Origin of the sequence: Luteolibacter sp. (assembly GCF_039920825.1) — a bacterium.
GTDB lineage: Bacteria > Verrucomicrobiota > Verrucomicrobiia > Verrucomicrobiales > Akkermansiaceae > Luteolibacter.
On record NZ_JBDSCX010000009.1, the window covers coordinates 57,672 to 106,154 of the forward strand.

Annotated in this window: 39 protein-coding genes and 1 tRNA gene (1 of these 40 cut by a window edge); 25 read left to right on the forward strand and 15 right to left on the reverse strand. The window is 59.0% G+C overall.

The annotated features are described in order from the left end of the window. Together ABIQ96_RS02105 and ABIQ96_RS02110 are read left to right on the forward strand one after the other, a co-directional pair. Positions 1–2,144, forward strand: partial view of a S8 family serine peptidase gene (locus ABIQ96_RS02105; protein WP_348212883.1) — the 3' portion only. It extends 2,713 nt beyond the left edge of the window; the window shows 2,144 of its 4,857 coding nt (coding positions 2,714–4,857); its start codon lies off the left edge, out of view; the stop codon is at positions 2,142–2,144. A 190-nt stretch (positions 2,145–2,334) separates the two neighbouring features. Next, positions 2,335–3,906 (forward strand): SulP family inorganic anion transporter, encoded by a 1,572-nt coding sequence (locus ABIQ96_RS02110; RefSeq protein ID WP_348212884.1) that lies wholly within the window; start codon positions 2,335–2,337, stop codon positions 3,904–3,906. Positions 3,907–3,985: 79 nt separating this feature from the next. Here ABIQ96_RS02110 and ABIQ96_RS02115 read toward each other — a convergent pair whose 3' ends face one another. From ABIQ96_RS02115 to ABIQ96_RS02125, 3 genes are all read right to left on the reverse strand, one after another. Next, positions 3,986–4,438, reverse strand: a complete 453-nt coding sequence (locus tag ABIQ96_RS02115) for a type II secretion system protein GspG (protein ID WP_348212885.1) — start codon at positions 4,436–4,438, stop codon at positions 3,986–3,988. A gap of 125 nt (positions 4,439–4,563) precedes the next feature. After that, positions 4,564–6,327, reverse strand: a complete 1,764-nt coding sequence (locus ABIQ96_RS02120; protein ID WP_348212886.1) for a cation acetate symporter — start codon at positions 6,325–6,327, stop codon at positions 4,564–4,566. Positions 6,328–6,339: 12 nt separating this feature from the next. Beyond that, on the reverse strand, positions 6,340–6,660 hold the full coding sequence (locus ABIQ96_RS02125) for a DUF485 domain-containing protein (protein ID WP_348212887.1): 321 nt from the start codon (positions 6,658–6,660) through the stop codon (positions 6,340–6,342). 23 nt (positions 6,661–6,683) lie between these two features. Here ABIQ96_RS02125 and ABIQ96_RS02130 point away from each other — a divergent pair, with 23 nt between their 5' ends. From ABIQ96_RS02130 to ABIQ96_RS02160, 7 genes are all read left to right on the forward strand, one after another. Further along, positions 6,684–7,475 carry a phosphoribosylanthranilate isomerase gene (locus tag ABIQ96_RS02130; RefSeq protein ID WP_348212888.1) on the forward strand — a complete coding sequence of 264 codons (792 nt, stop codon included), beginning with the start codon at positions 6,684–6,686 and terminating at the stop codon, positions 7,473–7,475. Next, positions 7,469–8,281, forward strand: coding sequence for a TatD family hydrolase (locus ABIQ96_RS02135; RefSeq protein ID WP_348212889.1), 813 nt, complete (start codon positions 7,469–7,471; stop codon positions 8,279–8,281). The genes ABIQ96_RS02130 and ABIQ96_RS02135 overlap by 7 nt, the downstream gene beginning before the upstream one ends. A 95-nt stretch (positions 8,282–8,376) precedes the next feature. Beyond that, complete coding sequence (locus tag ABIQ96_RS02140) at positions 8,377–8,841, forward strand: LysM peptidoglycan-binding domain-containing protein (protein WP_348212890.1); 465 nt, start codon at positions 8,377–8,379, stop codon at positions 8,839–8,841. A gap of 60 nt (positions 8,842–8,901) precedes the next feature. Further along, the gene (locus ABIQ96_RS02145) at positions 8,902–9,867 is read left to right on the forward strand and encodes a hypothetical protein (RefSeq protein WP_348212891.1); all 966 of its coding nucleotides are present in this window, start codon (positions 8,902–8,904) and stop codon (positions 9,865–9,867) included. Positions 9,868–10,010: 143 nt separating this feature from the next. Beyond that, complete coding sequence (locus ABIQ96_RS02150; protein WP_348212892.1) at positions 10,011–10,772, forward strand: BlaI/MecI/CopY family transcriptional regulator; 762 nt, start codon at positions 10,011–10,013, stop codon at positions 10,770–10,772. A gap of 187 nt (positions 10,773–10,959) precedes the next feature. Continuing rightward, a tRNA-Val gene (locus tag ABIQ96_RS02155) sits at positions 10,960–11,034 on the forward strand. 37 nt (positions 11,035–11,071) lie between these two features. Next, positions 11,072–11,914 carry a transglutaminase-like domain-containing protein gene (locus tag ABIQ96_RS02160; RefSeq protein WP_348212893.1) on the forward strand — a complete coding sequence of 281 codons (843 nt, stop codon included), beginning with the start codon at positions 11,072–11,074 and terminating at the stop codon, positions 11,912–11,914. Positions 11,915–12,033: 119 nt separating this feature from the next. Here ABIQ96_RS02160 and ABIQ96_RS02165 read toward each other — a convergent pair whose 3' ends face one another. Continuing rightward, complete coding sequence (locus ABIQ96_RS02165; protein WP_348212894.1) at positions 12,034–12,750, reverse strand: uracil-DNA glycosylase family protein; 717 nt, start codon at positions 12,748–12,750, stop codon at positions 12,034–12,036. A gap of 13 nt (positions 12,751–12,763) precedes the next feature. Continuing rightward, a complete protein-coding gene (gene cyoE / locus ABIQ96_RS02170) occupies positions 12,764–13,681 on the reverse strand; it encodes a heme o synthase (RefSeq protein ID WP_348212895.1) in 918 nt (305 codons plus the stop codon). Between the two features lie 141 nt (positions 13,682–13,822). On the opposite strand from cyoE, the gene ABIQ96_RS02175 reads away from it, so the two are divergent. Then, positions 13,823–15,007 (forward strand): SHD1 domain-containing protein, encoded by a 1,185-nt coding sequence (locus tag ABIQ96_RS02175; protein ID WP_348212896.1) that lies wholly within the window; start codon positions 13,823–13,825, stop codon positions 15,005–15,007. Positions 15,008–15,070: 63 nt separating this feature from the next. Here ABIQ96_RS02175 and dnaN read toward each other — a convergent pair whose 3' ends face one another. The 3 genes from dnaN to ABIQ96_RS02190 all read right to left on the reverse strand — a co-directional run bounded on the left by dnaN (position 15,071) and on the right by ABIQ96_RS02190 (position 19,712). Further along, entirely contained in the window at positions 15,071–16,168 is a 1,098-nt protein-coding gene (gene dnaN / locus ABIQ96_RS02180) for a DNA polymerase III subunit beta (protein ID WP_348212897.1), read from the reverse strand. 92 nt (positions 16,169–16,260) lie between these two features. Further along, complete coding sequence (gene dnaA, locus ABIQ96_RS02185; RefSeq protein ID WP_348212898.1) at positions 16,261–17,820, reverse strand: chromosomal replication initiator protein DnaA; 1,560 nt, start codon at positions 17,818–17,820, stop codon at positions 16,261–16,263. A 227-nt stretch (positions 17,821–18,047) separates the two neighbouring features. Continuing rightward, entirely contained in the window at positions 18,048–19,712 is a 1,665-nt protein-coding gene (locus tag ABIQ96_RS02190) for a sodium:solute symporter (RefSeq protein ID WP_348212899.1), read from the reverse strand. Positions 19,713–19,811: 99 nt separating this feature from the next. Between ABIQ96_RS02190 and ABIQ96_RS02195 the strand changes: the two genes are divergently transcribed. Continuing rightward, positions 19,812–20,684: a rhamnogalacturonan acetylesterase gene (locus tag ABIQ96_RS02195; protein WP_348212900.1), complete on the forward strand. Its 873-nt coding sequence runs from the start codon at positions 19,812–19,814 to the stop codon at positions 20,682–20,684. Here ABIQ96_RS02195 and ABIQ96_RS02200 read toward each other — a convergent pair. Next, on the reverse strand, positions 20,679–21,287 hold the full coding sequence (locus ABIQ96_RS02200) for a 3'-5' exonuclease (RefSeq protein ID WP_348212901.1): 609 nt from the start codon (positions 21,285–21,287) through the stop codon (positions 20,679–20,681). The genes ABIQ96_RS02195 and ABIQ96_RS02200 overlap by 6 nt on opposite strands. A 97-nt stretch (positions 21,288–21,384) precedes the next feature. Then, the gene (locus ABIQ96_RS02205) at positions 21,385–21,990 is read right to left on the reverse strand and encodes an archaemetzincin (protein WP_348212902.1); all 606 of its coding nucleotides are present in this window, start codon (positions 21,988–21,990) and stop codon (positions 21,385–21,387) included. A 161-nt stretch (positions 21,991–22,151) separates the two neighbouring features. On the opposite strand from ABIQ96_RS02205, the gene ABIQ96_RS02210 reads away from it, so the two are divergent. From ABIQ96_RS02210 to ABIQ96_RS02230, 5 genes are all read left to right on the forward strand, one after another. Then, on the forward strand, positions 22,152–24,155 hold the full coding sequence (locus ABIQ96_RS02210; protein ID WP_348212903.1) for an alpha-amylase family glycosyl hydrolase: 2,004 nt from the start codon (positions 22,152–22,154) through the stop codon (positions 24,153–24,155). A gap of 77 nt (positions 24,156–24,232) precedes the next feature. Further along, complete coding sequence (locus tag ABIQ96_RS02215; protein WP_348212904.1) at positions 24,233–24,766, forward strand: hypothetical protein; 534 nt, start codon at positions 24,233–24,235, stop codon at positions 24,764–24,766. Positions 24,767–24,777: 11 nt separating this feature from the next. After that, positions 24,778–25,311 (forward strand): hypothetical protein, encoded by a 534-nt coding sequence (locus tag ABIQ96_RS02220; RefSeq protein ID WP_348212905.1) that lies wholly within the window; start codon positions 24,778–24,780, stop codon positions 25,309–25,311. A gap of 96 nt (positions 25,312–25,407) precedes the next feature. Continuing rightward, positions 25,408–25,737 (forward strand): hypothetical protein, encoded by a 330-nt coding sequence (locus ABIQ96_RS02225; protein ID WP_348212906.1) that lies wholly within the window; start codon positions 25,408–25,410, stop codon positions 25,735–25,737. A gap of 187 nt (positions 25,738–25,924) precedes the next feature. Further along, the gene (locus tag ABIQ96_RS02230; protein ID WP_348212907.1) at positions 25,925–26,917 is read left to right on the forward strand and encodes a type II secretion system F family protein; all 993 of its coding nucleotides are present in this window, start codon (positions 25,925–25,927) and stop codon (positions 26,915–26,917) included. 106 nt (positions 26,918–27,023) lie between these two features. Here the strand turns inward: ABIQ96_RS02230 and ABIQ96_RS02235 are convergent, their stop codons facing one another. After that, positions 27,024–27,449 (reverse strand): RNA-binding protein, encoded by a 426-nt coding sequence (locus tag ABIQ96_RS02235; protein ID WP_348212908.1) that lies wholly within the window; start codon positions 27,447–27,449, stop codon positions 27,024–27,026. A 470-nt stretch (positions 27,450–27,919) separates the two neighbouring features. Here ABIQ96_RS02235 and ABIQ96_RS02240 point away from each other — a divergent pair, with 470 nt between their 5' ends. Genes ABIQ96_RS02240 through ABIQ96_RS02250 form a run of 3 tightly spaced genes read left to right on the forward strand, consistent with a single transcriptional unit; the run spans position 27,920 to position 36,212 of the window. Further along, positions 27,920–33,997: a DUF1800 family protein gene (locus tag ABIQ96_RS02240; RefSeq protein ID WP_348212909.1), complete on the forward strand. Its 6,078-nt coding sequence runs from the start codon at positions 27,920–27,922 to the stop codon at positions 33,995–33,997. A gap of 8 nt (positions 33,998–34,005) precedes the next feature. Further along, positions 34,006–35,604, forward strand: coding sequence for a DUF1501 domain-containing protein (locus tag ABIQ96_RS02245; protein WP_348212910.1), 1,599 nt, complete (start codon positions 34,006–34,008; stop codon positions 35,602–35,604). A gap of 2 nt (positions 35,605–35,606) precedes the next feature. Continuing rightward, positions 35,607–36,212 carry a hypothetical protein gene (locus tag ABIQ96_RS02250; protein WP_348212911.1) on the forward strand — a complete coding sequence of 202 codons (606 nt, stop codon included), beginning with the start codon at positions 35,607–35,609 and terminating at the stop codon, positions 36,210–36,212. Here ABIQ96_RS02250 and ABIQ96_RS02255 read toward each other — a convergent pair. Next, the gene (locus tag ABIQ96_RS02255) at positions 36,199–36,981 is read right to left on the reverse strand and encodes a DNRLRE domain-containing protein (protein ID WP_348212912.1); all 783 of its coding nucleotides are present in this window, start codon (positions 36,979–36,981) and stop codon (positions 36,199–36,201) included. The two genes, ABIQ96_RS02250 and ABIQ96_RS02255, sit on opposite strands and share 14 nt — an antisense overlap. Positions 36,982–37,316: 335 nt before the next feature. Here ABIQ96_RS02255 and ABIQ96_RS02260 point away from each other — a divergent pair, with 335 nt between their 5' ends. Both ABIQ96_RS02260 and ABIQ96_RS02265 read left to right on the forward strand, forming a co-directional pair. Next, the gene (locus ABIQ96_RS02260) at positions 37,317–37,580 is read left to right on the forward strand and encodes a hypothetical protein (protein WP_348212913.1); all 264 of its coding nucleotides are present in this window, start codon (positions 37,317–37,319) and stop codon (positions 37,578–37,580) included. A gap of 76 nt (positions 37,581–37,656) precedes the next feature. Beyond that, positions 37,657–38,457: an aspartyl protease family protein gene (locus ABIQ96_RS02265; RefSeq protein WP_348212914.1), complete on the forward strand. Its 801-nt coding sequence runs from the start codon at positions 37,657–37,659 to the stop codon at positions 38,455–38,457. Here the strand turns inward: ABIQ96_RS02265 and ABIQ96_RS02270 are convergent. From ABIQ96_RS02270 to ABIQ96_RS02280, 3 genes are read right to left on the reverse strand one after another with little or no spacing between them, the layout of a single operon-like run. After that, positions 38,454–39,431: an ABC transporter permease gene (locus ABIQ96_RS02270; RefSeq protein WP_348212915.1), complete on the reverse strand. Its 978-nt coding sequence runs from the start codon at positions 39,429–39,431 to the stop codon at positions 38,454–38,456. The genes ABIQ96_RS02265 and ABIQ96_RS02270 overlap by 4 nt on opposite strands. Before the next feature lie 19 nt (positions 39,432–39,450). After that, positions 39,451–40,380 carry an ABC transporter permease gene (locus ABIQ96_RS02275; RefSeq protein WP_348212916.1) on the reverse strand — a complete coding sequence of 310 codons (930 nt, stop codon included), beginning with the start codon at positions 40,378–40,380 and terminating at the stop codon, positions 39,451–39,453. A 17-nt stretch (positions 40,381–40,397) separates the two neighbouring features. Next, positions 40,398–41,999: a peptide ABC transporter substrate-binding protein gene (locus tag ABIQ96_RS02280; RefSeq protein ID WP_348212922.1), complete on the reverse strand. Its 1,602-nt coding sequence runs from the start codon at positions 41,997–41,999 to the stop codon at positions 40,398–40,400. A gap of 191 nt (positions 42,000–42,190) precedes the next feature. Here ABIQ96_RS02280 and ABIQ96_RS02285 point away from each other — a divergent pair, with 191 nt between their 5' ends. From ABIQ96_RS02285 to ABIQ96_RS02300, 4 genes are all read left to right on the forward strand, one after another. Continuing rightward, the gene (locus ABIQ96_RS02285; protein WP_348212917.1) at positions 42,191–43,534 is read left to right on the forward strand and encodes an ABC transporter permease subunit; all 1,344 of its coding nucleotides are present in this window, start codon (positions 42,191–42,193) and stop codon (positions 43,532–43,534) included. Continuing rightward, positions 43,534–45,111: an ABC transporter permease subunit gene (locus tag ABIQ96_RS02290; protein WP_348212918.1), complete on the forward strand. Its 1,578-nt coding sequence runs from the start codon at positions 43,534–43,536 to the stop codon at positions 45,109–45,111. Before ABIQ96_RS02285 ends, ABIQ96_RS02290 begins: the two co-directional genes overlap by 1 nt. Continuing rightward, entirely contained in the window at positions 45,111–47,288 is a 2,178-nt protein-coding gene (locus tag ABIQ96_RS02295) for an ABC transporter substrate-binding protein (RefSeq protein WP_348212919.1), read from the forward strand. Before ABIQ96_RS02290 ends, ABIQ96_RS02295 begins: the two co-directional genes overlap by 1 nt. Then, the coding region (locus ABIQ96_RS02300) for an ABC transporter ATP-binding protein (protein WP_348212920.1) at positions 47,285–48,483 on the forward strand (1,199 nt) is incomplete at its 3' end. The genes ABIQ96_RS02295 and ABIQ96_RS02300, both read left to right, overlap by 4 nt.

Below are 48,483 nucleotides of genomic sequence, written 5' to 3' on the forward strand. Positions count from 1 at the left end.
ATCTTCTCACCCGTCCCGGCACCACCGCAGCCACCGGCACCGCCTATTCCTACACCAGCGGCCTTGTCCTGCGTGGAACCGATTCCGCGCTATCACGCCGCGCCATCATCAACGAATTCAGCCAGGGACCGTCCGGGAGTTCCTCCGAATGGATCGAAATCCTCACCCTCCAAGCTGGCAGCCTCGCCTACTGGGACCTCCACGATGTGGCGGGAAACACGCTCGTTTTCCTCGATGATCCGGTGTGGGATAACATCCCCGCCGGCACGCTCATCGTGGTTTACAACGGCGCTTCCAAGGATCCGCTCCTCCCTGCCGACGATCTCGACCCTTCCGATGGTCGGATGGTCGTCAGCAGCACCAATCCAGCTTATTTCGAGGCCACCTACGACGCCTGGCTTCCGTTAGGCAACAGCGGCGACTCCATTTTCCTCGCCGACGACACGCAAGCCGTCATCGCATCCGTCGCCTATGGCAACAGCACCGCCACTACTCCCAACGTCGGCAGTGTCGGCAGCACGAAATCCGCTTATTTCGCCGGAGACACCGACGCCGGTGCGAACCTCGCTGCCAACTGGCGCGTCACCACCTCGCTAACAGCCCGCAATCTCCGCGCCGCCGGAGATCTGTTCATCTCGGAATATGTCGAGGGCTCGGGCAACAACAAGGCCTTGGAAATCTACAATCCAACCGGCACGGCAGTCGATCTCACCGCCGCAGTCTACAAGGTCGAACTCTACTACAATGGTTCCGCCACCGCCGGAGCCACTTTGAATCTAACCGGGACCCTCGCTCCGTTTTCCACCTATGTGTTGAAAAACAACTCCACCACCGGCGCGATCAGCACCGTCACCGCCCAACTTTCCAACATCAATGTGAACTTCAATGGCGACGATGCCATTGTCCTGAAAAAAGGTACCACCGTCGTGGACAGCTTCGGACAGGTCGGCACCGACCCTGGCAGCGCATGGACATCAGGAGCCGTCACCACGGTTGATAAAACCCTGCGCCGGAAATCCACCATCACCCAAGGTGACGTCATTTCCAACGACGCCTTCAATCCCGCCACCGAATGGGATGTCTTCCCGGTCGATACGCTCGACGGCCTGGGCAGCCACAACACCGGCAGCTCACCCCTATCACTTACGCTATCCATCACTCCCACGACCTTCGCTGAAAATGTCGGAGCATCGGCGGCCACCGGAACCGTTAGCATCGCCGCAGCCCTCGGTGCTCCGCTCACCATCACGCTCGGATCGTCCGACACCAGCGAGGCCACCGTGCCCGCCACCGTCACCATCGCCGCAGGTCAGACCAGCAGCCCCACCTTCGCCATCGCGGCGGTCGATGATCTGATTTCCGATGGTCCGCAGCCAGTCACTCTAACTGCATCAACCTCCGGATACACGGACGGCGCGGCGGTGATTACCGTCACCGACAACGAACCGACCGTCGAAGGTGTCACCCCCGCCGCCGCGAACAATGGAGCCAATTCAACCTTCGTCACCGCCATTCGCAACGGCAGTCTCAACAGCCCGGCGTTGTTCCGCATTGGAGTCGGTGCCACGATTCCCACCGCGCTCACCATCGACCCGGTCACCGGCGTTCTGAGCGGCACCCTCGCCTTCAGCAATCCGCCCGGCGATTACCTCATTGTCATCGAGCGCTACAATACCCTCGGCGAAACTGTTTCCCAGTCCTACACGCTCACCCTCAGCGCCGGAGCCTCTGACACTTATGCCGCTTGGATTTCCAACTATCCCGAAGTCGGCACGGCCACCGCACTGGGAGATGATTCCGATCACGACGGCCTGCCTAACGGAATTGAAAACTACCTCGGCACCCAGCCTGACATCAGCAACCCCGGTCTCAGCCAGATCTCCGCCACCGCCAGCACCCTCGTCTTCCGCCACAGCCGTTCCAACAGTCCCGCTTCGGATCTAACTGCCAGCTACGAATGGTCCAGCAATCTCGTCACCTGGTATCCCTCGGCCGCCACCGACGGCGGAACCACCGTGACCATCGCCACCAGCACGATCACCGACACCTCCGCCCCGGACAACGACCTGATCGAAGTCACCGCCACCCTCACCGGCACCCCGGAACCACAGATCTTCGTCCGGCTCAAAGCGGTCAAGCCGTGAGGTGATTACGGAGGTTCTGTCGTCCCGATGGAATTGGGAAATGGCGGGTCCGGACAGGCCGGGGTCTTTCGAAGGACTTGACCGGTCACGCGATGCAGGCCTTGGTGGGTGGGGTCCCGCGGCGGAGCACGATCCTTCGCTTGAGGTGGCCATTTGTCAGGGCCCGGCTGACCCGGGGTCCATTCAGATCATGTTCTCATCCCTATTTCAAAAGAAGCGCGGCAGTTGGAAAGACGATTCGCTGGCCGGACTAACGACGGCGCTGGCGCTGGTGCCGGGCTCGATCGCCTTCGCGTTCGTGGCGGGCGTGCCGCCGATTTCCGGGCTCTACGCGGGCTTCATCGTCTGTCTGATCACGGCGGCGTTCGGCGGACGGCCGGGGATGATTTCCTCCGCGGCGGGCTCGCTGGCGGTGGTGATGGTGGCGCTGGTGGCGGAAGGAAACCGCCGTGGCGGCGCGGGCGCGGGCTTCGAGTATCTGTTACTGGCGGTGATCCTGATGGGGTTCGTCCAGATCTCCGTCGGCGTGCTGCGGCTGGGCCGGCTGATCCGGCTGGTGCCGCATCCGGTGATGATGGGATTCGTGAACGGGCTGGCGATCGTGGTTTTCCTCTCGCAGCTCAGGATGTTCCGCCATCGCGAGGGCGCGGTGGTCGGCGATTGGCTGCATGGCCAGGCCCTGGTGACGATGCTGGGTCTGGTAGGGCTGACAATGGCGATCGTTTACCTGCTGCCGCGTTTCACGAAGAAGGTGCCTTCGTCGCTGGTGGCGATCGTGGTGGTGAGCCTGATCGGCGCGTTCGGACTGCCGGCGCAGACGGTGGGAGATCTATCAAGCGTGCGGGGCGCACTGCCGGTGCCGCATCTGCCGGGAGTGCCGCTGACGTGGGAAACGTTCCGGTTTGTAGGGCCTTACGCGGTGATCCTCGCCATGGTGGGACTGGTGGAAACACTGATGACGCTGCAACTCATCGACGAGCTGACCGAGAGCCGTGGCAAGGGCAACCGCGAGTGCGTGGCGCTGGGCGCGGCGAATCTGATAGCGGGCTCGTTCAAGGCGATGGGCGGCTGCGCGCTGGTGGGCGAGAGCCTGATCAACATCGGCTCGGGCGGACGCGGCCGGATGTCGGGCGTGATCGCGGCGTTGGCATTGCTCGCGTTCATCCTGATAGGCGCGCCGCTGATCGACCGCATCCCCATCGCGGCGCTGACCGGGGTGATGTTCGTGGTGGTGACCGCCACCTTCGAGTGGACGAGTTTCAAAACGATCGGCAAGGTGCCGTTCAGCGACGTGCTGGTGATCGTGGCGGTGACGGCGATCACCGTCTGGCATGATCTCGCGCAGGCGGTGATCTGCGGGGTGATCCTGTCGGCGCTGGTGCTCGCGTGGAAAAGCGCGAAGCACGTGAACCTGAGTGTGGTGGAGGATTCGGACGAGAAACGGATCTATCGGTTGGAGGGGCTGCTCTATTTCGGCTCGGTCAGGGATTTCGCGGAGAAGTTCAAGCCTGACGAAGATCCGCGCGAAGTGGTGGTGGATTTCCACGAGGCTCGGGTGTGCGACATGTCCGGTCTGGAGGCGATCAAGGCACTGGCCGGGCGGTATGCGAAGATCGGCAAGACTCTTTCGGTCCGGCATCTCTCACACGACTGCGGGCGGATGCTCGAACGCGCGGGCGACCTCGTGCGCGTGGAGGTGGCGGAGGACGATCCGATCTATCTGGTGGCCCGGATCGCGGGCCATGGAGAGAAGACAGAATGATTTACCATGGCTTTCGAGATGAAGATCATCAGACGATCAACTGCCGCACGCACCCGATGGCGGGGATTTCGGAAATCACTCATTCATCCTGACTGCCCATATCGTCAGGTGTGCCTCGGATTCCATCAGGCCCATTGCTGATGATTTCCGGCTCATCCAGTTTCGAGCTAGCTGGAAACCGGTAGGTGTATGGATTGCCCCAAGGATCGTTGGGGATTTTAGGCATGAGCTGAACCCAGCGTAACGGAATCGGATCCGTGCTCGGCCTTTCCACCAAAGCCTTCAGGCCCTGTTCGCTGGATGGATAGGCTCTTCCGTTCAGCCGATACATGGCGAGGGCACTCTCGAACGATTTGAAGTCGGATTCTACCTGAGACAGCGGCGCCGACGAACATCCAGTGCTGAGTGACCAAACTAATCCTCCCAGAACTACATTCAAGCCAATGAAAATGATCAGCCCGAAAACAACCTTGCGGGCGAATGAAGATTTCCGGCCATCATTGGACGGAACGGCGTTTTGGTCATCTTCCATTTGGGTATTCGATCGAAGGCGGATTGCCTTTGATCGATAAACCCGGAAACACGGCGGCTTGTCTGAAAACAATTTTCGCATCCGCCTGTCCGATAACAGGAATTTTAGCCAATCATCTGAATCGCTCAGTGCCCAGCGCCTTGTTGTTCCTGGATGTATTCCTGTTTCAATCCGAGCGCTTCGGGGGCGTGCAGGACTAACATTTTCATCCGCGCGTCTTTGGGGATAGTGCTGCGGGTGGCTTTCGAGACGAAGATCATCAGGCCAATCGACAACGGCACGGACCAGATGGCGGGTTGCTCACAGAGAATGCGGAGGAGCGGATGCACCTTCCAGAAATCGTTGATGCCGACGCACCCGGCGAAGAGTTTGCCCATCGGTCCCTTGTCGAGGGCGAGGGTGCTGACGTTGACGATGGCGGCGGAAACAAGTGCGCAAAGGCCGCCGGTGAGCATGCCGGTCGCGGCGCCTTTCATGGTCATGCCGCGCCACCAGACACTCATAAAGAGCAGCGGGAAATAACTGGCGGCGGCGATGGCGAAGGCCTGGCCGACCATGAAGTTGATTTCCAGCGGCTCAACCATCGAACCTAGCAGAACTGAAACTCCACCGACCAGCACGGCGCACCACTTGAACATTTTCATCCGTTCTTCCGGTGTGGCGTTGGGCTTGAGCATCCGGCCATAGACGTCGTGGGCGAGCGCTCCTGTCATGGAAACCAGCAGTCCGGAGAAGGTGCTCATGAAGGCGGCGAAGGCACCGGCGCAGGTGATGCCGCTGAGGATGGATCCCATGATGCCGTATTTCGCACGGATGAGTGTGGGGAGTTCGAGGACGACTTTGTCAGGTCCCTTCGAGCCGGTGGCGGCGTAGAGCTCCGGCAGGAAATTGCGGCCCAGTACGCCGAAGACCGGCGGGAAGACATAGAAGACGCCGATCAGGATCATGACCCACATGGTGGTTCTTTTCGCGGCGACGCCATCCGGATTGGTGTAGAATCTAACAATAATGTGCGGCAGTCCGGCGGTGCCGCAGACGAGGGCGACGATGAGGGAGAAGGTGTAGAGCAGCGAGTAAGGCCGCGCTTGCTCGGCGGTGAGACCGGCGGCTTTGGCTGCCTTGGTGGTAAGCGGGCCGAAGGGGGCGATCCAGGCTTCGTCCTTGGGAGCTTTTTCCGGCAGGGCGATGCGCCCGGCATTTCCTGGATCCACGGTCTGGACGATGGCCGGTGGGGAATCAACGGAGGATTTGTTCAGCGAGAGGTTTTTCCCGTAGCCGCCATAAACAGATAGAAGCACGAAGATCGGCACGGAGATGGCAAACATCTTGATCCAATACTGCACGGCCTGCACGAGGGTGATCCCTTTCATTCCGCCGAGCGCGACGTTGAGGGTAATGACCGCTCCGACCACGGCAACACCGACCCAATAAGGAAGGCCGGGGAAAATATAGGCCAGCGTGGTGCCCGCGCCTTTCATCTGCGGCATGGTGTAGAAGAAGCCGATGAAGAGCACGAAGCAGACGGCGATCTTGCGGAAGACCGGCGAGTCGTAGCGGCCTTCGGCGAAATCGGGAATCGTGTAGGCACCGAAGCGGCGCAGCGGTCCGGCGATGAACAGCAGCAGGAACAAGTAACCGCACGCATAACAGACGGGATACCAGAGTGCGTCGTAGCCTGACAGCATGACCATGCCGGCGATGCCCATGAAACTGGCGGCGCTGAGGTATTCGCCCGAGATTGCGGATGCGTTCCAACCGACCGAGACGGAACGGCCGGCGACGAAGAAGTCGGAGGCAGATTTTGAGGATTTCGCGGAGCGGAAACCCATGATGATGGTCACGATGACGGTGACGGCGGAGAAGGTGAGGATCCAGTAATCAATGTGCATGGGTCAGAAATGTTAGGATTTGCGCTTGTTGCCCTCGGCGGCGACACGCACCTCGTCGTTTTCCAAAGCCATCGAACGGGTGATGAAGATGCGGGCGATGATCCAGACGTAAGGGAAAAACAACACGCCGAGGATGAGCCAGGTCAGGGTGAATCCGCCGACCCGCTGCGCCATGAACGCGGGAGCCAGGTAGTTCAACAGCGGCAGGCCGATTAACAGAAAGAGAAACGCGGCGGCGCAGGTGACGGAGAGCTTGAGCTGGCGTTTCATCAGGCCATGGAGGAATTCCTCGCTGTGGATGAAGTCATCGTGTTTCGGCGGTGATTGGGACATGGATGGATCGGTTTGTTTTCAGCATGAGAACAGGAATCCCCATGCCATGCGTCAAGAACCATTTCCCCTTCAGACAGGCACAATCGGGTGATGCGGGCTCCCAAGTTCCAAGTTTCCAACCTGCGGATTTGCGTTACGGTCCCGCCATGCCGCTGCTTGAAAGTTTCCTGGATCCATCCACCGTCTCGCTGAAAATCTGCGGGGTGAGGACACGCGACGACGCTAACCAACTGGTGATGATGGGAGTGGACGCACTGGGGGTGAATTTCTGGCCGAAGTCGAAACGCTATCTCGCGCCCAACGACGCGGAGTGGTTGAAGGAGATCGCAGGAAAAATCCTGCGCGTCGGCGTGTTCGTGAACGAGCCTCCGGAGCTGCCGCTGCGGTTGGTGAGCGAAGGCTATCTGGACGCGGTGCAACTTCATGGCGACGAAGCGCCGGAGGACGCCGCGGCATTTCGCGATGCGGGCGTGCCATTCATCAAGGCGATCGGAGTGAAGACGATGACCGATCTGGAACGCGCGACGGAATACGGAGCGGCGGCGATCCTGTTGGACGCGCACGCGCCGGGGATCTATGGCGGGACGGGCGAGGTGTTTGATTGGGAGGTGGCATCCATATTTCGCAGGGAGTATGCGGAACTGCCTATTATATTAGCAGGGGGCATCGTTCCGGAGAATGCCGGGCTCGCCGCGATGAGCGTGCAACCGGCCGCGTTGGACATTGCTTCGGGTGCGGAGATTTCACCCGGCATCAAAGACTTTCAAAAGGTCGCGGCATTTCTTACCGCCTTGCACCGCCGACCGACATGCTAACCGATTCCCACTGCCATCTCGCTTCCCACCGGTTTTCGGCGGAGGAAATTCCCGACCTGCTCAAACACGCTCGCGATGCGGAGGTGACCCGCATGATCTCGCTGGCGACGAGCCTCGACGACCTGCAGGCGAATCTATCGATTGCGGAAAATCCCGCCGTCCACACGTGCATCGGAATCCATCCGTGCGATGTACACCACGCGCCGGATGATGCGACGACGCGGCTTGCGGCATTCGTGAACGATCCGCGCGTCTGCGGCATCGGAGAGACGGGGCTCGATTACTACCACCCGGCACCGGATGGCTGGGATGAGGAAAATTTCCGCGAACGTCAGCGGAAGTTTCTCCGCCAGCATTTCGAACTCGCCGCCACGGCAAAGCTCAACGTCGTCATCCACACGCGGGATCGCGAGGGCTGTGGTTCGTTCGAAGATGCTCTCGCCATTTACGACGGCTATCATACTTCGGTGCGGGCCGTGTTCCACTGTTTCATCGGTCCTTGGGAAAATGCGAAGCGCGTGCTCGACCTCGGTGGATTGGTTTCCTTCGGCGGTGTCGCCACTTTCAAAACCGCGCATCAAGTCCGGGAGACCGCACTGCAATCTCCGGCGGGAAGCTTCATGATCGAGACCGACTCGCCTTACCTTGCGCCGGAACCGTATCGCGGAAAACGCAACGAGCCGTCGTTTGTTCGGAAAACCGCAGAGCGGCTTGCCGAGCTACGCGGCGAGTCACTCGAATCACTCGCACGCCACACAGGGCAAACCGCGGAGGCGTTTTTTCGGCTTCGTCCGCATTCCCTTTGAATAATAAATCCACCCGGTGACGTTTCACCAGACCTACGGCGGCGCTCCGAGTTCCGTCCTTCCCAACTCAAATCCAAACCGCTACATCCAACTCCATGACTCCGATCCGCATCCTCGCTCCGGCGCTGCTCACGTTCTCCATCGTTTCCTGCGCTTCCCAAAAGGCCGACAAATATGACACCGCCAGTCCCTACGGCCCCGCAGACGGTGGTCAGGTCAACGCCCCGGTCGCTCCCGTGAATCCCGTCTATGACACTCCTGCCGCCTACGAAGAAAGCGGCGCGACCGCTGCAGCAGCGACAACGGCCGGAGTGAATGCACCCCTCGCTGCGGCGACTCCAACAGCTCCGGCAGTGAAGGTACCCGGAATGAAGGCTCCCGCAGTTCCGGCAGCTCCGTCCAACGGCGCGGCCATCATCCACACCGTCGTCGCAGGCGATACGTTATCGGGTATCGCCTCGAAATACAAAGTGCCTGCCGCCGCCATCAAACAAGCCAACGGAATGACCAAGGACACCGTGGTGCTCGGCAAGAAAATGGTCATCCCACCCGTCCGCTGATTTTCTCCCAACCGCCGCCGCGAGCTTCGTGCTTCCGGCGGCTTTCTTTTTCCAAACACCATGCGCCTCCTCACTGTAGCCCTTCCCGTATTCGCCCTCGTCGCCAATCTCCTCGCGCAGCCCGCGAGCTCTCCCAAGGAACCGGGCACCAATCCGCGCGAGGTCGCCCTGGACAATCTTCTATCCGAACGGGATTCCCAAAAGGACCTCGATAAGGTCATCGCCGAAGCGAAGAAGAACGGCATCAGCGACCAGGCGATTCTCGAAGCGCGCTTCCTCTACCATGTCGACCGGCGCGAGGATGAAGCCATCGCCGCAATGCTTCCGGAATTTCTCAAACAGCGCGAGCTTTTCAAAATCGAAGACTCCGCGATCTTCACCGTGAAGGAGGATTGGCTCGCCGTCATCGAATACGTACAGGCCATCGACTCATTGAAAAAAGGCGACAAGGCCGCGTTCAAATCCCACATCACCGAAGCGTTCTGGTTGAGCCCGCGCCAAGCTTCCGCATTCGCCCCGCACATCGACCGCATGCGGCTCGAAGAATCAATGCGCTCGGTGAAAATCGATTTCGAAACCAAACTTCTTTCGCTGGATAAAGGGGATGCGATCGCTCTGAAAACCCTGCTGAAGGACAAAAAAGCCATGATCCTGCACTTCTGGTCGCCCTCCAACGGCGAGTCCGAATCCAGCATGCCGGACTACGTCGTCACCGCGAAGGCACTGGGAGAAGCAGGCATTGCGATGGTTTCCATCCTTCCCGAAGACTCGCCGAAAATTCTAACTGACGCACGGGCGATGATCCAGCCGCTTGGCGCGAATCCTCCCGGCGCGTGGTTGATCGATCAAAAGGAAAACCCTCTCGCACTCAGCCTGCGCATCCAGTCGCTGCCGACCTTCGTCCTGGTTTCTAACGAAGGAAAAATCCTCTTCAACGGAGAGCCCGATGACGATGCGTTCTGGGATACATTGCAGAAGATCGATTCGAAAATCATCCGCCCCGACATGACGGGTGGTGGTGAGTGACAGATCGTCATCTGTTACGACCCTCATAGTAGTCGAAAAGCTGCCTGAAAAAATCTTTCGGTTTTCTTTAAAATCGACACGTTTCAACTTGACGGAAGTTCAAACTACTAGTTTCATCGTCGCTAGCGAAGTGATTCCACTTTATGGCGCGGCCCACCCATCCATCCAATCTCGAGCTTCAAGCCCTCTCCGTGTTGTGGCATGAAGGTCCATCTACGGTGGCCACCGTACATGAAACGTTGCCTGATAGAAAAGACAGGGCCTACACCACGGTGCTCTCCGTGATGCAGAGTCTGGAACGCAAGAGTCTGGTGAAACGCGCGCGGGTCGGCCGGGCGCATGTTTACGAAGCCGCCTACTCCCAGGAAGTGATCGTGCAGCGCGCGACCCATGATTTCCTGACCAACGCTTTTGGAGGACGCCTCGGTGAGGCGCTCCTCGCTATCCTCTCCGCCGGCACATTAACGCCGGAAGAGAAAACAAACATCGAACGCGAACTCCAACGACACAAAACAATGGCTGCAAAAAAAACAGCGAAGAAAGCAGCGGTCAAGACCGCCAAAAAAGCCGTGAAGAAAGTTGCCAAGAAAGCCCCGGCTAAAAAAGCCCCGGCCAAAAAGGCAGCTAAAAAAGCGGCAACCAAAGCCCCCGCCAAAAAGGCTCCTGCGAAAAAGGCAGCCAAGAAAGCGGCTAAGAAAGTAGCGAAGAGCGCCAAGAAGACCGCCAAGAAAGCGGCGAAGAAGACGGTAGCCAAGAAGGCCGCCCCTGCGAAGAAGGCTCCTGCCAAGAAGGCAGCGAAGAAAGCCGCCAAGAAGGCCGCTCCAGCGAAGAAAGCTGCTCCTGCCAAGAAGGCAGCGAAGAAAGTTGCCAAGAAGGCCGCTAAAAAAGCAGCGAAGAAGAAGTAATCCAAAATACCCGGGAGAAAAACCCAGTGTCGCGCCTTCGGGCCGGCACTCCGTTTGCCCCCGATCCACGGTATATCAACGGCGGGAGATCCACGGATCTCCCGCCTCTTTTTTAACCGAAAAAAGGGGTTGCATCCCATGTCGCCTCCGTCCTAGTTTCCCCCGCCCTCAGCGGGCAATGACCATAGCGCGGTTAGCTCAGTGGTAGAGCACCACCTTGACACGGTGGGGGTCACTGGTTCGAAACCAGTATCGCGCACCATTTTCTCCCAAGTCCTTAGATCCATTTGAACCCTGCGATGAACGCAGAGCCGCCCGCACCCGAAGAACTCGACGCTCTTCTCCGGCTCCTGGATGACGAGACCCCCGAAGTCCGCGGACGCGTGGCGGAACGACTCGCCCTATGCGGCGGAGACATCAGTGAATGGCTCGCGACACGGCCCCGCCAACTCAGCGCGCATGAAAAGGAACTCCTCGCGGAAATGCTGAGTCCTCCGCGCCGCGAAATTCTATCAGGAGAGTGGATCGCCCCCACCGGCGGTGCCGCCGCGCTTCAGGAAGACTGGGAATCCTTCGAAGCGCTCCTCCGAGCCTTGTCCGATTTTCTTCACGACGGAATCACCCTTCGCCAACCGCTTTCGGATGCGCTCGACCTTCTTGCGGAGGAAGCCGCCGAAGCCGGAGTCGGCAGCGCCAACGAACTGCGCACGTTCTTATTCAAAGGAACCCGCCTCACCGCGAATCAGGAAAATTACTATGATGTCCGCAACTCGGATCTCGCGTGGTGCCTTGCGGAAGGTCGCTCCAATCCACTCGGACTCTGCCTGATTTTCATACTCGTCGGACGGCGGCTCGATTTCGAAATCGAAGGCGTCAATTTCCCGGGTCATTTCATGTGCCGGATTTTCGAGGACGGCTATCCGATCATCATCGACTGCTTCGACAAGGGCCAGCTTCACGTCCAGTTCACCCTGTTGGAAAGCCCCGACCTGACGCGCGCACAGCGCGAACTTCTCAAACAATCCGCTGGTCCCGGAACGATCCTGCTGCGCCTGCTCAACAATCTCAACCAGTCGCTGGAAAAGACCGGAAGGATTGAGGACGCGGAGTTGATCAAAGAACTGCTGGCGACCCTGGAGTGAAATTAAGGAGGGTGGGACTGTGGCCCACCTGGCCGATGAAAGGAGAACGAAAAGAGCTTCGCACCGCTATTTCGCAACCCATCGGCATCGCGGACAAGAGTGTCCGCGCTCCTCATGAATCACCAGATTCCCAGCGCGGCAAGCTGCTTGCCGGCCGCTTCCGCCCAGCCTCTGTTAGCCGCCGGTGATGCGGGCGACGGATGCAGCACGCGCCCGACGTTGGCCTTGCTCCCGCAGGCTTCGGCGGCGCGTTTCAGCCGCTCTTCAGCGAATCCCCCCACCCCGATCAGCCATGACGGCTTAAGCAGCGCAATGACTTCCTGCAAATGCTTCTGGCACGCAGCTTCCACCGGGGCCATTTCAGAAGCGGACAGCTTGTCGGGTGTTAGATTAGCGCCGGTCGCGCTCATCCAGACCAGAGGGCAGTAGTTGAGGACGAAGTGATCCTTGAAAAAGTCGCCGGCGTTTTCAAAGCGCTCGGAGAAAAGCCCCCACAACCGCCGGCCGCTGACTTCGGAGCGCTGGCATTGGAAGCCTTCGATCGGGCGCTTCGGATGTTCGTGCGCGGGTTTGTCGATGGAGGTCTCGATGCCCATCCAGTCGCGCACTGCGGCGACTTCGCCGAAAGGCACGCCCGTTTGCGCCATTCCGAACGGTCCGGGATTCATCCCAAGGAACACGATGCGCTTCTTCCCTTTTCCGTAGCGCTTCAGATATTCTTCGTGCGCTTTCCAAGTATAATCCAGCGTGCGGTAAACACAGGCGACCGGTGGTGAAAACTCAAGGCCCCTCAATTCGTCTGCCAGACGTTGCGTGGATGCGATCAACTCGTTCATGAAAATTCATCTGTTAGTTTTTCCACGCGAGCACCAGCACCAGGAAAGAGACAGGGATGTAGATCAGCGTGAAGAAAAACAGGCGGCGTGCGGAAGTCCGTTCGCCGTCGCGCGCGAATTTCAACGCCAGCGCCATCATCATGAAGGCCAGCAGCGGCCCGATGATCGTCCACAGCAGATTCGTGTTCTTCAGAAACGCCGGCATCAGCGAAAAGACAGCAAGCATCAGCGCGAACATCGCGGAAAGCAGCCCGCTTTTCCGGCCAGTTAGATCGCCGTTCGACCACATCTTGTAGCCCACCGATTCGTATTCTTCGCGGCACAGCCAGTTGATCGCGATGAAATGCGGGAGCTGCCAGAAGAACAGCAGCCCGAAGAGAAACCATGCCTGCCAGCCGATGGCACCGCCGCCGCCGACCCAACCGATGACCGGGGGAATGCCACCCGTGATGGCACCGACCAAGGTGTTGGTGGAACTGAAACGCTTCATCGGCGTGTAAATGCAAACGTAGATGAACACCGTCGCCGCCGCGAGATAGGCCGCCAGATTTCCGACCTGTGCCGCCAGATGAATGATGCCGATGGCGGAAAGCACCCAGCCGATGCCGAACGCCACCACCGGATCCATCCGCCGCGATGGCAGCGGGCGATCCGCCGTGCGTTTCATCCGCGCATCGAGATCGATTTCCATCACTTGGTTGAAAGCGGCGGAACCGAACGCCGCCGCCGCCGTGCCGAGGATCGTGTGCAACAATTTCATCCACTGCATGTCACTCCCCCGCATGGCCAGCACGAACCCGAAAAACGTGGTGATCAGGATGAAAAAATTCAGCCGCACCTTCATCAGCACCGCCAGATCCTGCCGCAATCCCGGCGTCGGCGGGACCGGTTCGACGGCGGCGGTTGTTTCATTTACGGCGGGTTCATCCATGGCGCGGCGGGATGATGAACGCGATCCGGCGATTTCCAAGCCGCGACTTGCCGGTGTGACGCTTTCCCCAGAGAGGCAAGGCTTTGCTCGACTCGCCCGCGATTCCGGTTAGCTTCTCGGGTCCAGCCCACCAAACCCACCGTGCGACTTCCTGCCATTTTCCTACTGTGTCTTGCTCTTGCCAATGCTGCCGAAGTCCGCACCTGGACCGACGTCCAAGGGCGTAAAATCGAGGCCAGCCTTGCCCGGATCGACGGCCAATCGGTCGTTTTGAAGCTCAAGGACGGACGTGAAGTCCCGTATCCGCTCGCCAAACTTTCCGATGCGGACCGCAAAAACGTCGAGGAGAACCGAGCCCTTACCAGCTCGGTCAAATCCACCAAAAACTCCGCAGAGGCCAGCCAGCCCCTCAATTTCGACGCGCCATGGCCGGACATCATCCGGTTCACCGAAGATCCCGAGATCAATACGGTGGAGGAAAACGTGGAGAAAAAGCGCTTCATTTACGAAAGCGCGAACTACCGCTACCTCTGCGATGTCCGCCTCGCGAAATCCGTGGTCAAAGGCTTCGCGGTCATGTTCGAGTCCACCCATTTGTATTGCCGCACCCTGCCACTGGGCATCAACGGCGGCAGTAAGACCGATGGGAAATTCCAAATCCTGCTGTTTGAAAAATTCGAGGATTATGTGAGAGCCGGGGGCCCGGCGAGCAGTGCCGGTGTGTTCATAGGCGGCAAGAAGGCGGTACTGGTTCCGTTGGACAGCCTCGGCGTGAAGCCGGTGGGCAGCAGCTACATGTTAGACCGCGACAAAAGCAGCAGCACGATCCCCCATGAACTGACGCACCAGCTCAGCCCGGAATGTTATTTCGTCGAAGGCGCGATGGGCTGGTTTTCGGAGGGCATCGCCGAGTATGTCGCCACCACTCCCTACCGTTCGGGAATTTTCAGCGTCCGCGGCAACCAGAAGCCGATCATGGAATACGTCACCGGTTACGGCGCGAAAGACCGCGGCGGTCGCGCGCTGGGGACGGACATCAAGATGCCTGATTTGAAAACGTTCATGCTGCAGGATTATCCCAGCTTCCAGGAGCAACCCCAACTCGGCTACGGCTGCGGCCTGCTGATGACCACTTATTTTCTCCATATGGATGGCGAAGGCGATGGCAAGCGGATGAAGGCTTTCCTCAAGGCGCTCCACGATGGCAAGGAAGGCGAGGAAGCACTCGCTTTCCTGCTGGATGGCAGAACATTTACGAAACTGCAGGAGGAATTCACCAAGGCATGGAGCCGCAAAGGCGTGAATTTCACTTTCGCGAAACCTTGATGGCACAAAAAAACCGCCCGTCTTTCGACGGGCGGTTTAAGAAGGGCCGAGTTGGATTTCAACTCAGTTCGTCACGCGCATCGGCATGAGGACATAGAGGAAAGTGCCTTCGATGCGGAGGACGCCGGGGCTCATTTCGTCGATCAGGTCGAGATAGACATCGGCGCTGTCGAGGGCGCGGAGCGGGGCTTGAAGGAACTCCGGGTTGAAAGCGATCTGCATTGGAGGCCCCTGATAGATCACGTCCATCGATTCCTGTGCTTCACCGACATCCGGCGAGTTGGCGGTGACTTCGATGTGGTTCTCGCTGAAGACAAGTTTCACCGAGTTCGACTTGTCGGAAGAGAGCAGCGAAACGCGGCGGACGGTTTCAAGCAGCGCCTCGCGGCCGATGACAACGCGCTCGTTGCTGTCGCCCGGGATGACCTGGCGGTAATTCGGGTAGTTGCCTTCGATGAGTTTGCTGGCAAGCAGGCTGTCGCCGACGGTGAAGGAAATCTGGCTATCGCTGAGTTTGACGACGACCTCACCGGCATCGCCTAACAGGCGCTGGAGTTCCTGCACGGCCTTGGTCGGGATGATGACATCCGTTTCGTGGGAGGCGGGGAATTCAAGATCGGCATCGACCATCGCGAGGCGGCGGCCGTCAGTGGCAACGAGCGTCATTTTGCCGTCGCGGAAAGAAGTGAAGATGCCGTTGAGAACGTAGCGCGTCTCGTCGGTAGAGATGGCGTAGGAGGTTTTCTTGAGTCCATCGCGCAGGGTGGCCTGCGGGATTTTGAAGACCTTGGCACCCTCGAAATCGGGGAGCGGCGGGAACTCTGCTTCTCCCAAACCGATGATTTTGAAGAACGACGGGCCGCTGCGGATGGACGCGTGGTTTTTCGCATCGACGGAGACTTCGACCTCGCTGGAAGGCAGTTCGCGGATGATGCTCACAAGGCGCTTGGCAGGCAGCGTGGTCGCGCCTTCCTTTTCGATCTGGGCCTCCACGGAGCCAGTGATTCCGACATCCAAGTCCGTGGTGGTGAACTGGATGCGGCCATCCTTGGCGACCAACAGGACGTTGGAAAGGATGGGCAGTGTGGTGCGGGAGCTAACCACATGTTGGACCTTTTGCAGGCCGTCGAGAAAGGCTTCCTTGGAGATGCGGAACTTCATAAATGCAATAACGGGGGTGTTGTTGCGTGGCAGTTTCCGCTTTCGATGCCCCTTGGCAAGCTTTTGTGAACAATCCCGAAACAGTCTGCCAATCAGCGCCGGAGCTGGGACTCGATGCGGGCGATGCTTTCCTTCAATCCGGGCTCGTCAGTGATCCGCTCGCCAACTTTCTTGCAGGCGTGGATGACCGTTCCATGGTCGCGGCCACCGAAAGCCTCGCCGATTTCCATCAGCGAACCCTTGGTCAGCGAGCGGCTCAAATACATGGCGATCTGCCGGGGAAACGCGATGCTCGCGGGCCGGCGGCGACTGGTCATGTCGGCAAGGCGGACGTCGAAATGTTCGGCCACGGCCTTCTGAATGGAATCAATGCTGACTTGGCGGCTGGCCTCCTCGCGGATCAGGTCCTTGAGCAGGTGCTCGACCTTCTCGACGGTCACGCTTTCGCCGGCCAAAGAAGCGTAGGTGGCGACCCGCATGAGCGCGCCCTCGAGACGGCGGACGTTGGTGCGGATTTTCTCGGCGAGGAAGGTGAGGATGGATTCATCGACGCGGACTTTCCAGTCCATCGCCTTTTTCTTGAGAATCGCCATCCGGGTCTCCATCAGCGGCGGCTGCATCTCGACGGTGAGGCCGCACTCGAAGCGGGAAATCAACCGGGGCTCGAGACTCTTGATCTCGCAAGCCGGGCGATCGCAGGTGAGGACGACCTGGTTGCGGCCGTCGAGCAGGGTGTTGAAGGTGTGGAAAAACTCCTCCTGCGAGCGGTCCTTGCCACCAAGGAACTGCACGTCGTCGATGAGCAGGACATCCGAGCTGCGGTAGCGGCGGCGGAATTTTTCGATGTCGCCCTTGCGGATGGCGTCGATGAACTCGTTGGTGAATTTCTCACAAGTCAGATAGATGACGCGCGATCCGGGCTGGCGGCGGAGGATCTCATGGCCGATGGCCTGCATGAGGTGGGTCTTGCCGAGACCGGGGCCGCCGTAGATGAAAAGCGGATTATAACCGATGCCGGTTTTCGTCGCGACCGACTCGCAGGCGGCGTGGGCGAACTGGCTGTTAGCTCCGACGACGAAGCTGGCGAACGTGTGCGCCGGATTGAGTCCGGCGGCCTTGGTGCGGCGGTCGAGCGCCTCGCCTTCGAGCGCGGCGGCCTTGGTGGGACGCGCAGGTGATGAAATCTGATGGACGACAGCGCCGTCGGGACTTTCGTTAGAAACCGCGGTGTCTTCGCTGACCACCACCCTGACATCGCGAACGTCGTCAAAGATTCCGGTCACCGCCATCGTCAGCTCAGGCAGGTAGTTCGTCTCGATCCACACCTGATGGATTTCGCCCGGCACCGCGATCGAAGCCACATCGTCCTCGACTCCGAGCCAGCGTGCGGCACCGAACCAACGTTGGAATGCGTCACGGCTAACCATGGTTTGCAAGACGCCGCGAACATCGTCCCATCCTCCGATTTCCGAAGACAATTCCCCATCCCTATCCGCCATTTCCCGCTCCACCAATTCCTCCGGTTCCATTGTCGATCTGTCTTTTTTGAAAATTTCTGGGTTGCCGTCTGCCACGCACTCCCCCGAGTTGCGCCGTGCGGCGAGGTGGGAAACATGGACAGCCTGAATGGATCCGGGAAAGTGTTTTCGCATACATCTAACATTTGATCGTGAGGAGCCGTATTCCACAAGGGTTCCACGGATCGGTTTTTTTAAAAACTTGCCAGCCGATTTACTTCACATTCCCGAAGCATCAACGAGGTCGTCACATTGCGATCGGCGGATCCGTTTGAAATCCAGTCACTCGCATGTGACAATTCCGTTATATTTCGAAACCGTCGGCCTGCGTTCGTGACGCTTGTGAATTGAGTCTTTGAGATTCAGCGGGCGAGGGTGGCGGACTCGCGCGAACCCTTGAAACAAAGGGCCACAGAGACAGTCACCAAGGTGCCCGCAAGAACACGCCAGGTGAATTCGATCGTCGGCATCCAGTCGAAATTTGTGTAGAGTTCCTTGCCCCTCACCATTTTCCAAACTTCGTTGGGAAGGTCGCTCAGATAAGCGACAGCGACGATGCCCGCAAACATCGCAATCACGTTGCCTGTCTCGCTGCCACGTGTTTTCGTGAACAGTCCGACGATGAAAATTCCCAGCAGCGATCCGTACGTGTAGCCGAAGCTGCCAAGGATGATGCCGATGATGCTGAGACTTGGATTGTGGGCCTTCACCAACGCCGTCAGCAGTCCCACCAGGATCAGCACGAAGGCGAAGGCCACGGTGCTGAGCTTGATGATCCGCACCCGCGCGTGATCATCCTGAGGCGTCTTGAACCAGCGGAAATGGAAATCGCGCGAATAACTGGTTGCGAGAGAATTCATCGCCGTGCCGAGCGAACCCATTGTCGTGGCGAGCACGCCGGCGACGACCAGCCCGCGGAGCCCGCCGGGCATCACGTTCACCACGAAAAAGGGGAAAATCCGTGTGTTGTCCGGAGTGCCCTTCGGTGTCATCGGCAACAGCTGATCATGGACTACGTTGCCGTAGTAAACCGAAAGCAGGATTCCGATGGTTAGAACGGCGAACGTCACCGGGATGTCGGCCAGTCCTGATAGAATCGTGGCCACCGCGCTCTGGCGCTTGTTCTTCGCGGTGAGCATCCGCTGGACCATGTCCTGATCGGTGCCATGGGTTGCAAGCGTTACAAACAACGAGCCGAACAACGCCGCCCACACCGAGTATTCGCTTTCCAACAGACTCTTGATGCCACCCCACGTGGCACCATATTTAGCAACGAATTTCGGAGTCGCCGGCACATCCCCCTTCCATTCCCAGAGCTTCAGATCGTGAGGCCCCGTGAGATGCGATTTCGCCCCCTCCCAGCCACCGGGAATGTGGCCAAGAAGATACCAGACGGAAAACCCGAGCGCGCCGAACAGCACCGCGATTTGCAACACGTCCGTCCAGATCACCGCCTTGATCCCGCCGATCGCGGTGTAGGCGGCCGTTAGAATCGTGATCAGAATCAGCGCCCCGCCGGTGACCCAGAACTGCTGCCAATTTCCCAACGTCTGCCCGGGATTCATCTGATTCCAGATCACCACCATCAGCAGTGTCGGCACCCACAGCCTCGAACCACTGGCCAGCGAGCGGGTTACCAGGAAAATCACGCTCGCCACACTCCGCGTCCGCGGGCCGAAGCGGATTTCGAGAAACTCGTAAATACTCACCACGTTGTGTTTGTAAAACGCCGGGATAAACACCGCGCTGACGATGACCCGCGCCATCAGGTAGCCCATCATCAACTGCGCGTAGGTGTAATTCCGCAGCCGGAAGCCCTCGCCCGGCGTGCCGAAAAACGTGCCCGCGCTGATTTCCGAGGCGAGGATCGACGCCAGCACCGCCCACCACGGGATCGACCGGCCGCCGAGTGCGAAATCCGCGACATTGTTGTTCCGGCGGCTGAAATGCCACCCGATGCCGATGATGATCGCGAAATAAACTCCGATGATGACGAGATCAAACCCCAGTGCCGACATGCGCCGCATGCTACGGCCCGTATTCCTCCTTCCAAGCCCCAAGTTTCAATGGCTAAGCTACCCGAACGTGTGATGGACGCGTCCGACACCCTGCCCTTGAATTGATCCATGAAAAACCCTTTTTCAAATGCCTGTTCCCGCCGCGGCTTGATCGTCCTGTTCAGCGGCTTGCTTGCCCTCGGCCTGCTGCCGGTGTGCGCCGAAGACGACCGCCCCATCGTCAGCGACAAGGACGCGCCGAAGGAAAATGTCGCGAAAAACAACCTGCCCACGCTCTGGATCGCCGGCGATTCGACGCTCCGCTCGAACGCTCCCCTGCGCGGCTGGGGCCAGGACCTTGGCACGTTTTTCGATCCGAAGAAAATCAACGTCGTCAACCGCGCCATCGGCGGCCGTTCGTCGCGCACGTTTTTCACCGAAGGCCGCTGGAAGGAAATCCTCGACGGCATCAAGCCCGGCGATTTCGTCATCATCCAGTTCGGCCACAACGACGTCGGCGCGCTGGATGAAAAAGGGAAATTCCGCGGCTCGGTGAAAGGCATCGGCGACGGGACCGAAAAAGTCGCCAAGCCCGACGGCACGATCGAGGAAGTCCACAGCTACGGTTGGTATCTGAAGGAAATGGCCCGCACCGCGCGGGAGAAAAAAGCCAAGGTCATCCTCTGCTCGCCGGTGCCCCACATGAAATTCGACCGCGACGGGAAATCCGTCCACGACTGGAAAGAATATCGTGGCTATGTCGAGGCCTGCGCGAAATCCGAACACGCCATCTATCTCGATCTGGCGGAACGCATCGGCAACGCCTACGACAAACTCGATCAGGAAACGATCAAAAGCTACTTCGCCGACAAAGGCACCCACACCAGCGCCACCGGCTCGCTCTTCAACGCGAAACAAGTCGTCTCCGGCCTCCGCTCCATCCCCACCGCGCCGCTGGATATCTATCTGAATGCGGCGGGAAAGGAAGTTCCTGCTTCATGAGCGGTCCTGACCGTTCTGCAACTCATGATAGACCCGGATTGCGGCGTAGGCGTCGTTCGCGGCGTAGATCAACTGCGAGTCGGACAGACGGGGCAGCGACCAGTTTGACATGGTGACGGATTTCGATTTCGGAAACTTCCGGTTGAAGAGAACCGCGATCGCGGACTTCGCGCCGAGCGAGTTCCGGTAGCCAAGAGCCTTGAAGGATTTGTCGAGGTCCACGAGGGCGGCGGGGCGGAATCCGTAGCGATCGAAAATCTGTTGGAGATCCCCTTTCAGGCCGAAGCCGATTTTGGTGAGTTTCGGCGACCGCAGCAACGAGACGACCGCGATTTCGCTCTCGGTGACGTGCGATTGGAAAATGAAGGCCTTTTCCCGGGTCGAAAACTGCAGCACGTGCGGGCCTTCGGATTTCTGGCCTTTGTGGAAGGTCGGCTTCGACTCGGTATCGAATCCCACGAAACCGGCGGCCATCAGTTCAGCTCTGGCGATTTCCGCCTGCTCCGCGTTGGTCACCACGAAAATTTCTCCAAGCCCGAGCCCGGAGAAAAGTTCCATGGCGGCGATTTCATCTTTCGTGGGCGGTGTGTCTGGAGAGTTCATGGGGAGAAGGGGCCGGGGGGCTTTGCTTCGGATTTGCCGATCATCCACGCGAAGCGGCGCGGGATCAAGCCTCCATTAGTTAGAAATTCGCAGGTCGTCATTTTACCAAGGGAAGGCGCGCGGCACACTCTGCGCAGGGTTTGCCGGATTCACCATCGACCGTGGCGATTTTTCCAACGGCGTCCTGCATGAAGCAGCCTGCGGTCGGGCAATGATCGAGTCCGAAGGTGTGTCCGAGTTCGTGATTCACCACCTTGACCAAGCGGGCTTGGAAAAGCTTTGCGTCGGCCTTGCCGGCCCTCAGGCGGAAAGTGGAAATCACGCAGGCCCTGCCGCCCAGTTGGCCAAGCCCGAAGATTCCCCAGTCCTTGCCTTCATCATTCGTTGTCGAAATATCGCGGGCGGTGAAACCGATGACCTTGCTGATCCGCGGCGCAGCTTCCGCAGCCAGCACTTCGATGATGCCATCCGCCTTGTAGCGATCTCGCGGTGGATAATAAGCGGACTTCGGCAGCGGCTTCTCCGGCAGGACCTCGACGCTGACCGCGTAAAGCGCCTCGATTCCAGCTTGCACCCGTTGGACATCCGCTTGTTTCACCGGACCTAACGGCTGAATCGCCACCACCGGCGGAGGGTCGGCGAGCACTCCCGAAATCAGCGACCACAAGTACAAAAACGACACGCCGAAGATCTTCATCCTCATCGGCATATCCGAATTCCTTGGAGAGTGCGAGCGACGAATCGGTTTAACCCGAGCCAACCCAGACGGAGACCGGAACGGCCCTGCGGATTTTCCATACGACCTCCCGGAATCGAGCGGATTTGCCTTTTCGATGCGAACAAGACTCTTCATCTTGAAGCGCAATGACGGAGAAACCAAAGCTTGTCCAAGACGATCCCTGGCTTGAACCCCAACAAGGTGCCATCGAGCGGCGGATGCGGCAGTTTGATGATGCGCTCGCCGCCATCGAAAGCAGTTCAAAATCACTCGCCACGTATGCCACTGGCCATAAATATGTTGGCATTCATTTCCATCCGACGACTAACACCTGGACGGTCCGCGAGTGGGCTCCGGCAGCACAGGCGGTTTCACTGATCGGCGATTTCAACAACTGGAACCGCGATTCGCATCCGCTCACGGGATCGGACAGCGGAGTTTGGAAACTCGAACTGCCGGGCGACGCGCTTGTCCACGGGCAGAAGGTGAAGCTCCACATCGTCGGCGCGGACGGTTCGCGGCGCGACCGCATTCCGGCGTGCATCCGCCGCGCGGTGCAGGATCCTACGACGCACGATTACTGCGGGCAGATCTGGAACACGCCGAAACCGTACGTTTGGAAAAACGAGTTCGATCCGGCGACGATTACCGCGCCGTTGATTTACGAATCGCATGTCGGCATGGGTGGTGAAGAGCCGCGGGTGCACACCTATCGGGAATTCGCGGATACCGTTTTGCCCCGGATCTCGAAACTCGGCTACAACACCCTGCAAATGATGGCCGTGCAGGAGCATCCTTATTACGGTTCCTTCGGCTATCACGTCTCGTCGTTCTTCGCTCCGTGCTCGCGCTTCGGCACGCCGGAGGATTTGAAATATCTCATCGACTCGGCGCACGGCCTGGGGATCGCGGTGCTGCTAGACGTCGTCCACTCGCACGCCGTGAAAAACATGGCGGAAGGACTCAACAACTTCGACGGTTCCGGCCACCAGTATTTCCATGACGGCCCGCTCGGTGATCATCCGGGCTGGGACTCGAAATGCTTCGACTACGGCCGTCCGGAAGTGCGGCAGTTCCTTTTATCCAACATTCGCTACTGGCTGGAGGAATTCCGCTTCGACGGCTTCCGCTTCGATGGGGTGACCTCGATGCTTTATTACTCCCGCGGGATGAAATCCTTCGGCAGCTACGACGACTACTTCGGCGGCGACGCGGACGAGAACGCCATCCTCTATCTGAAACTCGCGAACAAGCTGATCCAGGAAATCAAGCCCGGTGCCATTTCCATCGGCGAAGACATGTCCGGCATGCCCGGCCTCTGCCGCCCGATCGCAGACGGCGGGGTCGGCTTTTCCTTCCGCCTCGCCATGGGCATCCCGGACTACTGGATCAAGCTGCTCAAGCACAGCCGCGACGAGGACTGGGACATGGGCGAGCTATGGGGTATCCTCGCTAACAGGCGCCACGGCGAGGCCACCATCGCCTACGCCGAGAGCCACGACCAGGCCCTCGTCGGCGACAAGACGCTGGCCTTCTGGCTGATGGACAAGGACATGTACTGGCACATGGGCAAGAAGGATCCGAACCCGGTCATCGAGCGCGGCATCGCCATGCACAAGTTGATCCGCCTCGTCACGCTGGTGTTAGGGGGCGAGGGCTGGCTGACATTCATGGGCAACGAATTCGGCCATCCCGAATGGCTCGATTTCCCGCGCGAGGGCAACGGCTGGTCCTATCACTATTGCCGCCGCCAATGGTCGCTGGTGGACAATCCCGATTTGAAATACGGCTGGCTGGCGGAGTTTGATCGCGAGCTGATGGAGTTCGCGAAAAATACCAATCTCCTCACCACTCCGCCCGCACAGAACCTCTATATCGACAATGGTCAGAAAATCATCGTCGCTGAACGGGCGAATCTGATCTTCGTCTTCAACTTCTCTGTCGGAAACTCCGTGTTCGGTTACCCGATCCACGTCCCCGGTTTGGAAACCCGCGAACTTGTGTTAGACACCGACACCGTCATCACCGGCGGTCATGGCAGGATCGATCACGCCTTCGACTATCCGGTGGATGAACACGGCGTGATGAAGGTTTACACGCCGTCGCGCAGCGGACTCGTTTTCGCGAAGCGGCAAGGTCCTCCCGCCTGAACGTAACGGGTGTAATTTTCCCCACGATTCCCAATCGCCGCGGGTGAACGTTTCGTGTTAATAGCCCGAGACAACGAATGAAAGTCACCAAAGTCTGCTGTCAGGGTTGCGGAGCCGATCTCCAAATCGACGAGTCGATTCGTTTTGTCACCTGCAACTATTGCAACGCCCGGCTCGAAGTCGTGCATGAAGACACGGTGACGCATACCAAGCGACTGGACAAAATCGAGCAGACCACGGATCAGATCGGCAAAAGGGTCAAGGTCATCGAACTCCAAAATCATGTGGAACAGCTCGACCGGGAATGGGAGAAGTTCCGCCAATCGGTTTCGACCAAATCTGAAAACGGAGAAATCATGGAACCAAAAACCGGGATGGCCATCGCAAATGGAATCATCGGTTTCCTGGCGGGCATCGCATTCATCGCAGTCGGTTTCGCGGGGCCGCAACCGCTGATAGGCATTTGCATCGGCATCTTCGCCATCGGCGTTTCCTTCTACATCATGCGGCACGGTCACTGGAAGGCGGAGCATTTCCAGCTCCAGAAATACCGTTACGAAACCGCCAGAAAGGGTTTGTTGCAGCAGTTGGACCAAGCCATGAAGGCATGAACGATCACGCTATGAAAATCACCAAAGTCTGCTGTCAGGGTTGCGGGGCCGATCTGCAGATCGACGAGTCGATTCGTTTCGTCACCTGTAACTATTGCAACGCCCGGCTCGAGGTCGTGCATGACTCCACGGTCACGCACACGCGGCAGCTCGATAAGATCGAGAAGACCACCGACCAGCTCGTCAACAAGGTCAAGGTGCTCGAGCTCCAGAACGACCTCGAACGCCTGGACCGTGAATGGGACAACCGGCGGGAAACGCTTCTTGTTAGAAACAAACACGGCAACGTCTCCGAGCCCTCGTCCGCCGGTTCCATGATCGGCGGCATGATCGCGATCGTTTTCGGGATTTTTTGGATCAGCATGGCGGCTTCAATCGGAGCCCCCGGCTTCTTCCCGCTTTTCGGCCTCGTTTTCATCGGCGTCGCCGTTTTCAACATGGTCAACGGCACGGCGAAAGCGGGAGCCTACAGGAACCACCAAAGTGATTATGAATCCCGGCGGCAACAATTGATCGACCGCATCGAGCGGGAACGGAATTCCTGAAGTTCGGGATTTCTCCGGCACCCCGGCCGATTTCCTGATTGCTTCTGCCAAACGAAGGTGGGAATATGTAGGTGTATTAAAAACTCCTATTGTCCTATGAAAGAATTCTTTGACGCATGGAAGGAAGTGGACCGCAACAAAGTCGCGGCCTTATTGAGTGTGGTTCCCGGATTGGGCCATCTCTACAAACATCATTATATGTCCGGGCTCGGCATCATGACCGCCGGGAACGTGTTGATGGTGTTCATCGCCCTGTGGCTCGGCATCGCCACGCTCGGACTCGCTCTCATCGTGGTTCCTGCCATGTGGTTTGCGGGCATAGCTGCGTCCGCCTACTACGCGACGGACGAACATGGAATGCACCCGTGGCTCCACGTCTGGGATTACCGCCGGGCGAAGGTCAAGATGCTGGCGAAAAAGGCGTGAGCGGTTTTCTGAAACTACCAGCTACTGACTCACGGTCAGGCGGATGAAACGGGACGGCCGGCAGTCCCCATTAAATCCATGTCCGCGGTTTCTCCGGATATTCTAGCAAGGGACTTCGCGGAACCGGTCGTTTCCTCCAAATGAAACTTGGAGCATTGCAAGGTCGCGGCTAAGGATACATCAACCCATGACGCCGAACGCCACCCACAAGCATCTTTTCTATTCTGAAATGGCCAAGCTGCTGGAGGCGGGATTCGACATCCGCAAGGCGGCGGCGGTGCTGATGGACACGCAACTTCCGGCGCAACAAGCGGCATTGCTCAAGGATCTGAATCACGGCTTGGAATCCGGAGAAACCATCGCGACCGCCTTCGGCAAGGACACCAAGTCGATCAGCGGGCTGGAGCGCAGCATCATCGGAGCCGGTGAACGCGGTGGAAAACTGGCCCCCGCGTTCCAGCACCTGGCCGACTACTTCGGCATGCTGGCTTCCGCCCGCCGCGAAATGATACAGGGGATGATCTATCCGATCATCATCCTCCATCTAGGAGTCATCATCGGGACCATCCCGATGGCCTTAATGCAGGCGACCCAGACGCCCGCGCAAATGCTGGGGAGTCTGGTGGTGAACCTGATCGTTCTTTATGTGGCGGCCTTCGTGCTCTTCATGGTGATCCGCGCTGTGTTGAAAATGGCCCCTGACAAACCGGGCATCGACCGTCTGATCAACCGCATTCCGTGGATCGGAAACACCCGGCGTAATCTGGCGATGGCGAGATTCTGCCGGGTCTATCATTCCTGCGTCCTCGCCGGAATTCCCATGAGCGAAACAGCTGCCATCGCAGCCGAGGCATCCCAAAGCGCACTCATCCGCATCGCGGGAAAACGGCTCGCGCAAGTGGCCAAGGAGGGCAATGCCCTCGGCCCTCAGTTCGTCGCCGAGGGCGCGTTTCCCAAAGCGTTCGCACGCTCCTACATGACCGGTGAGGAAGCCGGTACTTTGGACAAGGATCTCGGCCGTTGGTCAAAAGTATTTCAAGACAATGCCGAATCCGCTGCCAAGACCATGGGCGTGATGGTGCCCAAGGTGCTGTATTTTTTCATCATGATGTTTGTCGCCTGGAAGATCGTGAGTTTCTTCACAGGCTACTACAGCGGGATGGAGCACATGATGGAATGAAGCGCCTTCCGGTTTCTAACTTCTCAAAACAAAAAAGAAACGCCCGATCCCCTGTGAAGAGGATCGGGCGCTTTTGAGAGTTTCGCGTGATGCGGGAAACGCTGGATTACCAGCGACCGCCGCCACCACCACCGCCGCCGCCACGGCGATCACCGCCGCCGCCACCGCCGCCTTTGTAGCCACCGCCACCACCGCCGCCACGACGATCACCGCCGCCGCCGCCGCCACCGTAGCCGCCGCCACCACCGCCGCCGCCGTAGCCACCACCACCGCCGCCACTTGGACGGGATTCCTTGGGCTCGGAAGCATTCACGCGGAGAGCACGACCGTTGTAGTCGTATTCGTTGAGAGCCTCGATGGCTGCGTTCAACTGGGATTGATCACCGAGCGTCACGAAAGCAAATCCCTTGGATTGCCCGGTTTCACGGTCGGTGATGATTTTGACCCGTTCAACAGGTCCAAAAGCGGCGAAGAGGCCGGAGACGTCTCCTTCAGTAGCGGTGTAAGGCAGATTGCCCACGTAAATGTCCATTTGATTCAATTCTAATGACGCCATGCTGATTCAACACTTCCTCCGACCATGGCGTCACAGATCAAACAAAGAGCGAGAAAACTAACTTTCGCCGTTCAATCGACGTGTCAATAGGCTGCGCCGAAACCGAATGGCAAGATTTCATTTTATTTATATTCCGCTCATTACCAATCACGTCGCAGCCGCAGGCTTGATTTCGATTTGACTTCTCTGATCGAGATAGTCATTGGATATGAACTTTAATGTTCCATGAACTAGGAAAAACCCCTTGTGGTTTCCCGGTGCGGTGGTCCGTTAAGTGCCTCGGAAGGCAAATCCGCGACATGTCGAGCCCGTAGGACAGCGCCGCGCGACTGCCGAGTTTCAACCGATTTTCCGGTTCACCGCTTCATCCAGAAGCACATCCCGCATCCCGTATCATGTCCGCTTTTTCAAACCCACCTCGTGTTTTTTGCCTGATCTCATCGGTAATGATCGGCCTTTCTGTTTCCGCATCCGCCCAGTTCGATGCCGAGATCAACCGCCAGGTCTGGAAACAAAAATACGGCGTCCTCGACGCGCAAATGAGCGAGCAGGCCCCCTACACCGGCTGGCTTTCCCAAGATGCCGACGGCGATGGCGTGAAAAATAGCGCCGAGTTTCTCGCCGGAACCAATCCGTTCAAAAAGCTCCCTGCCGATCCGAATTTCCGTCCGCCCTCCGTCAACGGCAATCCATCCTCGCTCTCGCTCACCTTCCCCACCGTGCCGGGAAAACTTTACGGCGTGGAAAGCAATGATTCGTTGTTAGGCGCATGGACGCGGGGTTCGCTGTCCAGTGTCACCGGAGACGGCACCAACAAAACACTCGTCGTCCCGAAGAGTGCGGGGAAATTTTTCCACCTCTCCGTGACCGATCAGGCGACCCAGGGCGACATGGTCAGCGATTGGGCGAAAATTGTTCTCGGACTCTCCGCCGGATCACCGATCGGATCTCAATCAAGTTTCAACAACACCACCCTCGCTTCCAATCTCCAGACGCAGAACGTCATCACCGTGATTCCCGTCGATCTCGCGGGAACCCAGCCTGGCGACGCCGCGACACCTGCCGGCGATTTCGCCGTCATCCGCATCACCCGATCCGGGCACATGTTGTTAGGCGATATCACCCTGCCCCTCACGAAAAGCGGCTCCGCAGTCGAGGGCGTCGATTTCGCGCCACTTCCCTCGTCGGTGACCTTTCCCGCGGGAGTCAAATCGCTCGATTTGAAAATCACCCCGCTCTTCAACGCCAGCCGCACCAGCAGCGCCACGGTTTTTCTAACTGCGAACGCGCCCGAATCCGCCGGTGCTTCGGGGAATTACGCGCTGGGCAGTCCCGCCTTCGCCGGCGTGACCCTCTATCCATCGGGCAGTGCGTCGGGCAACGGTCTAACAGGAACTTTCTATCCGGGCTCCAGCGCCACTTACGCCAGCACCCTCAACTTCGGCGATCAGGTCGCGACGACTTACGCCTACACCAAGAGCGGCACCAACTTCGGGACCGCGGTCGTTACTTACTTCGGAAATCCCGCCACCCCTTTGATCGCAGGAAACCAAGTCAGTCTGCAGTTCACCTCGTCGACCCTGAATATCTCGCCTTTTAACACGCTCAGGAACTACACGATCATCGCTCCCGTCACGGCCAACACGTTCACGGTGAATATCACGGGGACGACGGCTGCCAGCAGCACGGGCACTCCCACTTCGGTCATTGCGGGATTCAGTCCGCCGGTCGTCCGCCTCACCCCGTTGATCGATTCCACGTGGCTCTACGGCTCGCCGAATGGTAACAACTATGTGAACGTGGACAACTACTCGGCTGTTTGGGACGGCATGCTCTCTCCTCCCAGCACCGGGAATTATCTCTTCCGTCTGGATGCGGACGACAAGGCACAGGTTTCGATAGATCTGAACGACGGCAATGGTTATCAGGAAATCCTTCAGAACGGCTGGACCAGCCCAGCGACCGGTGGCTATAAGATCAGTGCTCCCATCGCTCTGCAAATCCCCGCGACACAGGCAGACCGTTACCCGATCCGCGTCAAGTTCGTGGAAACCACCGGCTCCGCCAAATGCAAGTTCCAGTGGCAACCGAGCGGCCAGGCATTCGCGAATATTCCCAGCGCGAATATTTGGGTGGATAAAGTCGCAACCATACCGGGCACCACCACTAACACCTGGACCGCCACCTACTATAACAATCCAACCTTCACTATTCCTGAGGCCCGGATCCAACTCGAACAGGCCGGAACCAACGAAGGCAACGGCGCGGGTGATTGGGGAACCGGCTCCCCGGACCCCATGGTCTTTCATAACAATTTCTCCAGCCGATGGGCCGGACAAGTCCTGCCGCAATACACGGAGACCTACTTCTTCGTCGTGAAGGCCAATCAAGGCGCGAAGCTGTGGGTAAACAACCAACTAATCATCGACAAATGGGCTGATGCCACAAGCGACCAGACTGGCTCGATCAGTCTCCAGGCGGGCGTGCTCTACGACATCAAGCTGGAACATTACGAAACAACCGGATCATGCGAAGCCCACCTCTCCTGGTACAGCGATGATCAGGCGAAACAAATCATCCCGACCAGCCGCCTGTTCCCGACCACCTCAGGAAGCACTCCGCTCGGTGGAAACCCTCCTGCCGGCAAGCCTACGATTACAAGCCCGCCCAATCCCGTTTATGTTCTCGGATCGGGCTCTCCTATCAGCCTGCCAATCACCACCAGCAACGGCGGAACCATCACCGCCAGCGGCCTGCCACCGTGGTTGACTCTTGTCAACGGCGTGCTCACCGGCACCCCTCCTGCGGCGGGAACCTATCAATTCACCGTCACCACGACCAATGCCGCCGGTTCCGGGAGCTCGGTCATCACCCTCGAAGTGCAGGCCGCCGAAGGAGTCCTGACCCGCGACCTGTGGACCTCGGGAGTGACCGGACCAGGATTGGCAAACGTCCCGTGGGCCTCGCCGCCATCCTCCAGCGATACGGTCGCCCTCGCCGAAGATGCCGTCACGACTTACGGCGCAAACACCGGCGAGCGCCTGCGCGGCTATTTCATCGCACCTGTTAGCGGAAACTATTACTTTTGGATCGCCGCCAGCAACACCGCGGAGTTGTGGATTTCAAACGACTCGGAACCGGTGAACAAGGTCCGCCGCGCCTTCGTTACTGATTCCCCGGCGCGCACTTGGAACGCCCAGCCCTCGCAGAAATCCCAGTGGCTCACCCTCGTCGCGGGCAGGAAATACTACATCGAGGCGCTTCACAACACCGGCACCAGCGCGGCGGGCAACCATCTATCCGTCGCCTGGTTCCTCGATCCTTCCGGCAACACCGCGAATCCGATCGCCAACGGCTGCCCGCCCGCCACACCGGCCGTCGGCGGAATCATTCCAAACCACGCGATTTCCTCGTGGGACAATCCGCCGACCACGACCATCCCCGGCACTCTTTATGTTACGAACCTCCAAGGCGCTCCGGACCTCGGCAACATCACCGGTACCGGCGGATCATTCCTCCGCGTGAATGGCAGCACCGCCGTCCTCCAATTGACCTACTCCGGCCTCACTTCCGGCGCGGTTTCGAAGAAACTCTATATCAGCGCGGACCAGGTCATTTTCGACCTCGGTGCCCAGGACAAGAACTACCCGGCACTGAAAACCACCGACGGCGGATTCACCTGGAACATGCAACCTGCCGATCTAACTGCTCTGAACAATGGCCAGGTCCGCATCGTCATCGCCACCGTCGATCATCCCGACGGCGAACTCTCGGGCACTTTCGGAAAAACCGCCGGCTCGCAGACAGCGCCTGCCGTCCCTGCCTCTCCAACATGGACCGACGACCATTCCACCAGCGACGCCGCGAACTCACGCTTTCTTTCCCAAACGACCTTCGGTCCATCCCAAACGGACATGAACACGGTCAAGACAAGCGGCTATCGCGCTTGGATCGACACCCAGATGGATGGGACCGCCACTCCGCCGACCCGCAACATTCCCTATTTGTTAGCCAACCCCGGAACCGATCCCGGCAACCAGTTCAGCAGTGTCGTGCTTTTCAATTCATGGTGGAAAAACTCCGTCACCGCACCCGACCAGCTCCGGCAGCGTGCCGCCTTCGCGCTCAGTGAAATCCTCGTCGTTTCCGATGTCGGCCCACTGAACAACAACGGCCGCGTGCTCGGCGATTACTATGACACGATGCTCGATTCCTGTTTCGGGAATTTCCGCGACATCCTCAAGCAGGTCACCCTCAGCCCGGCGATGGGCGTCTATCTCGACATGCGCGGCAACTCCGCGGGCAGCATCGTCACCGGTGTCCATCCGAATGAAAACTACGCGCGTGAAATCCTCCAGCTTTTCTCCGCCGGACTCTATCGGGTCTGGCCAAACGGCACGCTGGTTCTCGATTCCAAGGGCAACGCCGTCCCGACTTACGACCAGAGCGTCATCACCGGCATGGCCCGCGTCTTCACCGGCTGGACCTGGGCCCAACCGGTCGGCAGCAGGCTCCCCACCGGTTTCAGCCCGGCTGACAATTACCTCGATCCCATGGTTCTCGTTCCCGTGAAGCACGAACTCGGCACCAAGATCCTGTTGGACAGCGTCATTCTGCCGGCCGCCACCTTCACCACCCAGTCAGACGGCACCAACGAAACAAATCCCCTGGCTCCCGTCTATACCGTGCAGGCCCGCGCCACCGCCACCGATCCGCTGACGGACATGGTCATCACTAACATGTATGACCGCAACGGCCTGCGCGACCTCGAGGTGACCCTCGACAACATCCTTAACAACTCCGCCACCGGACCTTACATCTGCCGCCAGCTCATCCAGCGACTTGTGACGAGTCATCCGAAGCCGGACTACATCCACCGCGTGGTGCGCGCCTTCAATGGCGAGCAGAACATCGACGGCGTCCGCACCGGGGTTCGCGGCGACATGAAGGATGTCTTTCGCGCCATCCTACTCGACTACGAAGCACGCTCCACCGCAGCCGCCGCCGATCCACAGTTCGGCAAACAGCGCGAACCGGTTCTCCGCATCACCGGACCGGCACGGGCGTTTCCCGCGATCGGGATTTCCGGAGCCACCTATCGCGGACTCGGTTATCAACAGATGCTGGTCACCACCACCAATCCCCACCGCCTCGGTGAAAACGAGACCGCCTATCTGGATACCTTCACCGATCTAACTCCCGGCGGCAGCAAGCTCCCCACGGAAGGAACCTACACCGTCAAGAACACCGTCCCGACTTACAATGTGATCGGCAGCGTCGCGGTCCCGTCCAGCCTCGTCACCATCAACGCGCCAGGCTATCAGGCGGGAGACGTCGTGAAATTGCAATTCACCTCCGGCACGGTATCCACAACCGGAACGTTCAACACGGTGCAGACCTACACCGTGCAGTCCGCCACGCCTTCGAACTTCGTCATCAACCTCGGCACCAACTTCACCGCCAACATCAGCGGAAACACGTTGATGCCTTACAACTTCACAGTCGACGGCACTTCGCTCACTTCCGTGAACTACAACGTCGTCGGCACCACCGTCACCGTTACTGCGTCGGGCTACGTCGCGGGGCAAAAGTTGTATTTGAAATTCGCAACCGGCGGGCTGCAAGGCATCGGTATCGACGGCACCTACACCATCGACAGCTCCACCGGCACTACCTTCAATGTGACGCTGGCAGCCGTCCCCGCGAGCCTCGTCAGCGGCAAGGTGCTCATTCCTAAAATCGCTGGTGGCTACAAGGTCGTCACCACCGGCGGGGTTTCGACGATCACCTTCTACACGGCGGGAAATCACAACCTGAACGTCAACGACACGGTGCAGGTCGATTTCCTCACTACGAACACACCCACCGGCGCCACCGACGGCATCTACACGGTGACTGCTTTTATCAGCCCTACCATCTTCAGCATCGCGGCACCGACTGTGATCAGCGACGGCACGCAAGGCGGCAGTGGCATGGTCGGTTATCCGCTCGTCGCCCCGCCGTGGGCGCGCAACGGCACGCTCAATATCACCATGAACACTTGGAACATCAGCTACACCCAGAACGATCTCAACCAGACGCCGATCAACTCCACTACGGTCTTCAACTTCTTCTATCCGGACTACAAGTATCCCGGAGCAATGGCCGCCGCTGGGATGACCACGCCGGAGTTCCAACTTTCCAACGACTCGAACACTATGAACCTGACCAACGCCATCACCAGCACTGCCATTGGTTCGGGAAATACGAACGGTTACTCCAGCTACAAGAGCAACGCCATCACGCTGGATCTCTCGCCCTACATGACATCTCCCCTAACAAACGACGCGGGTATTCCGGGTCTCGTGGACACGCTTGGCACTTTTCTCACCGGCTCCACCCTGACTCCTGCCGCGCGGACCACGGTCATCGACTACGCCAAGAGCCTTCCCTACACCACACCGAAGAACACCGAGATGCGCGACCGCGTCCGGGCCATCGTCCATCTCATCGTCACGTCCGCCGAGTTCGCCATTCAAAAGTAATCCCGCACATGAAACCGGAAATCCACCTGCCCTACATTTCCCGCCGCAATTTCCTGCGCCGGACGATTCCCGCCGCGCTTGGGGCGACCGTCCTCTCCAACACCATCCGCGAGCTGCACATCCTGAATACGGCGGTGGCCCAACAGCCGCAGCTTACCGACTACAAGGCGCTCGTCTGTATTTTCCTGAACGGCGGAAATGACTCAAACAACCTGATCATCCCGACCATCCCCGCAGAATGGGACAACTACGCCGCGATCCGCACCGCAGCGCTCGCCATTCCTAACACCGATGGTAGTCCGGCGACCGCGCTGGCCTTGAATTCAAAAAACGGACAGCCCGGATTCCCTGGTCCGGACAACCACACCTATGGCTTCCACCCGGCGATGCCGGAATTGAGAAACCTTTTCAATCAGGGCTTTGTGGCTCCCGTTTTCAATATCGGCACCCTCAGCTTCCCCCTAACCAAAGTCCAATACAGCACCAAGAGCGTGCCCCGCCCGCCGCAGCTTTTCTCCCACAGCGACCAACAGACCCAGTGGCAGACTTCCCTGCCGGACCAGACCTACTCCAGCGGCTGGGGCGGCCGCATCTCCGACCTCATGACCTCTCCGGTCAACGTCAACGCAGGGGGGCTCATCTCGATGGCCGTGACTCTCGCCGGATCTAACATTTTTGAAGTCGGCAACGCGAACACCTCGCCGCAATATGCCATCACCACCGGCGGAGCTGTCACCCTGAGCAGCGTGTCAGGTGCCCGGAGGACCGCGCTGGATGCATTTCTCGGCACCGACAAGGCTTCCACCAACCTCCAGACCAAGGCCTACGCGGAAATTCTCGACCACTCCATCGACCAGGCGGAAATCCTCAGCAGCCTGCTCTCCATCCAGAACACTTCGGGCCCACTCAACGGCCAACCAACAGGCGGCCCACCGACTTGGTTCAGCCGTTTTCCCGGGAACGTCACCACGCCTAACGGAGGATCCACCTTTGGCTCCGGACTGATGAGCCAGATGAAAATGGTCGCCCGCCTTATCGAGCTCGGCAGCAAGTCCACCGCCCTCGGCGTGAACGGACTCGGCATGAAGCGTCAGATTTTCTTCATTCAGGTCGGCGGGTACGATACCCACACCAACCAAACTAACAACCAAGGCCAGACCTCCACCGACAATGCGAAGGTGATCATCGGCAGCCACGCCAACCTCCTCGCGGAACTCAGCCAGGCAATGAATGCCCTGCATCTCGCCATGGGCGACATCGGCGTCCGGCCAGGCCAATCCACCAGTCTCCAGAACCAGGTCACGTCCTTCACTGTCAGCGATTTTGCCCGCACCTTCCCCTGCAACGGCTTCGGCAGCGACCACGGCTGGGGCGGTCACCACATTGTCTGCGGCGGCGCGGTCAAGGGCGGCGCGACTTACGGAAAGTTCCCGACCCTCGCGGTCAACGGCCCGGACGACACCGACACCGGCCGCTGGATCCCCACCACTTCGGTCGATCAATATGCCGCGACCCTCGCCTCGTGGTTCGGTGTGGATTCCGACAACCTTGACACCGTCTTCCCCAACCTCGGCCGGTTCTCGACTCCCAATCTCGGCTTCATCTAACTGTGAAGAAGATTTCCCGAATTTTCATCCTGCTGCTGGCGGCAGCGATGACCCTCATTTTCGCATGGAGAAATCCATCCGCCAAAACGCCGCCAAAACGTCCCGAGCCCGCCGCCACCTCGGGCCCCACGCCCGCCGCAGAATCTGTTAGCAGTGATGCCGGCCAGCCGCCGGCTCCGGTCGCCGAACCTCCGGCACCGGTGAAACCACACACCGAGGAATCCCGGGCCTCCAGCCGCCGCGACCTCGCGAATCCGCTGGTAACATCGTCGTTTCAGGAAGCAACGAAATCCTCCGTCGCCGGATCGGACTCGCCCATCGCCGCCGATCTCGACAAAATCAACCTGATGTTCCGCGACTACCGGACGCTCATGGGCGAAAATCCGGTGGGCACCAACGCCGAGATCATGAAAGCTGTCATGGGAGGAAATCCCAAAAGCGCCATGTTAGGTCCGCCGGAAGGCCAATCCGTGAACGGGATCGGCGAACTCGTGGACAAATGGGGCAATCCCTATTTCTTCCATCAACTGACCCGCGACCTGATGGAAATCCGTTCCGCCGGACCTGATGGCAGGCTCTGGAACGAAGACGACATCATTGGCAAATAGCCCGGCGCCGAACCAAGACGGTCACCACAAAACCTAACATCACCAAGGCGGGCACCGAAGGCTCGGGGATGTAAGTGATCACCAACTGCGGTGGAGGAGTCAGCGCGTTCGATTGCTCGGTGGAGGCGAATCGCCTGCCGCTGCCCACCGAATTTTCGCTCTGGCTCATCAGCATGAAACCGAAGTTTGAAGATGGATCCGCAAGCCATGATTCCACGTCATCAATCAGCTCGGTGGACGACCCCCACACGTAGAGCCCCACGTTTCCGACCGAGGTCGTCGCGCTCGGATTGCTGGAGAAATCGGTGCCGCTCAAGCCGCCCGGCGTCCCCCAGGAAATGGCCTGATAGTGACGCTCGTTCCAAGTCGCATCACCCGCCATCGCCACCGATCCGGTGACACTCGCACCGCTTCCCTCGCCCCAGCTCACCAGCATCCGGTGCAGGCTGAAATCCGACGCCACCGGTCCGCCGTGTTGGTCGGGATCCGGCTGGCGGGTGCAGTAAAGCATCACCTGAACTCCCGTCACCACCGCACCCGCCGGCAGCGAACTGAGATCAAAGCTGAACATCGCGCGAGAGCGGGATACCTGCTGGTTCGTCCCAGCCACCAGCGTTGCCGCACCGAGGTTGAAATCCGGCTTGCTCTCGAAAAGCGAGGTGTCGGAAACCGCGTCCAGCGTAAGCGTGGCGGCGGGCAGTTGCGAAACCATCGCGAGAAAAACAGGAAACCGCATCGCGATGGAAATCATTCTGCGGCCCAGTTTCATCGTGAGGAAGCTGTCTCAAGTTCCAGCAGATTTCAAGGCGGACTTCCCCCGTGCTCTGGGTTGCCGGAGATGGAGCCGATCAGAACTTCGAACAATTGATCGAATCGCAATCTCCGGCCGAAAAGACCAGCTGGTAATAATGGCATAAATCTTGTCCTGAAGATGAGCCCAATTTTGCAAGTCCTTGATATGGATCATGTCTCTCGAAATGCCGGAGCAGAAGGTGATATCAATGGAACGTTTCTGGAATAAAGGCCACTTTGTGTCATCTTACCAAGTGCGCGGTATGGCAGCAAAGCAGGCTGCAAGCGCACAAAACCAAACCGATTAAAACAATGAAAACCATCATCAAACTCACCACCACATCACTGTTAGGCATATTCGCCGCCACCGCCCACGCCGAAACCAAAATCGTCACTCAAGGCCGCGCGGGATATGCCGTGGTCCATGTCGATAACGGCCAATCCATGGCTCGGAACAATCCTCGGGAAACCAACGTCGCATTGGTTATGGAAAAGCCGGGCCAATCCACGGCCAGAGTCGAAACGATGGGCCGCGCGGGTTACCGTGTCGTTCCCGCCAATACCCAAGGCCGCTGAATCCAGCGTGATTCCGTAACCGGGGGCCGCATGGCACGGGGGATGCTTCGAGCTCCCCGTGCGCGGCCCTTTTTCCTTGCTCATTTTTCTCAGCGGAATCGCTGCGGCCGCCCCGGCGGACATCCCTTTCCGCATCACACGCGGCATGATCGTGGTGGACGCCACGATTCAGGGCTCGCAGCGTTCCATGTGTTTCATTCTCGACTCCGGTGCCGGCGAAACCGTCCTCGCCAAACGCACCGCCGCGGACCTTGAGCTTACCGTGACTTCCGGCGAGCGCATCCGAACCGTTCACGGAACGGAAAATGTCAGCCGCGCCGAAACCACCCACATCCATCTCGGCGGCACGACTAGCGCGTTGCTCTTTTCGGCCCGTCCACTGGTTGTCGATCTCTCAAGCGAATCACGCACCCTCGGATCACGGATCGATGGCCTGTTAGGAGTGGATTTTTTCCAAGGCCGGTCGATCAGAATTGATTTCCAAAAATCCCGCATCCACGTCTCCCCCGACGGAAAGCCCGGCCCGCTGGCCACCAAGCTACCGCTCACGCGCAGCCGCGGCGCGATGTTTGTCGGACTGACCGCGGCCGATTCGCCATTGCCTCGGGTCAGGCTGGATACCGGTTGTTGCCGGTCCCTTTGCTGGACGCCTCCCGATGGCTCCTCGCTCGGAAAACCGTGGAGCGACGGAAAAACCATGAAGATCGATGTGAACCTCGGACCGCTCGTCATGTCCGACGTCGCGACGGATGTTTACCGTCAGCCGTTATTTGCCGGCGAGGACGGGTTGTTAGGCACCGCGCTGCTCAGCCGTTTTGATTCAGTTTGGATCGACTCGGTCAACAACCGGATCGCCTTCGAAACTGTCCGGGACTAATCCTTCGCGGACTTCGGATCGAGTGCATCTCGTAATCCGTCGCCGAGGAAGTTGAGGGAGAAGAGGGTGGTGGCGAAGAACAGCGTGGGGAAGAAGAGTAGCCAAGGATTGGAGAGCATTCGATTGGCTCCTTCGTCGATGAGGATGCCCCACGAGCTGTAGGGAGGTTTCACGCCGAGACCAAGGAAGGAGAGGGTGGCTTCCAGCAACATGACGCCGGGAATTGTTAGCGTGGTGTAAACGATGATGGGGCCGAGCGTATTGGGCAGGATGTGGCGGAAGAGGATGCGGAAATGGCCGAGGCCAAGCGAGCGGGCGGCTTCGACGAATTCCTGCTTCGCGATACTCTGGACCTGTGCCCGCACAATCCGGGAGACGGTGAGCCACGAAAGCGCGCCGATGGCGATGAAGAGTGGCACGAGCGTGGTGATAGGCTCGACCCAGGCGGTGGTTTTGTTGATAGCGGAGCTGGGACTGCCGGGCGCAGTGAACCAGCCGACAACAAGCTTGGTGAGCTGCGCGGTAAGCGGTTCCAACGTTTTTCCCAACAGGATCACGACGATGAGGAACGGCAGCGCGTAGAGGATATCGACCACGCGCATCATGAACGCGTCGGTCTTGCCGCCGGCGTATCCGGAAAGGGCGCCCCAGCAGACGCCGATGGTGACGGAGACGAGGGTGGTGATGAGGCCGACGGCGATGGAAATGCGGCCGCCCGACAGGACACGCGAAAGGATATCGCGGCCGAGGTGATCGGTGCCGAACCAATGGCCGGCGGAAGGTCCGAAATTTTTGTTAGGAAGATTCTGGAGGTCGGGGTCCTGGATCAGCCCGGGGATGGCAGGCAGGATGATGCAGGCGGCGATGATGAGGAAAAGCGCGACAACGCTGATCATGGCCGCGCGGTTGCGGATGAGCCGGTGGCCCGCATCTTTCCAGAGCGAGCTGCTGGGTTCGTGGGAAGCTTCTGACATGGAAAAGCGGGTGTGGATTTCAGCGGCTGGCACGGAGCCGGGGATTGAGCCAAAGGCCGAGCAGGTCGGTTAGGAAATTTGCGATGATGATCAGGGTGCCGTAGAGCATGACGATGCCGAGGATCACCGGCGCGTCGCCGACCTCGATGGCCTTAATAAAATGCATCCCGAGGCCGGGCATCGCGAACACGCTCTCGATCACCACCGAGCCGGAAATAATCCCCGCGAAGGCCGGGCCGATGAAGGCGACCGCCGGAATGATGCCGCCGCGCAGGCAGTGGCGGATGAGCATCCGGAAGCTGCCCACGCCCTTGGCCTTGGCGGTGCGGATGTAGTCCTGGCTGAGGATTTCCAACATCCCGGCGCGGGTGAGACGGGAAAGGTAGGCGGCGGTGGCGAGTCCGAGCGTCACGGCGGGAAGCACCCACGAAGTCGGATCGGTCGGGTCCAAGCCCATCGCCGGCAGCAGGTTCATGCGGCGGCCGAACTGGTCCGCTAACAGCGGCCCGATGACGAAGGCGGGAATGCAGATGCCGATCATCGCCATCGCCATCGCCGAGTAATCCATAAGCGTGTTTTTCTTCCAAGCGGCGATGACGCCCAGCGGAATACCGATGCACATGGCGATGCACATGGCGGCGATCCCGAGCCGCAACGAAACGGGAAACGCTTGGGAAATGATTTCCGTCACCTCGCGCCCTTCGAGCCGCAAGCTCAGGCCGGGATCACCTTGAAGGAGGTTCTTGAGCTGCCGGAAATACTGGACCTGCACCGGTTGATCGAGTCCGTAGTAGGCTTCGATTTTCAACCGGATGTGCTCGGGGATTGCTTTCTCCGCGGATTTGAAGGGGCCGCCGGGGAGTGCCTTGATCAGGAAAAACGTGACCGTGAAGAGCACGAAGAGGACAAGGATTCCCTGGAGAAAGCGGCCGATGAGATTCTTGAGCATGAATTCGTTAGAGTGGTTCAGCGTTCGAGGCGGATGGCTTCCCAAGGATGGTTGTCCAGCAACAGCGGATGCCAGCCCTTCACCTCGGGCCGCAGCAGGTAGTTGCGGGACTGATAGGAGATCGGCAGGATCGGCTGCTCGTCCATGAGCAGGCCTTCCGCCTCGCGAAAAATGGCGAAGCGTTCGCCGGGGTCCGATTTCAGGGCTGCGTCTCGCAGCAGTGACTCATAACGGGGATCACTCCAACCGGTGTTGTTATTGCCATTTCCCTTGGTCCACATGTTGAGGAAAGTGGTCGGGTCGAGGTAGTCGCCGGTCCATGCGGCCATGGCCATGTCAAAGTTCAGCGTTTGCTGGGCGCTGACGTAGGATCCCCAATCCTTGTTCTGGATGTTGACGCGGATATTGAGGTGCTTGCTCCACATCGCCTGCACCGCCTCGGCACTGGCTCGTGCCGAGGGACGGGAAATCAGCAGTGAGAATATCGGGAAGCCGCCGCCATTCAGAAAGCCGGCCTCGGCGAGGAGTTTGCGGGCTTTTTCCGGATCAAAGGTCAGCTTCGGCACGGGCTGATAGGAACCCATTTTCGGGGTCAGCGAAGGGGCGGGGAAGTAACCTTCGGTGATGTACTGGCAGATCTGCTCGCGATCGATGGTGAGCGAGAGCGCCTGCCGCACGCGGGGATCGGAAAGCGCAGGGCGGGTCGTGTTGATGCGGACGAAAGAGGAGGCCACATACGTTTCCTGGCGGAGGAATTCCGGCTCGTTTTTCTTCACGGTCCGGATCAGGTCGGGCGGGAGCTGATAGGTCGTGTGGAGCTGGCCGGAGAGGAACGCGCGGGTCTCGGTGTAGGGATTTTCGATCGGATAGAAGCGGATTCCGTTCAATCCGACCTTCGCCGCATTCCAGTAGTGGGGATTGCGTTTCACCTCGATGAAATCGTGGAAGCGCCACTCGGTGATCTTGAAAGGCCCGTTGCCGACGAGGTTCGGCAGCACACTCCATTTCGTAAAACGGTCGGTCATTTTCCCGTGCTGGAGCACGACGTGCCGCGGCACCGGAAACCATGTGTAATGTCGCGTCAGCGAGGGCAGATAAGGAACTGGCTCGCGCAACTTGACCTGGAGCGTGAAGTCGTCCAACGCCTTGACCCCGACTTGTGAAAAATCGGTGATCTTCCCTTTGTTGAAATCCTCGGCATTTTGGAGGAAATAGAGCATTTCCGCATACGGTCCGGCAAAGTCCGGGTGCAGCAGGCGATTGTAGGCGAAAACGAAATCGTACGCAGTCACCGGAGCGCCATCCGACCATTTTCCTTCCGGTTGGAGGTGAAACACCCATTCGGTCATGTCGCCATTGTGCTCCCACGAAGCGGCCGCACCGGGCACGGCAGCATCGTCCTGCAATGCGTCGTCCGCGACCAATCCCTCAAACAAGGAAGTGATAATCTTGCTCTCGACGACACCGGTCACCAACTGGTGGTCGAGCGCTTTCGGCTCCGCGGAATTTCCCACCAGCAGGATGCCCTCGCGATCGGCCCGCTCGACCTGGGTTTCCTTCTGGCAGGAAGCGAGCAGCAGACAGACAGGGGCTGATAACAACAACAAGCGGCGGAGCATCACGGGGCGAAAGATGACGAACCTGACGCGCAATGCAGGCCAATTCTTGGAAAATCGAATTTTCAAACGCCGGCATTGCCATATTGGGGAAATTCTCGAGCACCTGCTGATGAAGCGACGGAATGCCCGCGCCAAGCCGGGTCGGGACTTGCAACATTCCTCCCTGCGTCTAAATACACGGGCGCAACCTTGTGAAAAGTTACTTCCTCCGCCGCCTGCTGCTGATTCCCCCGACTTTGATCGGGATTACGCTGCTGGTTTTCACCATCACCCGGTTTGTCCCCGGCGGGCCGATGGACCGGATGTTGCAAACGGCGGCCCGTGGTGCGGACCAAGGGGGCAAAAAGGCGTCCACCAACCAATCGCAAGGCGGATTGAACGAGGAGCAGTTGGAAGAGCTGGAGGAAATCTACGGTTTGGATAAAACCATCTTGGTCGCCTATGGCCAGTGGCTGGGCATCGCGCCGCGCGAGGCCCGCATTTCCAAAGGCGAATACGGCGATCGCGGCGATGAAATGATCGGCAGCGAGATCGATCCCGAAACCACCGCCTTGGTCGTGCTGCGGGGTGACGGACGCGCGGTGCTGGTGAAACGCAAGGGAGCTGCTGTCGAATCCGCCGTGTTTCAGGAAACTGGAAAACCGGTCGAGTCAGAGGGCTGGAAGGTCCGCTATGAAACCGAACAGGACCGCCAGGCGCGCTATCAGCGCAGGAACACCGGGAAAGAAAACCCGCCCGCCTATCGGCCGAGGGCGGTGATCTATCAAACACGTTTTTCCGGCATCCTGCAGGGAGACCTCGGTCGCTCGCAGATCTATAACGAACCGGTGGACAAGATGATCCTGGGCCGCATTCCAGTAGCCGCCTATTTCGGACTGCTGACCGCCATCATCACCTACGCGGTCTGTCTTCCGCTGGGGGTATTGAAGGCGCTGAAGCACCGGACCTTCATCGATACTTCCAGTTCGGTGCTGATTTTCCTCGGCTACTCGATTCCGGGATTCGCGCTTGGGGCCATCCTTCTGGTCCATCTCGGTGCCCGCATGAACCTGTTTCCGCTGTTCGGGCTGACGAGTCCGGATTTCGACCAGATGAACGATTGGGCGAAGGTGAAGGACATCGCCCACCATACAGTGCTGCCGTTGATCTGTTATATGGTCGGCTCGTTCGCGATGCTGACGATGCTCACGAAAAACAGCCTGATGGACAACCTCGCCGCCGACTACGTGCGCACGGCGATGGCGAAAGGCGTTAGTTTCCCGAGAGCGGTCTTCGGGCACGCGTTCCGGAACTCCATGATCCCCATCGCCACCAGCCTCGGCAGCCTGGTGGAAATCTTCATCGGCGGATCGATGTTGATTGAAACAGTTTTCGACATCCAGGGATTCGGGCTGCTGCAATACCATTCCGTCCTGGAGCGTGACGTGCCGGTCATCATGGGGACTTTGACCATCGCCGCTTTTCTGATGTTGTTAGGCCAGGTGATTTCCGACTTCATGGTGGCCGTGGTGGACCCGAGAATCAAATTCGAGTAATGACGCGGCTCATCGGACTTTTCATCGTGATTCTGGGAATTCTCGCCGCGACCGGCGAGGTGATGAATCTCGCGTTTCCCACGGCGCGGTGGTTCTTCAACACCAGCCGCGAAATGCCGTTCCTGAGCATCGGCGGAGAAAAAGGCGATCCGTTCCTGTGGTTCGGGTGGTTGAGCGTGACGGTGCTGGTGGCAGGGGGGATGTTCCTCATCGTCCGCTCGTTCACCTCGGGTCCGCCCAATCCGATCACGCAGCGGAAGATCCGGCGGTTTTGCGAAATCAAACGGGGCTACTACTCGCTGCTCATCCTGTTAGCTCTCGGCGGACTCGCGATGCTGGATCAGGCAATCGTCGGCAAGCGCGCACTCGCCATCCACTACAACGGAAAATGGAGCTATCCCGCTTTCGTGCCGACCGATCTCAAAAACAAAGACTTCGGGGTCACCGATGCCACCGCCGAAGCGCCCGCCGACTACCGGAAGCTGCAACGCTTATGGAAGGGATCCAAGACTAACAAGGTGATCATGCCGTTGGTTCCCTATGATCCGACGGGCGACACGCTTCCTCCCCGTTCCCGCGAGTTGTTGCAGCGCGAGACCATCCATACCGAAAGCGGCAGTCGCAAACCTTACTTCGGCCTGGTCGCGAAATACCATGATGTCGCCGAGGCAAAAATGCATCTCAGATATACCATGCGCAACGGCATCCTCAGCGGCCCCGCCGACGGTTGGGATGAACAAGGCGCACCGGTTTACAGCGCGGAATACAAGAACGGCGAGCTCGTCTCCGACCGCTTCAACGGGACCGGCAGCAAGGAGGATTTCCTCGCCTTGAAATCCAGCGGGCTCCGCGCCGTCAAATATCACCCCGCACCACCGATCCCCGAGGTCGGCAATTGGCTCGGCACGACTTCGGAAGGCTACGACGTTCTCGCCTATCTCTACGGCGGTCTTCAGGTGAATTTCAAGGCGGCCATCATCTATCTGCCCATCATCTATTTGATCGGCATTACCTACGGAATGCTGATGGGCTACTTCGGCGGATGGTTCGACCTCCTGTCCCAGCGGCTCATCGAGATCTTCTCCAACATGCCGTTCCTATTCGTCGTCATCATTTGTTCGAGCATGGTTCCGGAGCGTTTCAAGGGACTGCCGGTCATCCTCACGATCCTCGTATTGTTCGGTTGGATGGGTCTGACCTACCTGATGCGCACCGCCGCCTATCGCGACAAGGAGCGCGATTATATTGCCGCGGCAAAAGTACTCGGCGCGGGCACTCCGCGGATTCTGTTCCGCCACCTGCTGCCCAACACGGTGGCGATCCTCGTCACCGTCATCCCGTTCACCATGTCCGGACTCGTCTTCTCGCTGACTTCGCTCGACTACCTCGGTTTCGGCCTTCCACCCGAATACGCGACATGGGGCCGCCTCCTCAACGACGGACTGTCGAACCTATCAGCTCCATGGCTCGTCACCTCGACCTTCATCGTGCTCGTCGGAATGCTAACCCTCATCACCTTCGTCGGCGAAGCGGTCCGTGAGGCCTTCGATCCGAAAAAATTCACCTACTATCGTTGATGCCCCGCCATCTGACATTCCTGCTTTCCCTGATGTGTGCCACCAGCGCGCTCGTCGCCACGGGCTGTCGTCACAAAGACCAGGAAGTTGAACGAAAACTCGGTTTCGACGCCTTCGTCCCGATTTATAACCGCTACATCGACACTTGGCTGCGTACGCAACAGGCCGATACCGAAAAGGAAATCACACGGGTCACCACCGAACTCGCGACTGCGGAAGGCGATGCGAAAAGCGCGCTGGAAACCAAGGCTCAAGCGCTTCGCGTTGATCAGACGAAATGGAAATTCCGGCTCGGCTTGGGAGACTATTTGAAATTCGGAACTCCATCGGAAATTCCTTCCAATCTCGTTTGGCAAAACGGCATGGACCAACCTGAGATCGGCGATCCGGCCTCGAAGAAAGGCGGCGTCTTCCGCCGTTTCATCCCCACGTTCCCGCCGACGATCCGCCCCATCGGCAGCAACGCCAACAACTTCTTCCGCGGCGACCTTTACGACTACATTGATCTTCCGTTAGTCAACCTGCACCCTGAGACGATGGAGATGATTCCCGGTCTCGCCAGGGAATGGGCGACATCGGAAGATGGACGCACGATCTATTTCCGCCTCGATCCCGAGGCCCGCTATTCGGATGGCAAGCCGGTCAAGGCCAAGGATTTCCTCATTACGGCCTACATCCAGGTCTCCGACAACATCGTCAATCCTTACTCGAAACAATACTACCGCGAGAACCTCGCGCAGATCGCGATGTATGACGACCTGACGATTTCCATTTCGCTACCCGAAGCGAAAATCTATGCCCCCGCCGTCGCCGGTGCGATCACTCCATCGTCGCCCGAATTCTATTCCGAATACGGCCCGGACTATGCCGAGCGCTATCAGTGGCGCTTCCCTCCCACTACGGGTGCCTATGAAGTGCTACCGGAAGACATCATCAACGGTGTTTCCATCACCCAGACACATGTGAAAAACTGGTGGGCGAAGGATCGGAAATACTACAAATACCGTTTCAATCCGGACAAGCTGGTCCACACCGTCGTTCGCGACGAATCGAAGGCTTTCGAACTTTTCCGCGCCGGCGAGCTCGATACCTTCCTGATCACCTTGCCGCAATATTGGTATGAGAAATCCGAGATCGATCCGGTCTACAAGGGTTACATCGAGCGTTACACCTTCTACAAACGATACCCCAAACTTCCGCGCGGCTTGTATCTCAATGTCGCCAAGCCACCGCTAAACGATCTGAATGTCCGCATCGGCATTCAATACGCGATGAACTGGCAGAAAGTCATCGACGTCCTGTTCCGCGGCGATTTCCAACGGCTGAACGCGTTCAACGAAGGTTATGTCACGTTCAGTGATCCCTCCATCGTCGCCCGGCCGTTTTCCATTCCTCTCGCCCGGGCCGCGTTCGCCAAGGCGGGATACACGGTGGAAGGACGCGACGGCATCCTAACTAAACCCGATGGCACGCGGCTTTCAGTTTCCGTTAGCTATCCTGGCATGCCCCAATATGACAAGATCTTCGCTGTGCTGCGTGAGGAAGCAAAATCCTGCGGGTTCGAACTGCGGCTCGACGGACTTGAAGACAACGTCCTCTACAAAAAGGAAATGCAGAAGCAGCACGAGATGGTGATCGGCTCGTGGCTGATCCAGCCACCGGTTCCGGATTTCCATCAGTTCCTTCACTCCACCAACGCCATCGACGAGAAGGGCAACCTTAAACCGCAGACGAACAACACCTTCTCCTGGCATCGCGCGGATACCGATGCTCTATCGGAAAAAGTGCGCACCGCCACCACGGCGGAGGAGCTCAAGGACGCCGCGTGGAAGCTCCAGCACATCATGCATGACGAGGCGATTTTCGTGCCGGGCTACTCGGTGGATTTCGTCCGCATCGGCGCATGGCGCTGGGTGAAATGGCCCGACTGCGAGAATACGCGGTTCAGTCCGCCGATCGTCTATGATCCGCATGAGGTCTTCGTGTTCTGGGTGGATGACGCCGTGAAGGCGGAGACTCAGGCAGCAAGGCGTTCCGGCAAGGTTTTCCCCGAAGTGACCAAAACTATCGAGGTCTATCGGGTGAAACCGATTGAAACCGGCGAACCTCCGTTAGAACCCGAGCCCGCCACGGCCCACCCCACTGAACCCGTCATGGAGGACAGCGAAGACCCATGATTCCCGAAACGGAAAACATCCTCGAAGTGGACAAGCTCATCACTTCGTTCGAGACCGACCGCGGCCTGCTGCGGGCGGTCGATCAGGTGTCGTTCACAGTCCCTGCCGGAAAAACCGTGGGCATCGTGGGCGAGTCCGGCTGTGGGAAAAGCGTCACCGCGATGTCGATCGTGCGCCTGCTCCCCCAACCTGCTGGCAAGATTCTCGGTGGCCATGTCAATTTCCGCGGTCGCGATCTCGTCCGGGCCACCGACGCTGAAATGCGCAGGGTCCGCGGTGGCGAAATTGGCGTGATTTTCCAAGAGCCGATGGCCGCGTTAAATCCAGTTCACCGTATCGGCCGACAGGTTTCCGAAGTGTTCCGGATTCACAAGAAACTCTCGAAACGCGATGCATGGGCCGCCGCCACCGAAATGTTGGAACTCGTCCGCATCCCCGCTCCGGAAAAGCGGATGATGGATTACCCGCACCATCTATCAGGCGGCATGAGGCAGCGTGTCGTCATCGCCCTTGCGCTCGCGTGCAAGCCATCGCTGGTCATCGCCGACGAGCCGACCACCGCGCTCGACGTGACAGTGCAGGCCGAGATCCTCGACCTGCTGCGCCGCTGCCGTGACGAGTTCGGCACCGCGATCATCCTGATCACCCACAACATGGGGATCGTCGCCGATCTCGCCGACCGCGTCGCCGTCATGTTCGAGGGCAAGCTCGTCGAGGAGGCGACGGCACAGAAGCTGTTCTCCGCTCCCGAGCACCCGTACACGCAGAAGCTGCTCGCCGCGGTTCCCCGCATCGGCACCGGTGCCGCTCGAGCCGCGGAGCGCAAGACGGGCCGCGAAGCCACTGGCACGGTCAACACTGCAGCTCCGGTCGTCATCGCGAAGGATTTGGTCATCGAGTACCCCGGCCGGTTCCGGCAGGTGTTCCGTGCCGTTGACGGCGTCAGTTTCCAGATCTCGCCCGGCGAAGTGCTCGGCCTGGTCGGCGAGAGCGGTTCGGGCAAAACCACGATCGGTCGCGCGATCGGCGGCCTGACGAAGATCACCGGCGGCTCGCTGCAGGTGCTGGGCAAAGAGATGCTCGGCATCCGTGAGCGCAGCTTCAAGCCCGTCCGCAGCGACATCGGCTTCGTCTTCCAGGACCCCGCGTCGAGCTTCAACCCGCTCCTGACCATCGCGGAGTGCGTCGCCGAACC

Excerpts from the sequence above, each read along its gene's own strand:
- ABIQ96_RS02110 (WP_348212884.1), top strand. The coding sequence starts at position 2,335 with ATGTTCTCATCCCTATTTCAAAAGAAGCGCGGCAGTTGGAAAGACGAT.
- ABIQ96_RS02115 (WP_348212885.1), bottom strand. The coding sequence starts at position 4,438 with ATGGAAGATGACCAAAACGCCGTTCCGTCCAATGATGGCCGGAAATCT.
- ABIQ96_RS02120 (WP_348212886.1), bottom strand. The coding sequence starts at position 6,327 with ATGCACATTGATTACTGGATCCTCACCTTCTCCGCCGTCACCGTCATC.
- ABIQ96_RS02125 (WP_348212887.1), bottom strand. The coding sequence starts at position 6,660 with ATGTCCCAATCACCGCCGAAACACGATGACTTCATCCACAGCGAGGAA.
- ABIQ96_RS02130 (WP_348212888.1), top strand. The coding sequence starts at position 6,684 with ATGAGAACAGGAATCCCCATGCCATGCGTCAAGAACCATTTCCCCTTC.
- ABIQ96_RS02135 (WP_348212889.1), top strand. The coding sequence starts at position 7,469 with ATGCTAACCGATTCCCACTGCCATCTCGCTTCCCACCGGTTTTCGGCG.
- ABIQ96_RS02140 (WP_348212890.1), top strand. The coding sequence starts at position 8,377 with ATGACTCCGATCCGCATCCTCGCTCCGGCGCTGCTCACGTTCTCCATC.
- ABIQ96_RS02145 (WP_348212891.1), top strand. The coding sequence starts at position 8,902 with ATGCGCCTCCTCACTGTAGCCCTTCCCGTATTCGCCCTCGTCGCCAAT.
- ABIQ96_RS02150 (WP_348212892.1), top strand. The coding sequence starts at position 10,011 with ATGGCGCGGCCCACCCATCCATCCAATCTCGAGCTTCAAGCCCTCTCC.
- ABIQ96_RS02160 (WP_348212893.1), top strand. The coding sequence starts at position 11,072 with ATGAACGCAGAGCCGCCCGCACCCGAAGAACTCGACGCTCTTCTCCGG.
- ABIQ96_RS02165 (WP_348212894.1), bottom strand. The coding sequence starts at position 12,750 with ATGAACGAGTTGATCGCATCCACGCAACGTCTGGCAGACGAATTGAGG.
- cyoE (WP_348212895.1), bottom strand. The coding sequence starts at position 13,681 with ATGGATGAACCCGCCGTAAATGAAACAACCGCCGCCGTCGAACCGGTC.
- dnaN (WP_348212897.1), bottom strand. The coding sequence starts at position 16,168 with ATGAAGTTCCGCATCTCCAAGGAAGCCTTTCTCGACGGCCTGCAAAAG.
- dnaA (WP_348212898.1), bottom strand. The coding sequence starts at position 17,820 with ATGCGAAAACACTTTCCCGGATCCATTCAGGCTGTCCATGTTTCCCAC.
- ABIQ96_RS02190 (WP_348212899.1), bottom strand. The coding sequence starts at position 19,712 with ATGCGGCGCATGTCGGCACTGGGGTTTGATCTCGTCATCATCGGAGTT.
- ABIQ96_RS02195 (WP_348212900.1), top strand. The coding sequence starts at position 19,812 with ATGAAAAACCCTTTTTCAAATGCCTGTTCCCGCCGCGGCTTGATCGTC.
- ABIQ96_RS02200 (WP_348212901.1), bottom strand. The coding sequence starts at position 21,287 with ATGAACTCTCCAGACACACCGCCCACGAAAGATGAAATCGCCGCCATG.
- ABIQ96_RS02205 (WP_348212902.1), bottom strand. The coding sequence starts at position 21,990 with ATGAGGATGAAGATCTTCGGCGTGTCGTTTTTGTACTTGTGGTCGCTG.
- ABIQ96_RS02210 (WP_348212903.1), top strand. The coding sequence starts at position 22,152 with ATGACGGAGAAACCAAAGCTTGTCCAAGACGATCCCTGGCTTGAACCC.
- ABIQ96_RS02215 (WP_348212904.1), top strand. The coding sequence starts at position 24,233 with ATGAAAGTCACCAAAGTCTGCTGTCAGGGTTGCGGAGCCGATCTCCAA.
- ABIQ96_RS02220 (WP_348212905.1), top strand. The coding sequence starts at position 24,778 with ATGAAAATCACCAAAGTCTGCTGTCAGGGTTGCGGGGCCGATCTGCAG.
- ABIQ96_RS02225 (WP_348212906.1), top strand. The coding sequence starts at position 25,408 with ATGAAAGAATTCTTTGACGCATGGAAGGAAGTGGACCGCAACAAAGTC.
- ABIQ96_RS02230 (WP_348212907.1), top strand. The coding sequence starts at position 25,925 with ATGACGCCGAACGCCACCCACAAGCATCTTTTCTATTCTGAAATGGCC.
- ABIQ96_RS02235 (WP_348212908.1), bottom strand. The coding sequence starts at position 27,449 with ATGGACATTTACGTGGGCAATCTGCCTTACACCGCTACTGAAGGAGAC.
- ABIQ96_RS02240 (WP_348212909.1), top strand. The coding sequence starts at position 27,920 with ATGATCGGCCTTTCTGTTTCCGCATCCGCCCAGTTCGATGCCGAGATC.
- ABIQ96_RS02245 (WP_348212910.1), top strand. The coding sequence starts at position 34,006 with ATGAAACCGGAAATCCACCTGCCCTACATTTCCCGCCGCAATTTCCTG.
- ABIQ96_RS02255 (WP_348212912.1), bottom strand. The coding sequence starts at position 36,981 with ATGAAACTGGGCCGCAGAATGATTTCCATCGCGATGCGGTTTCCTGTT.
- ABIQ96_RS02260 (WP_348212913.1), top strand. The coding sequence starts at position 37,317 with ATGAAAACCATCATCAAACTCACCACCACATCACTGTTAGGCATATTC.
- ABIQ96_RS02270 (WP_348212915.1), bottom strand. The coding sequence starts at position 39,431 with ATGTCAGAAGCTTCCCACGAACCCAGCAGCTCGCTCTGGAAAGATGCG.
- ABIQ96_RS02275 (WP_348212916.1), bottom strand. The coding sequence starts at position 40,380 with ATGCTCAAGAATCTCATCGGCCGCTTTCTCCAGGGAATCCTTGTCCTC.
- ABIQ96_RS02280 (WP_348212922.1), bottom strand. The coding sequence starts at position 41,999 with ATGCTCCGCCGCTTGTTGTTGTTATCAGCCCCTGTCTGTCTGCTGCTC.
- ABIQ96_RS02290 (WP_348212918.1), top strand. The coding sequence starts at position 43,534 with ATGACGCGGCTCATCGGACTTTTCATCGTGATTCTGGGAATTCTCGCC.
- ABIQ96_RS02295 (WP_348212919.1), top strand. The coding sequence starts at position 45,111 with ATGCCCCGCCATCTGACATTCCTGCTTTCCCTGATGTGTGCCACCAGC.